General features: G+C 74.3%; 57 protein-coding genes, 1 pseudogene and 1 riboswitch (2 of these 59 cut by a window edge). Of the genes and pseudogenes, 31 read left to right on the forward strand and 27 right to left on the reverse strand.

Annotation, left to right across the window (positions count from 1 at the left end; all coding sequences use genetic code 11):
• Positions 1–86, forward strand: partial view of a hypothetical protein gene (locus WIS52_RS21940; protein WP_349300204.1) — the 3' end only. It extends 187 nt beyond the left edge of the window; the window shows 86 of its 273 coding nt (coding positions 188–273); its start codon lies beyond the left edge, outside the window; it ends in the stop codon at positions 84–86.
• A gap of 11 nt (positions 87–97) precedes the next feature.
• Here the strand turns inward: WIS52_RS21940 and WIS52_RS21945 are convergent, their stop codons facing one another.
• On the reverse strand, positions 98–367 hold the full coding sequence (locus WIS52_RS21945; protein ID WP_349300205.1) for a helix-turn-helix domain-containing protein: 270 nt from the start codon (positions 365–367) through the stop codon (positions 98–100).
• A gap of 90 nt (positions 368–457) precedes the next feature.
• Here WIS52_RS21945 and map point away from each other — a divergent pair, with 90 nt between their 5' ends.
• Together map and WIS52_RS21955 are read left to right on the forward strand one after the other, a co-directional pair.
• Positions 458–1,228, forward strand: a complete 771-nt coding sequence (gene map / locus WIS52_RS21950; protein WP_349300206.1) for a type I methionyl aminopeptidase — start codon at positions 458–460, stop codon at positions 1,226–1,228.
• Positions 1,229–1,244: 16 nt separating this feature from the next.
• On the forward strand, positions 1,245–2,129 hold the full coding sequence (locus WIS52_RS21955) for an aminoglycoside phosphotransferase family protein (RefSeq protein ID WP_349300207.1): 885 nt from the start codon (positions 1,245–1,247) through the stop codon (positions 2,127–2,129).
• Positions 2,130–2,332: 203 nt separating this feature from the next.
• Here the strand turns inward: WIS52_RS21955 and WIS52_RS21960 are convergent, their stop codons facing one another.
• The 6 genes from WIS52_RS21960 to WIS52_RS21985 all read right to left on the reverse strand — a co-directional run bounded on the left by WIS52_RS21960 (position 2,333) and on the right by WIS52_RS21985 (position 6,354).
• A complete protein-coding gene (locus WIS52_RS21960) occupies positions 2,333–2,689 on the reverse strand; it encodes a hypothetical protein (protein ID WP_349300208.1) in 357 nt (118 codons plus the stop codon).
• 71 nt (positions 2,690–2,760) lie between these two features.
• A complete protein-coding gene (locus tag WIS52_RS21965; protein ID WP_349300209.1) occupies positions 2,761–3,597 on the reverse strand; it encodes an SMP-30/gluconolactonase/LRE family protein in 837 nt (278 codons plus the stop codon).
• A gap of 61 nt (positions 3,598–3,658) precedes the next feature.
• A complete protein-coding gene (locus tag WIS52_RS21970; protein ID WP_349300210.1) occupies positions 3,659–3,901 on the reverse strand; it encodes a hypothetical protein in 243 nt (80 codons plus the stop codon).
• Positions 3,902–3,933: 32 nt separating this feature from the next.
• On the reverse strand, positions 3,934–4,350 hold the full coding sequence (locus tag WIS52_RS21975) for a hypothetical protein (protein WP_349300211.1): 417 nt from the start codon (positions 4,348–4,350) through the stop codon (positions 3,934–3,936).
• 19 nt (positions 4,351–4,369) lie between these two features.
• Entirely contained in the window at positions 4,370–5,668 is a 1,299-nt protein-coding gene (locus WIS52_RS21980) for an ABC transporter permease (RefSeq protein ID WP_349300212.1), read from the reverse strand.
• Entirely contained in the window at positions 5,665–6,354 is a 690-nt protein-coding gene (locus tag WIS52_RS21985; protein ID WP_349300213.1) for an ABC transporter ATP-binding protein, read from the reverse strand. Before WIS52_RS21985 ends, WIS52_RS21980 begins: the two co-directional genes overlap by 4 nt.
• Positions 6,355–6,531: 177 nt before the next feature.
• Here WIS52_RS21985 and WIS52_RS21990 point away from each other — a divergent pair, with 177 nt between their 5' ends.
• Both WIS52_RS21990 and WIS52_RS21995 read left to right on the forward strand, forming a co-directional pair.
• Positions 6,532–7,686, forward strand: a complete 1,155-nt coding sequence (locus tag WIS52_RS21990) for a sensor histidine kinase (protein WP_349300214.1) — start codon at positions 6,532–6,534, stop codon at positions 7,684–7,686.
• Positions 7,683–8,351 carry a response regulator transcription factor gene (locus WIS52_RS21995; protein ID WP_349300215.1) on the forward strand — a complete coding sequence of 223 codons (669 nt, stop codon included), beginning with the start codon at positions 7,683–7,685 and terminating at the stop codon, positions 8,349–8,351. Before WIS52_RS21990 ends, WIS52_RS21995 begins: the two co-directional genes overlap by 4 nt.
• 75 nt (positions 8,352–8,426) lie before the next feature.
• Here the strand turns inward: WIS52_RS21995 and WIS52_RS22000 are convergent, their stop codons facing one another.
• Positions 8,427–9,119, reverse strand: a complete 693-nt coding sequence (locus tag WIS52_RS22000) for a hypothetical protein (protein WP_349300216.1) — start codon at positions 9,117–9,119, stop codon at positions 8,427–8,429.
• Positions 9,120–9,248: 129 nt separating this feature from the next.
• On the opposite strand from WIS52_RS22000, the gene WIS52_RS22005 reads away from it, so the two are divergent.
• Complete coding sequence (locus WIS52_RS22005) at positions 9,249–9,653, forward strand: hypothetical protein (protein ID WP_349300217.1); 405 nt, start codon at positions 9,249–9,251, stop codon at positions 9,651–9,653.
• Here WIS52_RS22005 and WIS52_RS22010 read toward each other — a convergent pair.
• A complete protein-coding gene (locus tag WIS52_RS22010; RefSeq protein WP_349300218.1) occupies positions 9,589–10,566 on the reverse strand; it encodes a GlxA family transcriptional regulator in 978 nt (325 codons plus the stop codon). The genes WIS52_RS22005 and WIS52_RS22010 overlap by 65 nt on opposite strands.
• A 207-nt stretch (positions 10,567–10,773) precedes the next feature.
• On the opposite strand from WIS52_RS22010, the gene WIS52_RS22015 reads away from it, so the two are divergent.
• The 5 genes from WIS52_RS22015 to WIS52_RS22035 all read left to right on the forward strand — a co-directional run bounded on the left by WIS52_RS22015 (position 10,774) and on the right by WIS52_RS22035 (position 16,271).
• Complete coding sequence (locus WIS52_RS22015; protein ID WP_349300219.1) at positions 10,774–11,211, forward strand: hypothetical protein; 438 nt, start codon at positions 10,774–10,776, stop codon at positions 11,209–11,211.
• Between the two features lie 153 nt (positions 11,212–11,364).
• Positions 11,365–12,432, forward strand: a complete 1,068-nt coding sequence (locus tag WIS52_RS22020; protein ID WP_349300220.1) for an alpha/beta fold hydrolase — start codon at positions 11,365–11,367, stop codon at positions 12,430–12,432.
• Between the two features lie 150 nt (positions 12,433–12,582).
• Complete coding sequence (locus tag WIS52_RS22025; RefSeq protein ID WP_349300221.1) at positions 12,583–13,359, forward strand: SDR family oxidoreductase; 777 nt, start codon at positions 12,583–12,585, stop codon at positions 13,357–13,359.
• A 15-nt stretch (positions 13,360–13,374) separates the two neighbouring features.
• Positions 13,375–14,847, forward strand: a complete 1,473-nt coding sequence (locus tag WIS52_RS22030) for an FAD-binding oxidoreductase (protein WP_349300222.1) — start codon at positions 13,375–13,377, stop codon at positions 14,845–14,847.
• The gene (locus WIS52_RS22035) at positions 14,844–16,271 is read left to right on the forward strand and encodes an FGGY-family carbohydrate kinase (RefSeq protein WP_349300223.1); all 1,428 of its coding nucleotides are present in this window, start codon (positions 14,844–14,846) and stop codon (positions 16,269–16,271) included. The genes WIS52_RS22030 and WIS52_RS22035 overlap by 4 nt, the downstream gene beginning before the upstream one ends.
• 4 nt (positions 16,272–16,275) lie before the next feature.
• Here the strand turns inward: WIS52_RS22035 and WIS52_RS22040 are convergent, their stop codons facing one another.
• From WIS52_RS22040 to WIS52_RS22050, 3 genes are read right to left on the reverse strand one after another with little or no spacing between them, the layout of a single operon-like run.
• Positions 16,276–17,655 (reverse strand): alpha/beta hydrolase family protein, encoded by a 1,380-nt coding sequence (locus tag WIS52_RS22040; protein WP_349300224.1) that lies wholly within the window; start codon positions 17,653–17,655, stop codon positions 16,276–16,278.
• A 25-nt stretch (positions 17,656–17,680) separates the two neighbouring features.
• Entirely contained in the window at positions 17,681–18,277 is a 597-nt protein-coding gene (locus WIS52_RS22045; RefSeq protein ID WP_349300225.1) for a glycerol-3-phosphate responsive antiterminator, read from the reverse strand.
• 34 nt (positions 18,278–18,311) lie between these two features.
• Positions 18,312–18,989: a TetR/AcrR family transcriptional regulator gene (locus WIS52_RS22050; protein ID WP_349300226.1), complete on the reverse strand. Its 678-nt coding sequence runs from the start codon at positions 18,987–18,989 to the stop codon at positions 18,312–18,314.
• A gap of 90 nt (positions 18,990–19,079) precedes the next feature.
• Between WIS52_RS22050 and WIS52_RS22055 the strand changes: the two genes are divergently transcribed.
• Positions 19,080–20,291 carry a cytochrome P450 gene (locus WIS52_RS22055; RefSeq protein ID WP_349300227.1) on the forward strand — a complete coding sequence of 404 codons (1,212 nt, stop codon included), beginning with the start codon at positions 19,080–19,082 and terminating at the stop codon, positions 20,289–20,291.
• Positions 20,292–20,301: 10 nt separating this feature from the next.
• The gene (locus WIS52_RS22060; protein WP_349300228.1) at positions 20,302–20,514 is read left to right on the forward strand and encodes a ferredoxin; all 213 of its coding nucleotides are present in this window, start codon (positions 20,302–20,304) and stop codon (positions 20,512–20,514) included.
• A 3-nt stretch (positions 20,515–20,517) separates the two neighbouring features.
• On the opposite strand, the gene WIS52_RS22065 is transcribed toward WIS52_RS22060, so the two are convergent.
• Positions 20,518–21,900: an alpha/beta hydrolase family protein gene (locus tag WIS52_RS22065; RefSeq protein WP_349300229.1), complete on the reverse strand. Its 1,383-nt coding sequence runs from the start codon at positions 21,898–21,900 to the stop codon at positions 20,518–20,520.
• Between the two features lie 81 nt (positions 21,901–21,981).
• Between WIS52_RS22065 and WIS52_RS22070 the strand changes: the two genes are divergently transcribed.
• Positions 21,982–22,530 carry a dihydrofolate reductase family protein gene (locus WIS52_RS22070; protein WP_349300230.1) on the forward strand — a complete coding sequence of 183 codons (549 nt, stop codon included), beginning with the start codon at positions 21,982–21,984 and terminating at the stop codon, positions 22,528–22,530.
• On the opposite strand, the gene WIS52_RS22075 is transcribed toward WIS52_RS22070, so the two are convergent.
• Both WIS52_RS22075 and WIS52_RS22080 read right to left on the reverse strand, forming a co-directional pair.
• Positions 22,502–23,143 carry a maleylpyruvate isomerase family mycothiol-dependent enzyme gene (locus WIS52_RS22075; RefSeq protein ID WP_349300231.1) on the reverse strand — a complete coding sequence of 214 codons (642 nt, stop codon included), beginning with the start codon at positions 23,141–23,143 and terminating at the stop codon, positions 22,502–22,504. The genes WIS52_RS22070 and WIS52_RS22075 overlap by 29 nt on opposite strands.
• Positions 23,140–23,766 (reverse strand): DedA family protein, encoded by a 627-nt coding sequence (locus WIS52_RS22080; protein WP_349300232.1) that lies wholly within the window; start codon positions 23,764–23,766, stop codon positions 23,140–23,142. The genes WIS52_RS22075 and WIS52_RS22080 overlap by 4 nt, the downstream gene beginning before the upstream one ends.
• 64 nt (positions 23,767–23,830) lie before the next feature.
• Here WIS52_RS22080 and WIS52_RS22085 point away from each other — a divergent pair, with 64 nt between their 5' ends.
• A complete protein-coding gene (locus tag WIS52_RS22085) occupies positions 23,831–24,568 on the forward strand; it encodes a class I SAM-dependent methyltransferase (RefSeq protein ID WP_349300233.1) in 738 nt (245 codons plus the stop codon).
• Positions 24,569–24,608: 40 nt separating this feature from the next.
• A complete protein-coding gene (locus tag WIS52_RS22090; RefSeq protein WP_349300234.1) occupies positions 24,609–24,935 on the forward strand; it encodes a DUF6247 family protein in 327 nt (108 codons plus the stop codon).
• Between the two features lie 7 nt (positions 24,936–24,942).
• On the opposite strand, the gene WIS52_RS22095 is transcribed toward WIS52_RS22090, so the two are convergent.
• From WIS52_RS22095 to pdxA, 9 genes are all read right to left on the reverse strand, one after another.
• Complete coding sequence (locus tag WIS52_RS22095; protein WP_349300235.1) at positions 24,943–25,632, reverse strand: SDR family NAD(P)-dependent oxidoreductase; 690 nt, start codon at positions 25,630–25,632, stop codon at positions 24,943–24,945.
• Positions 25,625–26,827, reverse strand: coding sequence for a sialidase family protein (locus tag WIS52_RS22100; protein ID WP_349300236.1), 1,203 nt, complete (start codon positions 26,825–26,827; stop codon positions 25,625–25,627). Before WIS52_RS22100 ends, WIS52_RS22095 begins: the two co-directional genes overlap by 8 nt.
• A complete protein-coding gene (locus WIS52_RS22105) occupies positions 26,824–27,663 on the reverse strand; it encodes an ABC transporter ATP-binding protein (RefSeq protein ID WP_349300237.1) in 840 nt (279 codons plus the stop codon). The genes WIS52_RS22100 and WIS52_RS22105 overlap by 4 nt, the downstream gene beginning before the upstream one ends.
• On the reverse strand, positions 27,660–28,478 hold the full coding sequence (locus tag WIS52_RS22110; RefSeq protein WP_349300238.1) for an ABC transporter ATP-binding protein: 819 nt from the start codon (positions 28,476–28,478) through the stop codon (positions 27,660–27,662). Before WIS52_RS22110 ends, WIS52_RS22105 begins: the two co-directional genes overlap by 4 nt.
• Positions 28,475–29,437 carry an ABC transporter permease gene (locus tag WIS52_RS22115; protein WP_349300239.1) on the reverse strand — a complete coding sequence of 321 codons (963 nt, stop codon included), beginning with the start codon at positions 29,435–29,437 and terminating at the stop codon, positions 28,475–28,477. Before WIS52_RS22115 ends, WIS52_RS22110 begins: the two co-directional genes overlap by 4 nt.
• Positions 29,434–30,441: an ABC transporter permease gene (locus WIS52_RS22120; RefSeq protein WP_349300240.1), complete on the reverse strand. Its 1,008-nt coding sequence runs from the start codon at positions 30,439–30,441 to the stop codon at positions 29,434–29,436. The genes WIS52_RS22115 and WIS52_RS22120 overlap by 4 nt, the downstream gene beginning before the upstream one ends.
• Positions 30,438–32,021 (reverse strand): ABC transporter substrate-binding protein, encoded by a 1,584-nt coding sequence (locus WIS52_RS22125; protein WP_349300241.1) that lies wholly within the window; start codon positions 32,019–32,021, stop codon positions 30,438–30,440. The genes WIS52_RS22120 and WIS52_RS22125 overlap by 4 nt, the downstream gene beginning before the upstream one ends.
• A 210-nt stretch (positions 32,022–32,231) precedes the next feature.
• A complete protein-coding gene (locus WIS52_RS22130) occupies positions 32,232–33,017 on the reverse strand; it encodes a DeoR/GlpR family DNA-binding transcription regulator (RefSeq protein ID WP_349300242.1) in 786 nt (261 codons plus the stop codon).
• A gap of 5 nt (positions 33,018–33,022) precedes the next feature.
• Positions 33,023–35,320 (reverse strand): 4-hydroxythreonine-4-phosphate dehydrogenase PdxA, encoded by a 2,298-nt coding sequence (gene pdxA, locus WIS52_RS22135; RefSeq protein WP_349300243.1) that lies wholly within the window; start codon positions 35,318–35,320, stop codon positions 33,023–33,025.
• A 328-nt stretch (positions 35,321–35,648) separates the two neighbouring features.
• Here pdxA and WIS52_RS22140 point away from each other — a divergent pair, with 328 nt between their 5' ends.
• The 6 genes from WIS52_RS22140 to WIS52_RS22165 all read left to right on the forward strand — a co-directional run bounded on the left by WIS52_RS22140 (position 35,649) and on the right by WIS52_RS22165 (position 41,879).
• Positions 35,649–37,058, forward strand: a complete 1,410-nt coding sequence (locus WIS52_RS22140) for an Nramp family divalent metal transporter (protein WP_349300244.1) — start codon at positions 35,649–35,651, stop codon at positions 37,056–37,058.
• A 5-nt stretch (positions 37,059–37,063) separates the two neighbouring features.
• Positions 37,064–38,005, forward strand: coding sequence for a phosphoglycerate dehydrogenase (locus tag WIS52_RS22145; protein ID WP_349300245.1), 942 nt, complete (start codon positions 37,064–37,066; stop codon positions 38,003–38,005).
• 16 nt (positions 38,006–38,021) lie between these two features.
• Entirely contained in the window at positions 38,022–38,999 is a 978-nt protein-coding gene (locus WIS52_RS22150; RefSeq protein WP_349300246.1) for an aldo/keto reductase, read from the forward strand.
• Between the two features lie 42 nt (positions 39,000–39,041).
• Positions 39,042–39,812: an HpcH/HpaI aldolase family protein gene (locus tag WIS52_RS22155; RefSeq protein ID WP_349300247.1), complete on the forward strand. Its 771-nt coding sequence runs from the start codon at positions 39,042–39,044 to the stop codon at positions 39,810–39,812.
• Between the two features lie 11 nt (positions 39,813–39,823).
• Positions 39,824–40,984, forward strand: coding sequence for an enolase C-terminal domain-like protein (locus WIS52_RS22160; protein WP_349300248.1), 1,161 nt, complete (start codon positions 39,824–39,826; stop codon positions 40,982–40,984).
• 223 nt (positions 40,985–41,207) lie between these two features.
• The gene (locus tag WIS52_RS22165; RefSeq protein WP_349300249.1) at positions 41,208–41,879 is read left to right on the forward strand and encodes a hypothetical protein; all 672 of its coding nucleotides are present in this window, start codon (positions 41,208–41,210) and stop codon (positions 41,877–41,879) included.
• A gap of 57 nt (positions 41,880–41,936) precedes the next feature.
• Here the strand turns inward: WIS52_RS22165 and WIS52_RS22170 are convergent, their stop codons facing one another.
• Positions 41,937–42,791, reverse strand: coding sequence for a MaoC family dehydratase (locus WIS52_RS22170; protein ID WP_349300250.1), 855 nt, complete (start codon positions 42,789–42,791; stop codon positions 41,937–41,939).
• A gap of 150 nt (positions 42,792–42,941) precedes the next feature.
• Here WIS52_RS22170 and rsfS point away from each other — a divergent pair, with 150 nt between their 5' ends.
• From rsfS to WIS52_RS22205, 7 genes and pseudogenes are all read left to right on the forward strand, one after another.
• Entirely contained in the window at positions 42,942–43,337 is a 396-nt protein-coding gene (gene rsfS / locus WIS52_RS22175) for a ribosome silencing factor (RefSeq protein ID WP_349300251.1), read from the forward strand.
• Positions 43,334–43,954: a histidine phosphatase family protein gene (locus WIS52_RS22180; protein WP_349300252.1), complete on the forward strand. Its 621-nt coding sequence runs from the start codon at positions 43,334–43,336 to the stop codon at positions 43,952–43,954. Before rsfS ends, WIS52_RS22180 begins: the two co-directional genes overlap by 4 nt.
• Positions 43,947–44,672 carry a diglucosylglycerate octanoyltransferase gene (gene octT / locus WIS52_RS22185; RefSeq protein ID WP_349300253.1) on the forward strand — a complete coding sequence of 242 codons (726 nt, stop codon included), beginning with the start codon at positions 43,947–43,949 and terminating at the stop codon, positions 44,670–44,672. Before WIS52_RS22180 ends, octT begins: the two co-directional genes overlap by 8 nt.
• Entirely contained in the window at positions 44,669–46,108 is a 1,440-nt protein-coding gene (locus tag WIS52_RS22190) for a xylulokinase (RefSeq protein ID WP_349300254.1), read from the forward strand. The genes octT and WIS52_RS22190 overlap by 4 nt, the downstream gene beginning before the upstream one ends.
• A gap of 22 nt (positions 46,109–46,130) precedes the next feature.
• Positions 46,131–46,988 carry a DegV family protein gene (locus WIS52_RS22195; RefSeq protein ID WP_349300255.1) on the forward strand — a complete coding sequence of 286 codons (858 nt, stop codon included), beginning with the start codon at positions 46,131–46,133 and terminating at the stop codon, positions 46,986–46,988.
• Positions 46,989–47,085: 97 nt separating this feature from the next.
• Positions 47,086–48,243, forward strand: a complete 1,158-nt coding sequence (locus WIS52_RS22200; RefSeq protein ID WP_349300256.1) for a helix-hairpin-helix domain-containing protein — start codon at positions 47,086–47,088, stop codon at positions 48,241–48,243.
• A 524-nt stretch (positions 48,244–48,767) separates the two neighbouring features.
• Positions 48,768–50,390, forward strand: a pseudogene (locus tag WIS52_RS22205) (ComEC/Rec2 family competence protein); the annotation flags it as partial.
• Positions 50,391–50,822: 432 nt separating this feature from the next.
• Here WIS52_RS22205 and thrC read toward each other — a convergent pair.
• The gene (gene thrC, locus WIS52_RS22210) at positions 50,823–52,091 is read right to left on the reverse strand and encodes a threonine synthase (RefSeq protein WP_349300257.1); all 1,269 of its coding nucleotides are present in this window, start codon (positions 52,089–52,091) and stop codon (positions 50,823–50,825) included.
• Positions 52,092–52,097: 6 nt separating this feature from the next.
• A riboswitch (SAM riboswitch) is annotated at positions 52,098–52,246 on the reverse strand.
• A gap of 130 nt (positions 52,247–52,376) precedes the next feature.
• On the opposite strand from thrC, the gene holA reads away from it, so the two are divergent.
• Entirely contained in the window at positions 52,377–53,363 is a 987-nt protein-coding gene (gene holA, locus WIS52_RS22215) for a DNA polymerase III subunit delta (RefSeq protein ID WP_349300277.1), read from the forward strand.
• Between the two features lie 483 nt (positions 53,364–53,846).
• Here the strand turns inward: holA and rpsT are convergent, their stop codons facing one another.
• Positions 53,847–54,113 carry a 30S ribosomal protein S20 gene (gene rpsT / locus WIS52_RS22220; protein ID WP_349300258.1) on the reverse strand — a complete coding sequence of 89 codons (267 nt, stop codon included), beginning with the start codon at positions 54,111–54,113 and terminating at the stop codon, positions 53,847–53,849.
• A 508-nt stretch (positions 54,114–54,621) separates the two neighbouring features.
• Here rpsT and lepA point away from each other — a divergent pair.
• Positions 54,622–55,613, forward strand: partial view of a translation elongation factor 4 gene (gene lepA / locus WIS52_RS22225; protein WP_349300259.1) — the 5' portion only. The gene runs 871 nt beyond the window's last position; 992 of the gene's 1,863 nt are visible here — the first part of the coding sequence; its start codon is at positions 54,622–54,624; the stop codon falls past the right edge of the window.

Here is a 55,613-nt window from a genome sequence, read left to right on the forward strand (position 1 = left end):
ACCCCGGGATTCCGGAGATCGCACGCGCCCTCGGGCTCGAGGGGGCGCCGGTGCACGTCGACGCCGCGACCGAGCTCGACGCCTGACCAGGCGGGGTCTATCCGGCCGCCTCCAGCGGCAGGTCGGCGCCCCGCCACGTCGCCGCCAATTCCTGTACCGGCACGTCGAGCGCCTCGCTGAGACAGATGATCGTCCCGAACCCCGGCGACGGCAGCCGGCCGGTCTCGATCTTGCGCAGCGTCTCCGGCGAGATCCCGGCCGCCTGTGCGACGTCGGTAAGGTCGCGCCCGGCCCGCGCGTGCCGGATCAGGGCGCCGAGACGCCGGCCGGCGTCGATCTGCTCGGGCGTGAGCGGCTGACGGACCATGCCACGAGGGTAGGGGTGGTATTACTATCCCGGCAAGCGTTAGAGTCGAGCGGTATAACAATACCGACATCCTGTGACGCGAGGTACGTAGTGATCGAGCTGAAGACGCCCGCGGAGATCGACCGCATGCACGTGACCGGGCGTTTCGTGGCCGAGGTGCTGACCGAGGTCGGCCGGCTCGCCGACGTCGGCGTGAACCTCATGGACCTGGAGCACCACGTCCGCGACATGATCAAGCAGCGCGGCGCCGAGTCCTGCTACTGGGACTACGCGCCGTCGTTCGGGCGTGGCCCGTTCCACAACGTCATCTGCCTGTCGGTCAACGACGCCGTCCTGCACGGCCTGCCGCACGACTACACGCTGCGTGACGGCGACGTGCTCTGTGCGGACATCGCCGTCAGCATCGACGGCTGGGTCGCCGACTCGGCCCGCACCGTCATCGTGGGCACCCCCGCCGAGGAGGACCTGCGGATCATCCGCGCCACCGAGGAGGCCCTCGAAGCCGCGATCGCGGCCGCCCGCCCGGGCAACCGCCTCGGCGACATCTCGGCGGCGATCGGAGCGGTGGCGAAGTCCTACGGCTACCCGGTCAACACCGAGTTCGGCGGTCACGACATCGGCCGCACCATGCACGGCGGGCTGCACATCCCCAATAAGGGCAAGGCCGGCCGCGGGCTGCGGTTGCAGCCGGGGTTGACCCTCGCCCTCGAACCGTGGCTCGCGCGCACGACCGACCGGGTCGTCTACGACCCCGACGGCTGGACCATCCGGTCGGCCGACGGTTCCCGCACGGCACACTCCGAGCACACGGTCGCGATCACCGAGGGCGCAGCGAAGGTGCTCACCCGGCGCGAACCGTAGGCGCGGAGAACTGCCGATGACGGAGTTCAGGTTCGAGCAGGACCTCGTGCGCGCGCTGCTGCGGGAGCAGCATCCGGATCTCGCGGACCTCGAACTTCGGGACGTTGACGGAGGCTGGGACAACCAGCAGTGGCGACTCGGCGACGAGCTCGCCGTCCGCATGCCGCGCACCGAGCGCGCACCCGTGCTGCTGGTCATCGAGCAGACCTGGCTGCCGGTGCTGGCCGGCCGCCTCCCGCTCCCGACGCCGACCCCTGTGCGGATCGGCGCGCCGTCGTCGCTGTTCGAGCACACCTGGACGATCGCGCGCTGGGTCGAGGGGGAGCCGGCCGACCGGACGCCGATCACCGGTGCCGACTCCGCCGAGATCCTCGCGGAGTTCCTCCGCGCCCTGCACTCGCCGGCGCCCGCCGACGCACCGGTCAGCCCCACTCGCGGCGTCCCGCTGGCCGGGCAGGAGAACCGGGAGGGCGGCTTCCGCATGATCGCCGACCACCCCGGCGTAGCACGTGCGCGGGAGATCTGGGAGAACGCGGTGGCGGCGCCGGCCTGGCACGGAGCGCCGGTGTGGCTGCACGGCGACCTGCATCCGGCGAACGTCGTCGTCCGGGACGGGACGCTCACCGGCGTCATCGACTTCGGCGACATGTGCGCCGGCGATCCTGCGACCGACCTGTCCGCCGCCTGGATCCTGTTACCCGCCGGCGCGGCCGGCCGGTTCTTCGAGGCCTACGGACGCGCCGACGACGCGACGATCACCCGGGCCCGCGGCTGGGCGATGCTCCGGGCGTTGGGCCTGATCCACGTCGGGCGGAACGGGCGGCTCGGTCTGCCGGGAGGCAAGCCGACCTGGGAGCCGGCGGGATACGCGACGCTGGACCGGGTGCTGTCGACGAGCTGATCGGCCTGCGCACGCTCGGCGGTGTTCTCAGTGCCGGAGCAGTGCTGTGCGCGAATCGCAGCGGTACGGGCACCACGACCGGGTTCCCACCGGCTCGCCGCCGACGATCACGGCTCGCCGTGCGATCCGGGTCCCGCAGACCCGGCACCACACCGTCATCCGCATCGCCCCGCGCAGCTCGTCTCGCCACGCCGGGCCGGGGGTCACAGGCACGGTGGCGGGGCCGGGCCCGGCCGGAACCGGACGGGCCCGGCCAGGTTCGGCGCGGTGAAGATCAGCGAGTCCGGCCCGGTGCGGGTCACGACACCGGTCGTGTATCCGTCGACGGTCACGGTGCCGCCGGCGGGATCGGGCAGCGGTGCCGGTTCGGGCTGCGGGTTCTCCGCGGTCCACGACCGCCCCTGCCACTGCATCCACCGCACACCACAGTGCGACAGCACCCGCACCGGCTCCCGCACCTCGGATTCCGCGACCGGCACCGGTGCGGGCCCGCGCTCGCCCGCCGAGCAGCCCGCGACGGCGAGCAGCACGCCGAGAACTGCGGCTGACCGTGAGCCCATCGCCGCAGCATCGCAAGCAACACTTCGGTCTCGCGGTCGTCGCCATCCGCTGGACGTACTGCCCGGAGAGATCATCGCCCGGAGATATCGGAGAGGTCGACGACCTCGACCCGGGCGGACTTCCGGGCCAGCATCGCCTCCACCCGGTCGACCCCCTCGAACTCGTTGCACAGCAGGAACAGCGTGCGCCCGCCCGGACCGCCGACAGCACATGAGAAGCAGGACAACTGGGTCTCGACGCGGTGGGTGATCTCCCCGCCGTCCCGCACCCGCAGGCAGACCCCGCCACCCGGCTCGAAGGGCATCTGCGCCCACACCCCGAGACCCGCGTCGAGGCAGATCCCGTCCGGGCCGAGGCCGTCCGCCCACACCCGCCGTCCGCCGAGCGACCCGTCCGCGCCGACGTCGAACGCGGTGAGCCGCCGGGCCATCGACTCCGCGACGACGAGCGTCGAGCCGTCGGGGGTCAGCACCATGCCGTTCGGGAAGTGGATGTCGTCGGCGACCCCGGTCACCGTGCCGTCCGGATCGATGCGCCGGATCCAGCCGGGCTCGGGCACTCCGCCGCCGAGGAAGTCGAAGTCGAACCCGTTGACGTAGACCTGCCCGTCCGGATGGACGACGACCTCGTTCCCGCCCTGCGTGCTCCAGGTCGAGCGGGTCCCGTCCCCGTGGTGGACGGTCGTCTCCGGGCCGGTGGTGATCAGCCGGCCGTCCGGGAGCCAGTCGATCGACCAGCCCAGTCCGTCCGGCCCCGGCGCGACCACCTCGGCGTTGCCGTCGAGGTCCACGGCGACGACCTCGCCGGCGCCCCAGTGGGCGAACCAGAGCCGGCCGTCGTGCCAGCGGGCGGACTCGACCATCGTCAGGCCGTCGAGCAGGGTGCGCGGGGCGGGCAGCAACTCCATGTTCGTCCGACCGGCCCGGGCCGCCGAACTCATCGACGGCGGTCGGCGAGGAGGCCGGACATCAGCCCTGCCGCATCCGGTCGACCGCCTGCTTGGCCTCCACCAGACCGGCGCCCGTCGCCTCCCGGTAGGCCTTGACCGCCTCGACGACCTTGTCGGCCGCCGCCAGCTCCTCGACGCGGCGCAGCTCGGCGGCATCCGGCTCGCGACGGGCGACCACCTCGGAACGGTTCCGGCTGTTGATCCAGGCCGCGCCCAGGAGGAGGGCCAAGCCGAGTATCAGGACGATGAACACGTACTCCACGCTGCGCACCCTAGAGCGGACCGGCGCGGCGATCAGCGCGGCGGCATCAGCCGGGCCAGCACCGGCACCAGCGCGCCGACGAGCGTCACGTGCATGAGCAGCAGCGCGAACCCCTCGGCCGGGCCGCCGTGCGCCAGCGGCAGGGTGCCCGTCATCACCAGCACGTCCGGGATCGCGGTCAGCACGAACAGGACCGGGACGAGCACGGTGAGGGCCTGCCTCGACCGTCGCACGAACCGCACGACGAGCGTCCACCCCAGCACCGACGCCGCCGCCCCGACGAGCGTCAGCGTGACGATGCCGCCGGGGGCGAAGGCCTCGAACCGTGGGTCGGCGCCGAGCGCCGGAGCGACCAGCGCGATCAGCAGGTTGAGCGCCAGGGTCAGCGCGGTGGCCCCGGCGACGAGGGCGACGCCGGTGAGAGGGCGGGTGCGGGCAACGACAGTCATGATCATCTCCAGTGGACGGTTACTCGTGACGGAGTGCGTCGATGGGGTCCTTGCGTGCAGCACGGGTGGCGGGCAGGGCACCGGCGACGAACGCGATGCCGACGACGAGCAGGGTCGCCGCGGCGAGCGCGACCGGGTCGAAGGCGATCACCGTGAGCCCGGTGAGGTCGGCGAGCGGTCCGCGGGCCAGCACGTCGCTCAGCACCGTCCCGGCCAGCACACCGAGCCCGGTCCCGATCGCGCTGCCCATCAGGCCGATCACCACGGCCTCGGTGCTGAACAGCGCGAACACCCGCCCGCTGCCCAGCCCCATCGCCTTCATCAGCCCGATCTCGCGGGTCCGTTCCTGCACCGACATGAGCAGCGTGTTGACGATCCCGAACCCGGCGGCGAGCAGCGCGATCACCGCGAAGCCGTTGAGCACGAGCACCAGGCCGTCGATGACGGTGGTGAAGGTCCCGAGCAGATCCTCCACAGTGGTCGCCGTCCAGCCGGCGTCGGCGAGCCGCTCGGTCAGCGCCGATAGATCCTGTTCGGACATCGAAGGGTCGAACCAGACGGTGGCCTGGGCGTAGCGCGGTTCCTCGCCCGCCGGCAGGCCGGTGCGGGCCAGACCGTCGAGCTCGGTGGTGAGCGCCTCGTTCGCCGACGCCGAGGTGTTCGGCCCGAGACCGGTCCCCGAGATCCCGGTGACGACGGCGCCCGTCTCGTGCCGGGTCCCGGCGGCGTCGGTGACGGCGAGGGTCACCGGGGCACCGACCGCGTCCTCGGCGCCGGCGAAGCCCAGCGGCTCCAGGTACTCGGCCGGCAGGACCATCTGGGGGGCGACGACGGCGTCGTCGGGCTGGGAGCCCGCCTCCAGCTGCAGCCGCGCACCCGGCACCGCGCTGCCGAACGACAGCTCGTAGGCGGTGCCCTCGCCGCGTCGCACGTAGTCGACCGGCAGGTCCACGACGGGCGCGACCCGGGTGACGCCCTCGACCTCTGCCAGCGTCGTGAGGTCGTCGTCGGTGATCGGCTCGACCTCGCTCATCCCGCCGCCGGGGCCGAACCCGGGCCCGGCCTCGAGCCGCTCGGGGTCCCATGCGGTCGGGCCGTCGGCCGGGGCGTCGTCGACGGCCCGGGTCACGGTCGCCACGCCGGACGCGCCGAGCGAGTCGACCGTGTCGGAGATGTAGCGGTTGATCCCGGTGCCGAGCCCGTTGGTGATCGTGAGCGTGAAGGCGCCGACGACGATCGCGATCACGGTGAGCGCGGTCCGCGCGCGGGCGCGGACCGCCCCGACCGTCGCGCGGCGCAGCAGGTCGAGCGGGCTCACACGGCCACCGCCTCGGCCACCAGGCCGTCGCGCAGCAGCACCTGGCGGTCGCAGCGGGCGGCGAGCTCGGCGTCGTGGGTGACGACGAGCAGCGTGATGCCGCGCTCGCGGTTCAGCCCGAACAGCAGGTCCTCGACGACCGCACCGGTCGTGCTGTCGAGGTTGCCGGTCGGCTCGTCGGCGACGATCACCCGCGGCGATCCGACCAGCGCGCGGGCGATCGCGACGCGCTGCTTCTGCCCTCCGGACAGGTCGGTGGCCCGGTTGCGGGCCTTGTCGGTGAGCTCGAGCCGCTCCAGGGCCTCCATGCCGCGACGCCGGCGGTCCCGGGCGCCGAGTCCGGCGATCTCCAGCGGCAGCACGACGTTCTCCAGCACGGTCGCGCCGGGGGAGAGGAAGAACTGCTGGAACACGAACCCGAAGGTGCGGTTGCGGACGCGGTCGAGCGCGCCGCCGCGCAGCGCGCCGGTGTCGTGGCCGTCGAGGTCGATCCGGCCGGCGGTGGGGCGGTCGAGCAGCGCCAGCAGGTGCATGAGCGTCGACTTGCCGCTGCCGCTGCGGCCCACGATCGCCAGCGCCTCGCCGTCGTCGACGTCGAGATCCACGCCGCGCAGCGCGTCGAACCGGCTCGCGCCGCGTCCGTACGTCCTGCGCAGCGCGCGGGCGGTGATGATCGGCCGTGCCATGCGTCCTCCGTGGTCTCGCCTGGGGGGTGTCCCCAGCCAAGCCGGATCCGTCCGGAGAGGAATCAACCCGGCGCCGTCTCACCGGGTACTGCGGGTGCAGTACGCCCGGCTACCGCGGTGGGTGGCCGCGCGCCGGGGCGCGGGTACGCGATGCTGTGCGACGAGAAGGAGGTGCGCGTGCGCGAGCCCGACGCCGGAACGGTGCGCCGCCCGCTGCTGTCGTGCTGGCTGCAGGACGTACTCGTCACCCTCGTCGTGCTCGCCGCGACCCTGGCGTCGCTGCGGCGCTTCGGCGACGGGTTCACGACGGTGCCGGTGCTGCTCGCGCTGGCTGCGGTGGCGGTGCTGCCGCTGCGCCGCCGCTACCCCGTGGCGGTGCTCGGCGTGACCGGGGTGCTGTTCGGCGTGGGCGCGGTCCTCGGGTCCACGACGCCCGGTGCGACCCTGCCGCTGATGGTCGCCGGCTACGGCCTCGCCTCCCGCCGTCCGCGGCGCCTGGCGTTCTGCGCGGGCACCGGGGTGGTCACCGGCATCGTGCTGGTGAGCCTGCTCGTCCCGCCGAGCACGTACTTCGCCGCGCCGGCGGTGCCGCACGTGCTGTCGGTGGCCCTGGCCGTCGTCGCCGGGGACGCCACCCGCTCCCGCCGGGAGGTGCTCGACGCGCTGGCCGAGCGGGCCCGGCGGGCCGAGGAGGGCCGGGAGGCCGAGGCGCGACGGCGGGTGGCCGAGGAGCGGGTGCGGATCGCGCGCGACCTGCACGACACCGTCGCGCACCGGATCGCGGCGGTGAACCTGCACGCCGGCGTCGCGGCGTCCGCGCTGCCGGACCGGCCGGAGGTGGCGCAGGAGTCGCTGCGCACGATCCGCGGGTCGGCCCGCACCGTGCTCTCCGAGATCGGGGCGCTGCTGTCGGTGCTGCGGTCCGACGAGCCGGGCGAACAACCGTTGGGCGGGCTGGCGAACCTCGACGCGCTGCTCGACGGCGTCGAGGGGTCCGGGCTGGCGCTCACCCGCCGGGTCGGGCCGGTGCCGCCGGACCTCGGCGAGCCGGTGGACCGGGTCGCCTACCTCGCGGTGCGCGAGGCGCTGACCAACGCGCAGAAGCACGGCACCGGCCGCGCGCACCTGCTGCTGGAGCGCGACGGCGACGAGCTCGCCGTCGTCGTGCTGAACCCGCTGCCTCCCGAGCCGTCGTCGCCGGGCGGGTCCGGGTTCGGGTTGCTCGGCCTGCGCGAGCGGGTCGAGTCGGTCCGCGGCACCGTGTCGGCCGGACCGGACGGCGAGGACTGGCGGCTCGAGGTCCGGCTGCCGCTGCGGGGAGGAACCCTGTGACCGGTCCTGTCCGGGTGCTGCTCGTCGACGACCAGGCCCTGATCCGGTCCGCGGTGCGCGCGCTCGTCGCGCAGCACCCCGGGATGGAGGTGGCCGGCGAGGCGGCCGACGGCGCGCAGGGCGTCGCGCTGGCCCGGGAGACCCGCCCGGACGTCGTGCTGATGGACGTCCGCATGCCGGTCCTGGACGGCATCGCCGCCACCCGCGCGATCTGCGCCGAGCTACCGGGTACCCGGGTGCTGGTGCTGACGACGTTCGAGGAGGACGAGTACGTGGTGCGCGCGCTGCGGGCCGGGGCGAGCGGGTTCGTCGGGAAGGGCGCCGAGCCGGACGAGATCCTGCGGGCCGTGCTCGCCGTGCACGCGGGGGAGTCGCTGCTCTCCCCGGCCGCGACGCGCGGGCTGATCGACCGGTTCGTGCTGCCGGTACCCGAGGACGCGCCCCCGCCGGTCGGGCTCGACCAGCTCACCGACCGGGAGCGTGAGGTGCTGCTGCTGGTGGCGCGCGGGCGCAGCAACGCCGAGATCGCCGGGGCACTGGTGATCTCGCCGCTGACGGTGAAGACGCACCTCAACCGCACGATGGCCAAGCTGCACGCGCACGACCGCGCACAGCTGGTGATCGTCGCCTACGAGTCGGGACTGCTGCGACCGGGCGGGGGCTGAGCCGGACGGGCACAGCCGACCGCCCCGCCCGCAGGGTCGCGGACGGGGCGGTCGGTCGTCGTCAGGAGAGGGGTGTCAGCCCATTCCCGGCATCCCGGGCATCGCCGGCAGCGCGGGCGGCGCGGCGAACAGGTCGAGGTACATCCCGCCGGACACCAGGAGCCCGAGCACGCCGAGCACCAGGCCGCCGGTGGCGAGCGCACGACCCCACACCGGGGCGCCCGGCTTGCGGGCCGGACCGAACACCAGGATCGCGCCGATGATCGCGGCGACGAACCCGAACCCGCCGTTCACCAGCGCCGCGGTGTGCCAGGGATCGGTGTAGAGGGCGTCGATCTGGTTGCCGCTCCCGCCCGTCACGGCCGCGATCTGCCCGAGCAGCTCCGTGCGGGCCCGCATCATGTCGCCGAGCCCGCTGCCGCCCAGCGCGACCAGTCCCAGACCGGCGCTGACCAGGCCGCCGGCGCCCAGCAGCATCCCGCTGCCGGAGTCCTCGCGGTCCCATGCCGGGCCGGTCCCGATCGCCCCGTAGCCGCCCGCGGTCGCCGCCGCGGCGGCCGGCTCCGCGCCGGTGCCGGAGACGGCGGAACCGGACGCCGACGTCTCGGCAGGAGCCGCCGCGGCGTCGGTGGACGCGGGCGTCTCCGCCGGCGTGTTCTCCGCCGTGTCCGCCACCACGGTCTCCGGGGTGTTCTCCGGAGCGTTCCCGGTAGCCCCCGTGTCGTCGGCGTCGTCCGTCTTTCCCTTGGCCGTTGTCTCGGAAGCCATGCCCCGCACCGTACGGGAGAACCGTTGCGTCCCGCCGGGGACGGGGCGCGGCGTCACCTGGCCGGATCCTTGCGACGCCCGTCCGGACGACGGTCGTACGGCGCGTGTCGCGCGCGCACGCTCGGAGTCATGACCGAGTTCCGTGTACCCGCCATCGCCGTACCGGCCGTCGTCCTCGTGCTCGGCGGTCTCGCACTCCTCCTGACCCTGCCGCCGGCCGCGTCGCTGGTCACCGGGGTCGTCGTCGCCGGGGCCGCCGTCGCGGGCGCCTGGTCGGCCCGGTGGCTCGGGCTGGGCCCGGACGGGACGACCGCGGCCGTGCGGGCCGCCGCCGTCGCACTGGTGGTGGTCGGCGGTCCGATCCTCGCGGCGGTGCAGCTCGGGGCGCGCTCGGTGCCGCTGCTGATGGCGGCGGGCGCGGTCGCCGTGCTCGCCGCGCCGCTGCTGCCCGGTCTCCTGGGCGCGGACGTCACCGACCGTCGTCGGCCGGACCCCGGAACGTCGCCCGGTAACTGCGGGGCGACATCCCGATGACGGCGGTGAAGTGCCGGCGCATCCCGGCCGCCGTCCCGAACCCGCTGCGCGCCGCGATCTGCTCGACCGGCAGGTCCGTCAGCTCCAGCAGTTCGCGGGCGTGACCCACCCGCTGCCGGACCAGCCAGTCCAGCGGGCTCTGCCCCACATCGGCCCGGAACCGGCGGGTCAGCGTGCGCGGGCTCACGTGCATCCGCGCGGCCAGGTCCTCGACGGTGACCTGCCGGGTCAGGTCCTCCAGCATCCACTCCTGCAGCGTCCTGGTGCTGCTGTCCACCCCGTCCGCCACGGCTCCGGGCCGCGGGATGTAGGGCGCCTGCCCGCCCTCGCGGAACGGCGGCAGGACGGTGCGGCGGGCGACGTCGTTGGCCACCGCCCGCCCGCAGTCCCGGCGGATCAGGTGCAGGCACAGGTCGACGCCGGCGGCTTCACCGGCCGAGGTGAGGATCTCGCCGTTGTCGACGAACAGCACGTCCGGATCGAGCAGCACCTGCGGGAAACGCCTGCGGAAGTGCGCCGCGGACTGCCAGTGGGTCGTCGCGCGACGGCCGTCGAGCAGGTCGGCCGCGGCGAGCGCGAACGCCGCGGTGCAGATCGAGGCGATCCGGGTCCCCGGCGCGAGGCCGCCCAGTGCGTCGCCGAGGCCGTCGTCGAGCACCCCGGGCTCCTCGTCGGTCCGGTGGGTCGCCGGCAGGATCACCGTGCCGGCCTCGCGCAGGATCTCCGGCCCGTGGTCGACGACGACGGTGAAGTCGGCGTCGGTCTCGAGCCGTCCGGGTCGCAGCGCGCACGACCGGACCCGGTAGTACGGCTCCCCGGCCACCGAGCGGGCGCGGGTGAAGAGCAGGTTCGCCAGGCTGAGCTCCACCGGGATGACGCCGGGCCGCGCGAGGACCACCACGTCGTGCGTCATGACTCGATCCTTCCAGCGATCGAGGCCGGGGCCCACTGCGCTGTCCGGGGGGTGTGGGTCACGCAAAGTGGCCGTCCGTGTGGCCGTAGTGGCGTCCGGCTGGTCCAGCGGGGTCACGATCGACACGAGCCGCGACAAGGATCTTTCACCGCGACACGTGGGGCTGGACCGGTGTCTCCTGCGTTTCGATCGCGCGTTGGACCGGTCATGAACGTGAACACCGACGACCTGACCGTCCCGATCATCGACAGCGAGCAGACCACCGTCCTGCGCCGCCGGGGGGCCCACCGCGCACCGGATCCGGAAGAGATCCTGAGCGAGCCGATGGACCGGTTCCCGGACGTGCCGAGGCGGGTCCGGGTGGAGTGGCCGCCACGCCCGGCCGATCGCCGTGAGGCACCCGCGGACCCGCAGCCGGCGCCGCCGGACCCGCAACCGGAGTCGAGGACCGACGCCGAGTCCGCCCCCGAGACCGACGCTGCCGCCGAGGCCGACGCCGAGGTCTCGCCGGAGCCGGTCGCGGTGCTCGAGCCGGACGCCACCCGCCGGATGGTCGAGGCCGCGCCCACCTTCTGGATCGGCCTGCTCGTCGCGGGCAACCTCCTCGTGCTGGTGATGCTGACGCTCGTCCTCGTCTGGCGCTGAGGAGCTCCGGCCACCGGCCGGGGTTTCGCGCGGACCCCGGCCCGCCGGGCCGGCCGGCCGCTCTGTCGATCGTGTTCTTGTGCGTCCGGTCACAACGGGGGAGAGTCGCAGCGAGGCCACATCGTCTGCGGCAGCCGAGGAGTCCGAGGATCAATGGCGATCGACAACCCCTACTACACGTCCGAGTTCCACGGTGAGTACGACCTGATCAGCATCGGTCCGTTCGACCTCGAGGAGGGCGGGTCGATCCCGGACCTGCACCTCGCCGTCACGACCTTCGGAACCCTGAACGAGGCCCGCGACAACGCGATCCTGGTGACCACCTGGTACTCGGGCAGCCACCAGATCTTCCGCGACGTCTACATCGGACCCGGGCACGCGCTGGACCCGGACCGGTGGTTCATCGTGGTGGTCAACCAGATCGGCAACGGCCTGTCGACGAGCCCGCACAACGCCTCCGGCGCGAACGCGGGCATCGCGATGTCCCGGTTCCCGCACGTCCGGATCGGCGACGACGTCGTCGCCCAGGAGAAGCTGCTGCGCGAGCACTTCGGGATCGAGTCGCCGGCGCTCGTCGTCGGGGGGTCGATGGGCGCCCAGCAGACCTACGAGTGGATGGTCCGCTTCCCCGGGAAGGTGCGCCGGGCCGCGCCGATCGCCGGCACCGCGCAGAACACCCCGCACGACTTCCTCTACACCCAGGCGCTGATCGAGGCGATCACCTCCGACCCGGGTTTCAAGGACGGCGAGTACTCCTCGAACGCCGACGTCGAGGCCGGGCTCAAGCGGCACGCCGGCATCTGGGCGGTGATGGGCTTCTCGACCGAGTTCTGGAAGCAGGAGCTGTGGCGCGCCCTGGACTTCGGGTCCCGGGAGGAGTTCATGGCGGGCTTCCTCGAGCCCTACTTCACCCAGATGGATCCCAACGACCTGCTGTGCATGGCCTGGAAGTGGCAGCGCGGGGACGTCGCCCGGCACACCGGCGGCGACCTCGCCGAGGCGCTGGGCCGCAACGAGGCGGTCACCCGGATCATCCCGATCAACGAGGACATGTTCTTCCCGGTCCGGGACCACGAGGCCGAGCTGGAGCTCACCCCGCACGCGACGATCCGGGTGATCGACGACCTGCTGGGCCACCTGGCGCTGTTCGGCGTTGCACCGACCTACATCGGCCAGGTCGACCAGTACCTCGCGGAGTTGCTGAGCGAAAAGCCCTTGTGAGTGGTTGTCGCGGCCCCAGCCGTGATAAGCACTCACGAGGGCGCGTCAGCGTCCTGTCACTGAACGACCTCAGAGAGCAGTGACTCCCACGCGCCGACGGGCGCGGGGGAGTTGCTGCTCTTTTTTCGTGGAGGGGGAGCGACGACCGCTGTGGACATCCGCGACTTCTCGCTGGACCTGTTCTCGCTCGCCGGCCGGCGGGCGATCGTCACCGGCGGCAACTCGGGGCTCGGGCGGGCCTTCACCGTCGCGCTCGCGAAGGCCGGCGCCGACGTGTTCGTCCCGAGCATCGCCGACGACGACGGCTGCACGGCCGAGCTGGTCGGGGCCGAGGGCCGGCGCTACGGGTTCCTCGAGATCGACCTGACCGCCCCGGGCGCGCCGCGGCGCGTCGTCGAGGAGTGCCTGGCCCGGCTCGGCGGCCTCGACGTCGTCGTCAACTCGGCCGGGATCTGCCACATCGCCGACGTCGACGAGTTCGGCCGCGGGCACTGGGACCCGATGCTCGACGTCAACCTCACCGTGCCGTTCGAGCTCGCCCGGGCCGCCGCCGGGCACCTGGTCGCCCAGGGCTCCGGGAAGATCATCAACGTCGCGTCGATGTTCTCCTTCCACGGCGGGCGCGGCTCGCCCGCCTATGCCGCGACCAAGCACGGGATCGTCGGGTTCACCAAGGCCTACTGCGACGAGCTCGCGCAGCACGGGGTGCAGGTCAACGCGATCGCCCCCGGCTACTTCGCCACCGCGATCACCGAGACCACCCGCGCCGATCCGGCGGCGAACCGGCGGGTGCTCGACCACATCCCGGCCGGCCGGTGGGGCGAGGTCGCCGACCTCATGGGCGCCACCGTCTTCCTCGCCTCCCGCGCCTCCGACTACGTCAACGGTCACGTCCTGACCGTCGACGGCGGCTACCTCGTCCGCTGAAAGGAACCCCCACCAGTGTTCGCATCGAACGCGACCCTCGACCGCGCCGACATCCCCGCCCGGCTCGCCGGCCTGCTGCGGCCCGACCAGATCGTCACCGACGAGGCGCAGCTGCGGGAGGCGAGCGTCGACCGGTTCAAGAAGTACCAGGCGGTGCACGGCGTCTGGACCGCCCCGCCGCCCGCCGCGATCGCCTACGCCGAGTCCACACAGGACGTCTCCGCGGTGCTCCGGTTCGCTGACGAGCACCGGGTCAACATCGTCCCGCGGACCGGCCGGACCGGCACCGAGGGCGGGCTGGAGACCGCCGTCGCCGACACCGTCGTCCTCGACTGCTCCCGGATGGACCAGGTGCTGTCGATCGACGAGGAGAACATGCAGGCCACCGTGCAGGCCGGGGTGCCGCTGCAGGTGCTGGAGGACCGGCTGCGCGCCCGGGGGCTCACCACCGGGCACTCGCCGCAGTCGAAGCCGCTGGCCCAGTACGGCGGGCTGGTCGCGACCCGCTCGATCGGCCAGTTCTCCACGCTCTACGGCGCGATCGAGGACATGGTCACCGGGTTGGAGGCGGTGTTCCCCGGCGGCGGGGTCCGGCGGATCAAGTCGGTGCCGCGGCGCTCGGCGGGACCGGACATCCGGCACGTCGTCATCGGGAACGAGGGCGCGCTGTGCGTGATCACCGAGGTGACGGTGACGGTGTTCCGCCACCACCCGGAGAACGACGAGTTCCACGGCGCGCTGGTCGACGACATGCGCACCGGCGTCGCGATCCTGCGCGAGGTCGTCACGAACGGCTTCCATCCGTCGGTCGCGCGGCTCTACTCCCCGGAGGACGCGAACCAGCACTTCGCGCACTTCTCGGACGGGAAGTGTGTCGTGGTGTTCGTCGCCGAGGGTCCGAAGGGGATCGTCGCCGCGACCAGCGAGGAGATCACCCGGGTGCTGGACTCGCACCCGCACGAGAAGGTCGAGCCCGCGCTGATCCAGGACTGGTTCGCGAACCTGAACTGGGGCCAGGACAAGATCGACGCCGAGAAGGCGGCGATGCTGGAGCACTCCCACCTCGGCTACACCACCGAGGTGTCGGCGGACTGGTCGGCGGTCGCCGATCTCTACGACGCGGTGATGCACCGGATCCGCACCGAGTACCCGCACGCCGGGGACCTGACGATGCTCGGCGGGCACTCCTCGCACAGCTACCGGACCGGCACCAACATGTATTTCGTCTACGACTACCGGATCGACTGCCCGCCCGAGCAGGAGATCGACAAGTACCACCTGCCGATCAACGCGATCATCGTCGAGGAGGCGCTGCGGCACGGCGGGTCGATGGTCCACCACCACGGCATCGGCAAGTACCGCACGCCGTGGACCGAGGCCGAGCACGGGTCGGCCTACCCGGTCCTGGCCGCGCTGAAGGAGGCCTTCGACCCGAACGGGATCATGAACAAGGGGACCGTCTTTCCCGTGGTCGGGGCCCCGGCATGACCCGGTACCTCGTCGGCATCGACAACGGATCACAGTCGACGAAGGTGTCGATCCTCGATGAGCGCGGCGGCGTGCACGCGCAGGGCCGGGTCCCGTTGCGCCCCGACGACACCCCGCGCCCCGGCGTCGTCGAGCACCCCGGCGACGACCTCTGGGACTCCGTCGCGGCGGCCTGCCGGGCGGCCGTGGCGGACTTCCACGGGGATCCCGCCGACATCGCCGGCGTGGGCCTGTGCACGATCCGGTTCTGCCGGGCGATGCTGCGCGCCGACGGCTCCCTGGCTCAGCCGGTGCAGTCCTGGATGGACGCCCGGGTCGGCCGGCCCTTCGCGGCGGAGACCGGCGACACCGCGTGGGTGACGACATCGTCGGGGTACCTCACGCACCGGCTCACCGGCCGGTTCGTCGACACCGCCGCGAACTACCGGGGGATGTGGCCGATCGACACCGCGACCTGGCGGTGGGCGGCCGGCGACGAGCCCTACCGGGCGACCGGGATGTCCCGCGGGCAGCTGTTCGAGCTCGTCGACCCGGGCGAGGTGCTGGGCACCGTGACGGCCGCCGCCTCCGCTGCGACCGGCCTGCCGGAAGGGCTCCCGGTCGTCGCGACGGCGAACGACAAGGCCGTCGAGGCGCTCGGCTGCGGGCTGCGCGAGCCGTCCACGCTGCTGCTGTCGCTGGGCACCTACATCGCCGGCATGACGGTCGGTGACCGGCACGTCGACGACGCGCGGGACTTCTGGACGAACTTCGGCGCCGAACCGGGCCGCCACCTCTACGAGACCGGCGGCATCCGCCGTGGCATGTGGACGGTCAGCTGGTTCCGCGACCTGCTCGGCGTCCCGGCCGCCGACGCCGCCGCGGTGGCCGGGGTGTCGGTCGAGGACGTCCTCAACGCCGAGGCCGACCGGGTCCCGGCCGGGTCGGACGGGCTGCTCACCGTGCTCGACTGGCTGGCGCCCGCCGACGCCGGGTTCCGCAAGGGCACGATGCTCGGCTTCGATGTCCGGCACGGTCGCGCGCACGTCTACCGCTCGATCCTGGAGGGGATCGCGATGACCATGCGGGACAACGCCGGCGCGATGGCGGCCGAGCTGGGGACCGGCGTCGACCGGGTCGTCGTCTCCGGGGGCGGGGCGTCCTCGGAGACGATGATGCGGATCGTCGCCGACGTGTTCGGGCTGCCCGCGGTGCGGATCGCCGGGGACAGCGCCGCCGGGCGCGGGGCCGCGATCTGCGCGGCGGTCGCGACCGGGGTGCACCCCTCGTTCGACGACGCCGTCGCGGCGATGGTGACCGAGCGGGACCGGCACGAGCCGGAGAAGGCGCACACCGACCTGTACGACGCGCTGCGGGCCGTGCACCGGGATGTGCGGTCGCACACCGACGACCTCTACCGGCGGACGCACGCGATCGTCGGGTGAGCCTTCACGGTGCCGGGACGTGCTCCCGCAGCCAGGCCGTCACGGCGTCGAGCACCTCCGGGGCGATCGTGGTCCCGATCAGCGGGTACTCGTGGACGGCGCCGGTCTCCGCGGGCTGCATCAGGTGGTTCAGCTCGGGGAAGGTCCGCACGGTCGCCGCCGGGTTCCCGGCGAGCAGCTCCCGCATCACCGGCTCGCTCTGCGCCGACGGGACCTGCAGGTCCTTGTCCCCGAAGAACGCGAACACCGGCACGTCCAGCGCCCGCAGCGACGGGCCCGGATCGTGCCGGAGGAACGACCGGAAGTACGGGGTGGGGCCGATCCCGGCCACGAGCTGCTCGACGTCGCCGCGCTGCTCCTCGGGGAGCCCGGCCTGCTGCTCGGAGACCCGTTCGCGGGCCAGCGCCCGGGCGCCGTCGACGTCGCCGGCCCGGACGAGGGCGCCGTAGCGCCGGACGAAGGCGACCTGGTCCTCGACCTGGTCGGCCGCCCCGGCGGCCTCGAGCAGCAACCGGTTCTGCAGCTCCAGCACCTCCTGGCCGCCCACCGCCGCCCCGGCCATCAGGATCGCGAAGGCGGCGCCGGCCGCGTCGGCCGCCAGCGGGGCGAGGTAGCCGCCCTCGCTGTGCCCGAGCAGCCCGATCCGGTCCCCGTCGATCTCCGGTCGTCCACGCAGGAACCGCGTGCGCGCGACGACGTCGGCGGCCAGCACCCGGTAGTCGGCGTCGGCGAGCACCCCGCCGGTGCCGCCGACGCCGCGGTCGTCGGTGCGCAGGACGGCGTAGCCGGCGCGGGTCAGGGCGTCGGCGAGCACCAGGAACATCCGGTGCCCGGCGATGGTCTGGTCGCGGTCCTGCGCGCCGCTGCCGGTGATCAGGACGACGGCCGGGAACGGACCGTCGCCCTCGGGCAGGGTGAGGGTGCCGGCGACGGTGATGCGGTCGCCGTCGAACGTGACGTCCTCGGCGCGGTAGGGGAACGGCGGCCGCGGCTCCTGCGGACGCGCCGGCCCGGCGAGCCCGCCGCGTTCCAGCACGAGCGGCAGGTCATGGCCGCCCTGGGTCCAGGTGCCCGCGATGCGCTCACCGGACCGCGTGCCCGCGAACCGCGCACCGCCCGGCAGCGCCGGGACCGCGAAGGTGAGCAGGTCGCCGTCGAGCACGATGTCCTCGACGGGGATCCCGCCCTGTCCCTGGGCCGGCACGGCGAGCGAGCCGCCGTCCGGGGTGAGGGTCAGGCCGAGATCCAGCGGCGAGCCGGGCACCTCGATCGTCCCCGACCACTCGCCGACGATCCCGTCCGGTACGGCCCCCGGAGCGGTGGGCGCGGGAGCCCCGCATCCGGCGAATCGGGGGAGGAGGATCAACGGGACGGATCGGCGCACGCTGCCGACCCTAGAGCGCCCGGACCTACATCGCCCACACGTCACGGTTCGACGACGCGACCGCGCAGGCCCCGGCGGCCAGCGCGGCCATGACGTCGGCCTTGTCGCACACCAGCCCGCCCGCGACGATGGGTGTGCCGACGTCGTCGCGCAGCCAGCTGATCACCCGCGGCACGCAGCCGGGGAGGATCTCCAGCAGGTCCGGCTTCGACTGCTCGACCAGCCGGGGCACCTGGTCGTAGGAGAACGAGTCGACGAGGAACGCCCGCTGCACGGCGATCAGACCGGCCCGGCGTGCGGCCTTCACCAGCGTCGACTTCGTGGACAGGATGCCGTCGGCGGCGGTGTGGGCGGCCAGCCAGGTCACGACCACCTCGCGGGCGGCGAACCCGTCGAGCAGGTCGGCGTTGACGAGCACGATCTTCCCGGCGTCCTTGCCCCGCCGCACCGTCTCCGCGACGTCGAGCACCGACCCGTACAGCAGGAACAGCACCGGCCGGTCCGAGCGCAGCGCCGCCTCGAAGCCGTCGGCGTCCTTCACGCTGGCGACGACCGGGTCGTCGCGCAGCAGGGCGAGGAGCTCCGCCGCGGTGGTGCCGGCGCGGTCCTGCTGTGCGGTCATGGCCGCAGTCTCCCGGCTCCGGGGCTCCCGGTCCTCAGGCGGTCCCGACGTCGCGCAGGATCTCGGCCAGCCGGTGCCGGTGGCCGTCCAGCGTGCCGGCGGTGATCCCCCCGGCGGCGGCACCGGCGACGTCGTCGGTGACCACCCGGAACGCGGCGTTCACGCTCGCCGCGCGCAGCCGTGCGGAGAGCCCGCCCGGGTCGATCCCGAGCCGGGGGGCGAGGACCTCGGCGATCGTCGGCTCGGCCCGCTCCTGCAGCACCAGCCAGACCGCGCGCAGCGCCGGGTTCTCCCGGGACATCCGGACGACGGCGAGGACGGCGTCGATGTCCTGCATGTCGACGTCCTGCATGTCGACGTCGCGGGTGTCGACGTCGCGGGTGTCCGCACCGGCCCCGCCCGGCGCCAACCGGTAGGCCACGCGCAGGTGCTCGTCCAGCTCGACGCCGTCCGGCCAGCTCCGCAGCACCGCGCAGAACCCGTCCAGCGCCTCGGTCAGCAGCGGCTCGACGCACGCCTCCTTGGTCCGGAACAGCCGCCACAGGGTCCGCTCGGAGACCCCCGCCGCACGGGCGATCTCCGCGCCGGGGGTGTCGGCGACCCCGCGGTCCCGGAACAGCCGGACCGCCTCGCGGGAGATCGCCAGCCGCTGCCGGCGCCGGTCGGAGTCGCTGGTCGGCGGGCGTCCACGACGGGCGCTCCGTTCCTCCATCCGTCCTCCGATCCGGGCGTTCACGACCTCGCCACCCTAAGCGGGCATCTTTATTGGCGGTAACTGCCAGAAAACCGTACCGTCGGGGACATGACCGTCACCCCCGAGCGTCCGCAGATGCCCTTCGCCCGCCCGAACCTGCTCGACCTCGCGCCGTTCTACGAGGTGCTGCGCCGCGAGGCGCCGATCGCGCCGGTGACCACTCCGGCCGGCGATCCGGCGTGGCTGGCGACCCGGTTCGCCGAGGTCCGCGAGTTGCTGGGGGACAAGCGGTTCGGCCGATCGCACCCGGAGCCGGAGCAGGCGTCGCGGATCAGCACGGCGGCGGTCCAGGACGGCCCGAGCGGGGACTACGAGTCCGAGGAGGCCGACCACACCCGCATGCGACGGCTGCTGACCCCGGCGTTCTCGGCCAAGCGGATGCGCGCGCTGTCCGGGCACGTGCAGGAACTGGTCGACGGCTACGTCGACGACATGCTCTCCGCGCACGACCGGGCCCCGGACGGGGTCGTCGACCTGCACGCCCACCTCGCGTTCCCGCTGCCGGTCGCGGTGATCTGCCGATTGCTCGGGGTGCCGGAGTCCGACCGTGACCACTTCCGCGCGCTGTCGGACCGGATGGCGACCTACTCCGGGCAGGACGCGCACGAGGCGCTGGTGGAGTTCGGCACCTACATGGCGGGCCTGGCCGAGGCCAAGCGGACCGACCCGGGCGAGGACGTGATCACCGACCTGGTGCGCGCCCAGGAGGAGGACCCGACGTTCGGCTACCCGGAGATGATCCGGCTCTGCGTCGGCCTGCTGTTCGCCGGGCACGAGACGACGGTCAACCGGATCGGGCTCGGCATGCTGTTCCTGCTCACCCGGCCCGACCAGTGGGCCGCGCTGGCGGCCGACCCGGACGGGCGGATCGAGGCCGTCATCGAGGAGGTCATGCGGCTCGGCGCTCCCGGGGACCTGGGCCTGCTGCGCTACGCGCACACCGACGTCGAGATGGCCGGGGTGACCATCCGCCGCGGCGACGCGGTGATCATCTCGGTGAACGCCGCGAACCGGGACGCGGGTGTGTTCGCCGACGCCGAGGAGTTCGACCCCGACCGCTCCGAACGCGGGCACGTCGGGTTCGGCCACGGCCCGCACTTCTGCATCGGCGCGAGCCTGGCCCGCACCGAGCTGCACGCCGTGTTCGCCACGCTCGCGCGCCGGCTGCCGGACCTGCGCCTGGCCGTCGGGCTCGACGACCTCGACGTCCGCACCGACCACCTCACCGGCGGCGTCCGCAGCCTGCCGGTCGCGTGGTGACGGTCTCGAGATGAAGGGAGACATCATGGACGTCGAGGTGGACCAGCACGCCTGCGTCGGCTCCGGGCAGTGCCTGCTCACCGCGCCGGAGGTGTTCGACCAGCGCGACTCGGACGCGATCGTCGAGCTGCTCGACGCGCACCCGCCGCCCGCGCAGCACGAGAAGGTGCGCCGTGCGGCCACGGGATGCCCGGCGACGGCGATCACCGTGTCCGGGGACTGACCCTCACGACCCGACGTACTCGTCCAGCCAGTCCGCGACCGCGTCGAGCACCTCGGGGTCGATCGTCGTCGGGATCCGGGTGTACTCGTCGGGGTCGCCGGTCCCGGCCGGCTGCATCAGGTGGTTGAGCCCGGGGAACGTCCGGACGGTCGCCACCGGGTTCGCCGAGAGCAGGTCCCGCATCAGCGGCTCGTTGCGCGCGGCCGGGACCTGCGGGTCCCGGCCGCCGTAGACGGCGAGGACCGGCACGTCCAGGGCGCGCAGGGACGGGGCCGGGTCGTGCAGGAGGTACGAGCGCCGGTACGGGCCGGGGACGAAGCGCTCGGCGAGTTCGGCCGGATCCTCGAGCTGCTCTCCCGGACCGGCAGCCCGCTGCTTCTCGAACCACGCGCGCCACAGCGCCCGGATGCCGTCGTCGTCGCCGGTCCGGATCAGCTCGAGATGGCGGCGTCTCAGGGTCCGGCTCTCCTCGACCTCGCCCAGGGACGCCTCGCTCGCCGCCGGCCGCTCCCGGGCCTCCAGCTCGGTGGCGGCGGCGCCGTCCATCGCGGGCGAGGCCAGCAGGATCGCGAACGCGGCGCCGGCGTCGGGGGCGGCGAGCGGGGCGAGGTAACCGCCCTCGCCGTGCCCCAGCAACCCGATCCGCCCGCCGTCGATCTCGGGCCGCGCGCGCAGGAACTCCGCACCGGCGGCGACGTCGCCGGCCAGCTGCGGGTAGCCGGTGTCCTCGACGAATCCGCCGGTGCCGCCGACGCCGCGCCCGTCGGTGCGCAGCACCGCGTAGCCGGCCCGGGTGAGGGCGTCGGCGAGCACCCGGAACGTCCGGTGCGTCGACTGGGTCGCGTCGCGGTCCCGCGTCCCCCGGTCGGAGATCAGGACGACGGCCGGGAACGGCCCGTCGCCGTCCGGGACGGTGAGTGCCCCGCCGACCGCGATGTCGCCGCTGTCGAACCCGACCTCCTCGACGCGGTAGGGGAAGGGCGGCCGCGGCTCCTGCGGGCGGTCCGGCCCGGGCCGGAGCGAGCCGGGCTCCAGCACCAGGGGCAGTTCCTCGCCGGCCCGCGTCCACGTCCCGTCGATGCTCCCCGCGCCGAGCGCACCCTCGAACCGGACGTCGCCCGGCAGGTCGGGGACGGTGAAGGTGACGACGCCGTCCCGCACGCCGACGTCCTGGACCGGGGTCGCGTCCGGCCCCTCGGCCGGGACGACGAGGGAGCCGCCGCCGTCCGGTGTGAACGTCACCTCGACCTCCCGCGGCGAGCCGGGCTCCATGACCCGGCCCGACCACGCACCGGAGATCGTGCCCGGCAGGTCGGGGAACGACGGCGCCGCGCACCCCGCGCCGAGTACTGCGAGCAGCAGGATGAACGGGACGAATCGGCGCACCGGGGCAGGTTAGGGCGTTTCCGATGAGTTCTCACGATGTGCGCGGTCGGCCCTGTGGACGACGACCCGAAGGAGCGGCCCATGCGCACGCTGGCCATCACCCAGAACATCACCGTCGACGGCGCCGTGGAGATGCTCGGCGACTGGTTCGACCCCACCGACTCGGCGGACGACCTGCAGGCCGCGATGCACCGGCAGGACGCCACCTGTGACGCCGTGCTGCTCGGCCGGCGCACCTTCACCGACTTCCGCGGGTACTGGCCCGAGCAGACCGACGACACCACCGGCGTCACCGAGTTCCTGAACCAGGTCGCCAAGTACGTGGTCTCGTCGACGCTGACCGACCCGGAGTGGAAGAACTCGACGATCCTGTCCGGCGACCCGGTCGACGACGTCGCCGCGCTCAAGGAGCAGCCCGGCCAGGACATCGTCGTCACCGGCAGCGTCAGCCTGTGCCACACGCTGATCGCCGCGGGCCTGGTGGACGAGTTCCGGCTGTTCGGCTACCCGGTCGTGCAGGGCCGGGGGCGCCGGCTGTTCCCGGACGGCTGGTCGGCCGACCGGCTACGGCTGCTGGAGGCGACGTCGTTCTCGAACGGGGTCACGCTGACCCGCTACGCAGCCGCCTAGCCAGTGCGTCTGCTCCGGGGCTGGTGAGCTCGCCGAGCGCGTCCGCCCGCCCGGCCGCGGCCATGACCAGGGCCTCGGCCGGTCCGGTGACCTCCGGGCCGTCGCCGGACCGGAAGTCGAGATCGGTGGCGACCAGCCGCAGCCCGCGCACCCGGCGCCGGGCCCCGAGCGGCGGGGCGAACAGCGTGAAGGGCAGCACGACGGCCAGCCGCTCGGCCGGCACGACCCGCGGCAGGCCGAGGGCACGCCGGATGTCCTGGTGGTGGATCAGCGCGTCGGTGAGCCCGATCCGGCCGCCGAACAGCGCCGTGACACCGCGCGGTCGCAGGTGCCGCCGCACGTCGGCGACGAGCTCGCCGGTGGGCCACCCGGCCCGGTCGGCGACCACGAGCGCGTTCATCCGCCCCAGGCCGAACCGGCCGCGCACCGCGCAGGACAGGGTCTCCCGGGCGCCCATGCCCTCGTAGCCGATCAGGTGGGCGACGACGTCGCGCACCCGCCACCCGGTGCACAGCGACCCGGCCTCCCACTGGTCGGGGGTGAGGTCCTCGAGCAGCCCGGCCAGGTCGGCGCGCTCGGCGACGGCGAGCGCGGGCACGTCGGGCCCGCTCACCCGGCCTGCTCCGCCGCCGCGGCGCGCTCGACCCGCCTGCTGACGTGCCGGGAGACCAGGAACCCGGTCACGAGGGCGAGGACGAGTCCGATCCAGGAGAACCGCTTCAGCCAGGTCTCGGCGACGATGCCGATGGTGTAGATCAAGGTGACCGTCCCGCCGGCCCACAGCACCGCGCCGGTGACGTTGGCGGCGAGGAAGGCGGGGTAACGCATCCGCATGGCCCCGGCCAGTGGCCCGGCGAAGATCCGGAGGATCGCGACGAACCGTCCGAACAGGACGGCCCAGACACCGTGCCGGTCGAACACCCGGCGGCCCACCGCCAGGTGCGCCGGGCCCAGGTGGCGCGGGAAGCGCCGGCCCAACCGCTCGAGCAGCCCGGTGCCGTAGCGGCGCCCGACCGCGTAGCCGATCGAGTCGCCGGCCGCCGCACCGGCCGCGGCCGCGGCGGCGAGGACCACCGGGTCGACCTGCGAGCCCGGGCGGCTGGCCAGCAGCGCGGCACCGACCAGCACGATCTCACCGGGCAGCGGTACGCCGATGCTCTCCACCCCGACGATCCCCGCGCAGAGCAGGTAGACCACCAGCGGCGGGATCGTCAGCAGGACCGTGTCGACGTGCACCCCGTCATCATGCCTGGTGAACCCGGCTGCGCCGAGGGCCTTGGGCGGGGCATCATCCACCCACGTGAGCACCGCACTCGAGCGCGCCTTCCGGGCCGCCCACGAGGACCTGCCCCGCGAGGCACCCGGTTCCGAGGAGACGACGGCCCTGCTGCTGCAGCTGGTCGGCGCGCTGCCCGACGCGCCGCGGATCGTCGACATCGGGTCCGGCACCGGGCCCGCGACGCTGCCGCTGGCCGCCGCGACCGGCGGCCAGGTCGTCGCGGTGGACGCGCACGGCCCGTACCTGGAGCGGCTCAACGGCCGCGCGGCGATCTCCGGGCTCGGCGACCGGGTCCGGACGGTGGTCGCCGCGATGGACGACCTGCCGCTGGCAGACGGCTCCGCGGACCTGGTCTGGTCCGAGGGCGCCGCCTACATCATGGGGTTCGACGCGGCGCTGGCGTCCTGGCGGCGGCTGCTCGCCCCGGGCGGCGCGCTGGTGCTCACCGAGGCCGAGTGGACGACCACCGACCCGTCACCGGGGGCGCGCGCCTTCTGGGACCCCGGCTACCCCGGGATGCGCACGACGGCCGGCAACGTCGAGGCCGCCCAGCGGGCCGGGTACCTGGTGCAGGCCGTCTACCTGCTGCCCGACGCCGACTGGGACGCCTACTACCGCCCGCTCGCGCACCGGATCGCGCAATTGCGCGAGGAGGGGGTGGATCCGGCGGCGCTGGCCGAGGTGGGCCGGGAGATCGAGGTCCGCGCCGAGTTCGGCACCGAGTACGGCTACACCGGCTACGTCCTGCGGCCGCGCTGAACCGGGCCGGACCGGAGGCTCCGGGCGCTACGATGCGCCGATGAGCGCGACCTACTCGGTGGACGACACCGTCCCGGACGGCTCGCTGCGGCGCGGAGCATCGCCCCGAACGATCCGGGCCGCGCTCATCCCCGAGGACCGGACCAGGTTCGACGCCGCCTACGCCGATGAGCTGGCGACGGCTCGCGACAACCTGGATCTCACCGGATTGTTCGCGATGCTCGAACGCTGGCGCCGGGTCGCCGTGCTTCAACGGGATCCGGACCGCTTCGACGCGCTCGTCCGCCGCGCCGCAGAGCTTCGCACCGGCGAGCCGGCCTCCCCGGACGAGACAACCGCGGAGACCCGGCGCAGGGCCGGGCTCTGACGAAGGCTCAGCGCGGCAGCGACATCCCCGCGCACACCGTGATCGTCTGCCCGGTGATCGCCCCACCGTCCGGCCCGACCAGCAGCTCGACGAGCGCGGCGACCTCGCCCGGACGCACCCGACGGCCCAGCGGCGGCACGATCGGCGGGGTCGCGGCCCGTCCCGGATCGGCGAGCATCGGGGTGTCCGTCGGCCCGGGCGCGACGACGTTCACCGTGATCCGCCGCCCGACCAGCTCCGCGGCCCACGACCGGGCCATCGCCTCCAGTGCGGCCTTGGTCGCCGCGTACTGGCTCTTGCCGGGCGACCCGCCGGCGGTCCGGCTGCCGATCAGCACGATCCGGCCGCCGTCGGCGATCCGGTCCAGCAACGCGCCGGCGAGCTCGGCGGCCGCGGCCACGTGCACCCGCCACATGTGCTCCCCCGCGGCCGGGTCGAGCGCGCCGAGCCGGCCGGTGCGCTGCAGCCCCGCGGCGTGCACGACGGCGTCCAGGGCCCCGACCCCGGCGACGACGCCGGGCACCGACGACGGGTCGGACAGGTCCGCCTCGATCCACTCCAGCCCGTCCCGGGGCGGCGGGGCGCTGCGGGACAGCCCGGTCACCCGCCAGCCCCGCCCCAGCAACCGCTCCACCACCGCCGCGCCGATCCCGGAACTGACGCCGGTGACCAGCGCGTGCGGCGCCGGATCAGGCATCCGGGGCGGCCAGGTGCACGTACCGGATCGCCTGCCGGTAGTAGGTGTAGGCGATGTGCAGCCCGCCGTCGGCCCCGGCGCGGATGCTCGGGTAGGAGAACTCCCGGTTCCGCTTCCCGCGCGAGTCGTTGACCAGGCAGAACCCGTCGCCGGTCTCCAGGTCGCGGCGGACCGGCCAGGTGGCGCCGCCGTCGTCGGAGATCGCGAGGGTCATCGGGGCCCGGGGTGCGCCCCAGAACGCGCCCTCCCGGAGCGCGTCGGCGGAGCCGGCGTCGCCGACCGAACCGGAGTCGGAGATCTCGTCGTAGAGCGAGGCCCGGCGGTCGGTCGCGTCCGCCCGCGAGCTCGGGTTCCCGACCAGGGCGAGCCGCCCGTCGGGCAGGCCGACGACCTGGACCGAGGAGTTGTTGTTCGGCAGCTCCACCGGTTCGGGCACCGACCAGCTCTCGCCGTCGTCGGTGGAGACCGAGCGGTGCACCGCGTCGGCCCGGCGGCTGCGGTAGAACGCGGCGAGCGTGCCGTCCGGCCGGGCGACGACGTTCATGTGCACCTGCCCGGTGCTGTCCGGCACCGCGACCTCGCGCCAGGTCGCCCCGTCGTCGTCGGAGACCATCACCGCGGAGGTGTCGAGGTCACCGACCCAGCGGCCCTCCGGCGGGGTCACGCAGTGCCAGATCGGCAGCAGCCACCGTCCGGTCGACGTCACCACGACCGGCTGGCGGACGAACACCCCGCCGGCCGGCCCGGCCGGGAACAGGGTGCGCTGCGCGCTCCAGGTGACCCCGGCGTCGCCGGAGGTGCGGACGCGGACCTCGGCGGTGTCCTGGTTGCCGGCGATCTGCGCGGTCCACAGCAGCCACACCGTGCCGGACGGGGCGACGAACAGCAGCGGGTTCTGCTCGGACCGCGCGCCGTCGTCGGACAGCGTCACCGGGTCGGTCCACCGCTCGCCGCCGGCGGGCAGCCGGGAGAAGCGGACGCCGATGTCCGGCACGCCCTCCTGGGTACCGGCGAACCACACGCACGCCAGGTCGCCGCCGGGCAGCTCCATCAGGTTCGCGGCGTGGTTCTGCACGTCCGGGGCGGGCAGCAGCGCGTCGCGCCGGTCCGGCTCGCCGTCGTGCGGGCGCAGGACGCCGTCGGTGGGGCCGGGCAGCTCGGCCGGCGTGGTCGTCGAGGTCGGTGCGGCGCTCACCGGGCCGCGCCCGGGACGGCGCCGGCCAGCGCGGCCCGCGGCTTGCGCCCGGAGATCCGGGCCGGGTCGAGCGCGGCGGCCCGCAGCCGCTGCGTCACCTCGTGCGAGGGGGAGTCGAGCACGTCGGCGGTGCGGCCGGTCTCGACGACCTTCCCGTGCGACATCACGACGATGTGGTCGGTGATCTCCCGGACGACGCCGAGGTTGTGCGCGATCACGACGAAGGTCAGGCCGGTGTCGCGCTGCAGCTCGCGCAGCAGGTCGAGCACCTGGGCCTGAACCGAGACGTCGAGCGCCGAGGTGGCCTCGTCGCACACCAGCAGCTCGGGGTCGCTGGCCAGCGCCCGGGCGATGCCGATCCGCTGGCGCTGTCCGCCGGAGAACTCCGACGGTCGCCGGGCCGCCGCGCTCGCCGGCAGCCCGACCCGGTCGAGCAGCTCGACCGCGCGCCGCTCCCGCTCGGCCCGGCCGCCGATCCCGCGCACGGCCAGCGGCTCGGCGACGATCCGGCCGGCGGTCAGGTGCGGGTCCAGCGACCCGTACGGGTCCTGGAAGATCATCTGGATCTTCCGGCGGTGCGGGCGGAGCTTGCGCTCGGGCAGCTGCGCGACGTCGACGCCGTCCAGCTCGATCGACCCGGCCGTGGGCCGGATCAGCCGGACCAGGCAGCGCGCGATCGTCGACTTGCCGCAACCCGACCCGCCGACCACGGCCAGGGAGCCACCGTGGTCGACGGACAGGTCCACCCCGTCCACGGCCGTGAAGTCACCGAAGGTGACGGTGAGGCCGCGGACCTGCAGGTGCGGGGTCGCGGCCGTGCCGGTGCTCGTACTCATGCGGATGCCCCTTCCAGGCTGGGGACGGCGGCGATCAGCTTCCGCGTGTAGTCCGAGCGCGGGTTCCCGACGACCTGCTCCACCTCGCCGGACTCGACGAACACCCCGGAGCGCATGACGTGGATCCGGTCGGAGACCAGCCGCGCGACGCCGAGGTCGTGGGTGATCAGCAGCATCCCGATGCCGGTGCGTTCCTGCAGCTCCAGCAGCAGGTCGAGGATCCCGGCCTGCACGGTCACGTCGAGGGCCGAGGTCGGCTCGTCGGCGACGAGCAGCCGCGGCTCACCGGCGAGGGTGATCGCGATCAGGACCCGCTGCAGCATCCCGCCGGAGAGCTGGTGCGGGTAGGCCTGCCACTGCTTCTCGGGTCGCGGGACGTGCACCTGGTCGAGCAGCTCGATGCCGCGGTCGCGGATCTGCGTGCGGGACAGCCCGGGGGAGCGCAGCCGGATCGCGTGCCCGAGCTGGGAGCCGACGGTGTGCACCGGGGACAGCGCGGTCATCGGGTCCTGCGGGATCAGCGACACCCCGCGGCCGCGGACCGCGGCGAGCGCCTTCGGCGTGGTGAGGACGTCCACCGGCGTGGCGTCCGGGTCGATCGCGTAGCGGACCACCCCGGTGACGACGGCGGTGCCGGTGGGCAGCAGCCCGAGCACGGCCATCGCCGTCGTCGACTTCCCGGAACCGGACTCGCCGATCAGGGTGACCGTCTCGCCGGCGCCGACGTGCAGGCCGACGCCGTCGACCGCGCGGACGACGCCGCGGTCGGTGACCAGCTCCACCTGCAGGTCCGCGACCTCCAGCAGCGGTGTCATGCCTTCGCCCCCTTGGCGTCACGAGTAGCTCCGAGGCCGAGGAACCTCGGCCGGCCGATGCCGCCGGAGCGGTCGCGCAGCCCGTCGCCGAGCAGGTTCACCCCGACCACCAGCAGCACGATGACCAGGCCGGGCAGCGTGGCGATCCACCACGACGTGGTGATGTAGTCCTGGCCGTCGGAGACGATCCGGCCCCAGGTGGCGAACGGGCGCTCCGGCCCGGCTCCGAGGTAGGACAGCGCGCTCTCCAGCAGTACCGCCTGGGCGAGCAGCAAGAGCACGACCAGCGACGCCGGCTTGACCACGTTCGGCACCACGTGCCGGAGCAGGATCGCGAGCCGGCCGAGCCCGAGCGTGCGGGCCGCGTCGATGTAGGGCTTGCCGCGTTCGACGAGCACCAGCGAGCGGGTCAGCCGGAACACCTCCGGCCACTGCGCGATCGCGATCACCGCGGTGATCACCGGGATCGACGAGCCGAACAGCGCGACCACGAGCAGCAGCATCATCAGCAGCGGCAGCGCCAGCTGCGCCTCGGCGAGCCGGGACGCCACCGCGTCGACCCACCCGCCGTGGAACCCGGCGAGGCACCCGAGCACCAGGCCGATCAGGCCGGACACGCAGACGGCCAGGATCCCGACGGTCAGCGACACCTGGCCGCCGGACAGCACCCGGGCCAGCAGGTCGCGGCCGAGCTGGTCGGTCCCGAACAGGTGCCCGTCGGTGAGTGGGGCCAGCCGCCGGGCGGAGAGGTCCTGGGCGTTCGGGTCGGGGAGCGGCAGCACCGTCGCGAGCAGCACCGGCAGCACCACCAGGGCGCTGCAGATGCCGCCGATCCAGATCTTGACCCGGGCGGCCCGCGCGCGCCGGTGCGCGGGGGACCTCGCGGCGAGTGCGGGGGTGACGGCCGAGGGGCGCTCGCCGAGGGTCTCGTCCGGCCGGGTGGGGAGCGTGGTGCTCATCGCGCGGACTCCTTTCCGAGCCGGACCCGCGGGTCGAGCAGCGGGTACGCGAGGTCGATCAGCAGCTGGACGGAGATCGCGAGCGCGGCGGTGACCAGCACCGTCGCCTGGATCAGCGGGTAGTCGCGGGTCTCCAGGGCGCGTACGACGAGCGAGCCGACGCCCGGCCAGGAGAACACCACCTCGACCACGACGACGCCGTTGAGCATCGCCGCGAACCGGGTCCCGAGCGCGGTCAGCACCGGGATCGCCGAGTTGGACATCGCGTAGCGCCAGACCAGTGACCGTTCCGACGCGCCGCGGGAGCGCGCCACGGTGAGGTACGGCGAGGCGAGCGCGCCGGTCATCTCCCGGCGCACCAGCCGGGAGATCAGCGCGATCTGCAGGATCGCGACGGTCAGCGTCGGCAGCACCAGCCCGGACCAGGTCGCGAAGCCCGACGCCGGCAGCACCGGGATCAGCACCGCGAACACGGTGAGCAGCATGATGCCGCTCCAGAAGTCCGGCATGGACTGGCCCGCGATGGTGACCACGTTGGCGCCGACCTCGCGGCCGGTGTCGGCCCGCCGGGCCATCCAGACCCCCAGTGGTACCGCGACCAGCGTGGTCACCAGGATCGCCGAGACGGCCAGGGTGATGGTGTAGGGGAGCCGGTTCAGCACGACGTCGAAGGCGGGGGCCTGGAACGAGTAGCTCGTCCCGAGGTCGCCGCCCAGCAGGTTGCGCAGGAACGTCAGGTACTGGACGAACACCGGCTGGTCGAGGCCGAGCTGGGTCCGGATCCGCTCGAGATCCTCCGGGCTCGCGTTCGGCCCGGCGTAGGCGGCGGCCGGGTCGCCCGGGGCCAGGCGCAGCAGCACGAACACCGTCGAGACGGTGAGGAAGATGGTCAGGAAGCCCTGCCCGACGCGCATCGCGGCGTAGCGGGCGAGCCCCGCGCCCTTCGAGGACCCGCGACGGCCCGCCGTGGCGGGCGGGGGTGCGGTGGTGGTGTCCGCGCTCATGCCGATGCCCCCAGCCCGACCGTGGTGATCTCGTAGGAGTTCGTCGGCAGCAGGTCGATGCCGGACACGCGTTGCCGGCTGGCCTGGACGACGTCGGGCACGAACGCCCACATGCAGGGCCAGGTGTCCCAGATCTTGCGCTGGGCGTCGGCGAGCACCGCCTGACGGCGGTCGGGGTCGATCTCGTCGGCGGCGGCGTCGAGTGTGCGGGTGACCTCGGGGACCACGTAGCCCTGGTAGGTGTCCCGGGTGGCCTCCTTCTCGGGGGTGCCGCCGTACATGCCCTGCAGCACGGTCGCGGCCTCACCGGTCGGGCCGGCGAAGCCGTTGCCCAGCACGTCCCAGTCGCCGCCGCGGCCCTGCCGCCAGGCCGAGATGTCGCCACCCGGCTGGAACTGCTGCAGCCGGGTACGGACCCCGACCTGGCCGAGCATCCCGGCGACCGACTCCATCACCGTGGTGTCGGCGGGGAACTCCCCGGACTCCCAGATGATCGTCAGCTCCAGGTCGGTCACCCCGGCGGCGTCGAGCATCTGCCGGCAGCGCGCCGGGTCGTAGCGGTACTCGCCGACGTCGACCGCGCCGGTCAGCACCGAGGCGACCGGCCCCGTCGCGGGGGTCACCGAGCCGACGAGGACGTCGCGGGCCAGCGCCTCGCCGTCGATCGCGAAGCTCAGCGCCTCCCGGACCCGGGCGTCGGCCAGCGGGTGCCCGGCCGGCTTGCGGAAGTTGTAGAAGAGCTGGTTGGTGCGGGTGCTCGGGGCCCGGTCCAGCCGCACGGACGGCAGGCCGGCGAGCTGCTCGGCCGAGTCCGGGGTGATCGAGTCGATCACGTCGAGCTCGCCGGAGCGCAGCGCGACGACCCGGCTCGACTCCTCCGGGACGAAGCGGACCTGCACCGAGTCCAGCGCGGCCGGTGTGCCCCAGTAGTTCTCGTTGCGGACCAGCGTGTAGTCACCGGTGCCGCCGTCGCCGGAGGCGACCCGGAACGGGCCGGAGCCGATGCCGTCGAGCAGCTGCTCGGGCCGGTTCGCCGCGGCCGGGGTGATCAGGATCTGGGCCATCAGCAGGTCCAGCACCGGTACCGGGTGCACGGTCCGCAGGACGAAGCTGCGGGAGTCGATCTGCTGCACCGTCGGGAGCTCGGGGAACAGGCTGGAGATGAACGAGCCGTCGACGCCGCCGTAGCACTCCAGGGCGACGGCGACGTCCTCCACGGTGACCGGGCTGCGGTCGGCGTAGTGGATGCCGTCGCGCAGCCGGACCGTCCACTCGGTCGGTGCGGTGCGCTCGAACCGCTCGGCGAGCACCGGCTGGGCGACCAGGCCGGGGCCGACCTTGGTCAGCGCCTGCCGGACGGCGCGCTGCACGGTCACGGCGGCGTCGAACTGGTTGAGCTTGTTGTCCAGGCTCGCGAGCGAACGGTTGAGACCGAGCACGAGCGTGTCCGGGCCGGGGGCGCCGGTGGGGCCGGCGCAGCCGGCCAGCGGGGCGGCCGCCACCCCGGCGGCGGCCAGTGCGGACCACCGCAGGAACGCCCGGCGGTCGAGCCGCGGGCCGGCCTGGCGGTACAGGGTCATCGTCGACCTCCGAATGGGGAGTGTGGAAACGGTGGGAGACCACCGATCCCGCGCTGAGTCTCACGCTCGCATGGACTGCGTGTTTCGCGCAAGATGCAGATCAGAGCGCGTATTACGCGCACAGGCGAGCAAGGCAGATCACAAACGGGCATGACGGACACCGTTCGATGCGCGAAACGCGCAGAGCGAGCGACCGGCGTCAGTCGGTGATCAGGCGGCGCCGTCGATGTCGGCGACCGACACCGCGATGCCGGACGAGCGGAGTGCGGCGAGCTGTGCCGCGTCCGCGTCCGGGTCGGTGATGAGCGTCCAGCCCGGCTCGAGCCGGGCCCACGCGTGGAACGGGCGGCGGCCGAGCTTGTCGGCGTGCGCGAGCACGTAGACCGCCGACGCCCGGCGTGCCATCAGCTCCTTGAGCCGGGTCTGGGCGAGCTCGGCCTCGCACAGCCCACCGTCGGTGGTGACGCCGTCCGCGCCGAGGAACGCGCGGTCGAACGTGACGTGCTCGAGCGACGCCTCGGCGATCGGGCCGACGAAGCCCTGGCTGACCGGGCGCAGCGTGCCGCCCAGGCAGTGCACGGTGACGCCGTCGGCGTCGGCGAGCTCACCGAGTGCGGTGAGCCCGGTCGTCACCACCGTCAGGCCGGGGACGCCGCGCAGCTCGTGCGCCAGCGCGCCGACCGTCGACCCGGCGTCGAGCAGCACCGTCTCGCCCGGCCGGACCAGGGCCGCGGCCACCCGGGCGATGGCCCGCTTGGCCGCGAACGCCTCGCCGATCCGCTGCCGCAGCGTCGTCTCCGGGTGGGCGGACAGCGCCATCGCGCCACCGTAGGTGCGGGCGAGGCGGCCCTCGGCGGTCAGCTGCGCGAGGTCGCGCCGGATCGTCGAGGCGGTGACGTCGAAGATGCCGGAGAGCTCCTCGACGCTGGCCAGGCCGGACGTCGTCGCGAGCCGGACGATCTCGTCCCGGCGGGCACCGGATCCGCGCGGCGGCATGCTCCTCACGCTACCGGTCGCGACGCCAGCTCCACGGCCTGGCGCAGCGCCTCCACCATCGACCCCGGGTCGGCCTTGCCGGTACCGGCGATGTCGAAGGCGGTGCCGTGGTCGACCGAGGTCCGGATGACCGGCAGCCCGACGGTCAGGTTGACCCCGTTCTCGATGCCCAGCACCTTGACCGGGCCGTGGCCCTGGTCGTGGTACATGGCCACGATGAGGTCGTAGTCGCCCCGGCCGGCCAGGAAGAAGGCGGTGTCGGCGGGCAGCGGGCCGTGCACGTCGATGCCGTCGGCACGCAGTACCTCCAGCGCGGGGACGATCTTCTCGTCCTCCTCGCCGTAGCCGAACAGGCCGTTCTCCCCGGCGTGCGGGTTGATCCCGCAGACACCGATCCTCGGCGTCGGGTTCCCGGACCGGACCAGCGCCTCGTGTCCACGCCGGACGGTCCGCTCGACCAGACCCGGCTCGATCCGCGCGACGGCGTCGATCAGGCCGATGTGCGTGGTCACGTGCACGACCTTCACCGTCGGCGTCGACAGCATCATCGACACCTCCTCGGTGCCGGTGAGGTACGCGAGCAGCTCGGTGTGGCCCGGGTAGCGGTGCCCGGCCGCGTGCAGCGCCTCCTTGTTCAGCGGCGCGGTGCAGATCGCCTGCACCCGCCCGCCGACGGCGAGCTCGGCGGCCGCCGCGACGTAGCGGTAGGCGCCCTCACCGGCGTCGGCGGAGACCGCGCCCCACGGCAGGTCCGCCGGCAGCTCGCCGACCTGCAGCACGCAGACCCGGCCGGGACCGGGCTCGGCGGACTCCACGTCGTCGACGGTCACGATCTCCGCGGAGTGCCCGAGGACCTCGGCCGCCCGGCGCAGCCGCGCGGCGTCGCCGACCACGACCGGCCGGCAGCGCGCGAGGACGTCGGGGTGCACGAGCGCGGGGACGATCACCTCGGGCCCGATGCCCGCGGCGTCGCCCATGGTCACGGCGACGGTGGGCAGGGGAGCGGCGGTCCCGGTGGGGACCGGCGGCTGGGGGGCGGTGGCGGTCATGCGGCTGCCTTCCGATCGCTGCGTCCGGTGTGGATTCTCCCGGACCGGGTCTTCGACGTGGGTGTGATCGTGGTCGGCGGTGACGGCTCGGGTCATCGCGACCAGCGAGCCGTCACCACCGAAGCTTCCGGGGCGGGTCACCACCTGGCGCCCGCCGGCCGTCCGGCTGCGGACCGCGCCGTGCTCGACCTGGCCCAGCGGTTCCAGCCGGTCGATGCCGAGCGCGTCCAGCACCCGGCGGGCGGTCTCGCCGCCGGTGAGGACGAGGTGCGGGCCGTCCGGCCCGCCGGCCAGGACCGCCGCGGCGGCGGCCAGGTCGGCGGCGACGGCGGCGGGGTCGCCGCGCAGGTCCGGGTCCGGGCGCAGGACGGTGACGCCCGGCCGTCCCGCGCCGTGCGCGGCGGCCGGCAGCGGATCACCGGGGCGGCGTCGCAGCTCGCCGGCGCCCGCGCCGAGCAGCCGGGTCACCTGGCGGGCCGCGGCCGGTTCCGCCGAGCCGACGACGGCGAGCACGGGCCGGGCCGGGCCGGCGGCGACCGGACCGCCGTCCAGTCCCGCGCGTCCGGTCGCCCGGCCGAGCGCGGCGGCGAACCCGCCCGATCCGGCCGTCGCGATCCCGGCCGCGGCGGCCGCGCCGGCGATCAGGTCCAGGTCCGCGTCGCTCTCGGCGTCGCACAGCACCACCGGCGACGTCCGCAGCGCCGCGGCCAGCGCGGCGTCCGGACCGGCCCGCAGGGTGGCGACCCCGAGCACCGCGGCGCCGGTGACCCCGGCGGCCGCGCGCAGGTCCTCCGGGGGCGGGTGCGGCTCCATCCGCCAGGCGGTGGTCGCGTGCAGCGGCACCCCGTCGAGGTGGACGACGCCGTCGCACACCGTCCGTCCGGCCTCCGGCAGCGCCGCGGCGAGCACGACCGGGCCCCGCGCGGCGAGCGCGCCGACCACGGCCGCGACGTTGCCGCGCAGCAGGGAGTCGATCTTGACGAAGGTGCGGGTCCCGGCCGGGGCGGCGTCGAGCGCGCGCTCGGTACGGGCGGCCGCCTCGGCCGGCGCGGCGGTCCGGCAGTGCAGGTCGACCACGGTCAGGTCGGCACCGCCGTGGTGGTCGCGGTCGTCGTCGCCGCCGTCGGGCTCGCGGTAGCCGGCGTCCGGGTCCAGCAGGATCGTCGCGGTCGCGCCCGGAACGGCCAGGACGGCCGCGGTCTCGGCGGCTCCGGAGAGGTCGTCGGCGAGGACGAGGACGGGCTGTCGGGACACGGGACACCTCCTTCGACGGGGCGGTCGCGGCCAGGGCAGCGATGCGGGAACCGTGCACATCATGCATGAGATGCGCGGCGAACGCGAGGTTCTCTGCGCGATATGCGCACAACGTTCGCCGAGTGCATCCGGCCGACTTCTGGATAACAGCACGTCAGATCGCATTCTGGCAAGGATTGCCGTGAGGGCAACGTGCGACGGGTGCGTCGTTGTCTTGCGCGAATCACGCACGATGTGCCATCGTCGCCGCGGCGCTGCGGCGCCCTGCACGTTCCCCCGGTGGCCGCCCGGCGCGGCCCTTCCCGCCCCCGGACAAGGACGGATGTCGATGGCGACGACCGACGCGCACACCGGTGCGCACGATCCCTACCGGCTGGACCCCGCCGACGTCCGCACCCCGCCCACGACCTTCCGCGGACGGCTGCGACACCTCGGCCCCGGCCTGATCCTCTCCGCCGCCGTCGTGGGGTCCGGTGAGCTGATCACCACGACCGCACTCGGCGCGAAGGCCGGGTTCGTCCTGCTGTGGCTCGTGATCGTCAGCACCGCGGTCAAGGTGTGGGTCCAGATGGAGCTCGCCCGCTGGGCGATCCTGACCGGCAAGCCCGCGCTCGAGGGCTACGCCCAGGTCCCGCCGCGGATCGGCCGGGTCAGCTGGATCAACGTGCTCTGGATCCTGATGGACGGCGCGAAGATCCTGCAGCGCGGCGGCATCATCGGCGGCACGGTCGCGGCGCTGTCGCTGCTGTTCCCGCTGATCGGGGAGCCGCTGTCGTTCCCCTCGCTGCTCACCTGGACCGTGATCACCACGGCCAGCGTGTTGTTCATGCTGCGCACCAACCGCTACGGCGTCGTCGAGAAGGCGTGCTTCGTCGCCGTCGTGCTCTTCACGCTGATCACCGTCGCGCTCGCGCTCGGCCTGCCGCTCACCCCGTTCGGCTACGGGCCCGGTGACCTCGCGCTGGGCATGGAGTTCCTCATCCCGGCCGGCACGCTCGGGTTCGCGATCGCGATGTTCGGCATCACCGGCGTCGGCGCCGACGAGATGACCACCTACACCTACTGGTGCCTGGAGAAGGGCTACGCCCGCTGGACCGGGCCGGACGACGGCACCGAGGAGCGGGCCCGGCGCGCCGAGGGCTGGCTGCGCGTCATGCGGCTGGACGTGTTCGTGTCCTGGCTGGTGTGCACGATCTGCACGCTGTCGTTCTTCGTGATCGGTGCGGCCGTGCTGCACCCGCAGGGCCTGGTGCCCTCGGGCAACGAGATGATCACGACGCTCTCCCGGATGTACACCGACACGCTCGGCGAGTGGGCGATGTACGTCTTCCTGGTCGGCGCGGTCGCGGTCCTGTTCTCCACCTTCGTCGCCTCCACCGCCAGCGTGCCGCGGCTGTGGAGCAACACCCTGGCCCTGCTCGGGGTGTTCGACTGGTCCGACCGAGCCGCCCGCGAGCGCTGGATCCGGATCTTCACGATGGCCATGCCCCCGGTCTGGGCGCTGGGCTTCCTGCTCGTCCAGTCGCCGGTGCTCATGGTGCAGATCGGCGGGATCGCCGGCGGGATCTTCCTGCTCGCCGTGGTCGTCGCCGTCTGGTACCTGCGCACGACCGAGGTGGACCGTCGTTTCCGCTCGAACGCGCTGCTCACCGCCGCGCTGGTGCTCTCCAGCGTCGCGGTGACCGCGCTGGCCGCCTACTCGCTGCTCGACACGCTCGGCGTGGACTTCGGAGGATGACCCGCATGCCCCGTGTACTGATCACGACCCCCAGTTTCGGTGCCCGCTCCGACGCGCCGTGGACGGCGCTGAAGGAGGCCGGGCTCGAGGCCGTCGTCCGGACCGACCGGCACCCGCTGCCGGCCGCCGAGCTGGCGGAGCTGTTCGCCGGGGTCGACGCCGCCGTCGTCGGCCTGGACGAGGTCACCGCGTCGGTGATCGAGGCCGCCGGCGACCTGAAGGTGCTGGGCAAGCACGGGGTCGGGGTCGACAACATCGACGTCGCCGCCGCCACCGCCCGCGGGGTGACGGTCGTCAACACCCCGGGGGCGAACACCGGCGCCGTGGCCGACCTGGCGTTCGGCCTGCTGCTCGCGGTGGCCCGCCGGATCCCGCAGGCGCACGCCTCGACCGCGGCCGGGAACTGGGAGCGGTTCTACGGCCCGGAGCTCGCCGGGCGCACCCTGGCGATCATCGGGTTCGGCCGGATCGGCCGGTCGGTGGCCCGGCGCGCCGCCGGCTTCGACATGACGGTCGTCGCGCACGACCCGTACCTGTCCGGCCCGGACGCCGACGGCGTCCCGCTGCTGTCCCTGGACGAGTGCCTGGCCCGCGCCGACGCCGTCAGCCTGCACCTGCCCGGCGGCTCCGGAGCCCCGTTGATCGGCTCCTCGGAGCTCGCCGCGCTGCGCCGGGGCGCGATCCTGATCAACACCGCCCGCGGTGACCTGGTCGACGAGGCCGCGCTGGCCGCCGCGCTGCGCGACGGGCACCTCACCGGCGCCGGGGTCGACGCGTTCGCCGTCGAGCCGCCGTCCGGCAGCCCGCTGATGACCGCGCCGAACGTCGTGCTCACCCCGCACGTGGGTGCGGCCAGCGACGACGCCAACGCGGCGATGGGCACGACGGTCGTCGCCGACGTGGCGCGGGTACTTCGCGGCGAGACACCCCGCAATCCGGTCAGCTGAGAGCGAGAGGGAAACCATGCAGACCACCGAGGTCCCCGGCACCGGCCTGACGGTGTCCCGCCTGGTGCTGGGCACCATGAACATCGGCGACACCGTCGACCGGGACGGCGCCGCCGCCATGCTCGACGCGGCCGCCGAGGCCGGCATCACGATGATCGACACCGCGAACGGCTACGCCGGCTCCCGCTGCGAGGAGATCCTCGGCGGGCTGCTCCGGGAGCGGCCCGGCCGGTTCGACGTCGCGAGCAAGGTCGGGATCCCGCACCCGGACGCCGGCGGCGCGCCGCCGCTGTCGGCCAAGGCGATCCACGCCTGCGTCGAGGGCTCGCTCACCCGCCTCGGCGTCGAGAAGCTCGACGTCTACTACCTGCACCAGCCGGACCGCGCGACCCCGTTCGCCGAGACCCTCGAGACGGTCGCCGCGCTCGCCGACGCCGGCACCATCGGTGCGCTCGGTGTCTCGAACTTCGCGGCCTGGCAGATCGCCGAGCTGCGGCACGCCGCCGTCGTCGCCGGGGCCCCGCAGCCGACCTTCTCCCAGCCGCTCTACAACCTGCTGGCGCGGCGGATCGAGGAGGAGTACGCCGAGTTCTCCCGGACCGCGGGCCTGTTCGACGTCGTCTACAACCCGCTGGGCGGCGGCCTGCTGTCGGGCCGGCACTCGTTCGACGCCCCGCCCGCCGACGGCCGGTTCGGCTCCTCCGGGCTGGCCACCATGTACCGGGACCGGTACTGGAGCGAGGGCCTGTTCCGCGGCGTCGAGGCCCTGAGCCGGGTCGCCGCCGACGCCGGGATCGGCCTGCCCGAGCTGGCGCTGCGCTGGCTGGTCGGCAACGACGGCGTGGGCGCCGTGCTCATCGGCGCCTCGAAGGTCGAGCAGCTGCACGCGAACGTGGCCGCCGCCGAGCGCGGCCGCCTGCCCGACGACGTCGTCGCCGCCTGCGACGCCGTCTGGACCGACCTGCGCGGGCCCGTTCCCGCCTACAACCGCTGAGTCACGTCACTGCTGAGTCATCTCACTGCTGAGGGGATCGTCATGAGTTCCGCTGAAGGTTTCGCCGCCCGGCTGCGTGCGGGGGAGAAGATCGTCGGCTACTGGGTGGTGCTCGACAACCCGGTCGGCACCGAGCGCATCGCCCGCACCGGCTACGACTACGTCTGCATCGACGCCCAGCACGGGCTCGTCGACTCCCGGGCGGTCCTCTCGACCGTCACCGCGGTCGACACCTACGGCGTCGCCAGCATGGTGCGGGTCCAGTCGAACGACGCGTTCTGGATCGGGCAGGCACTCGACACCGGCGCCCGCGGCGTGATCGTGCCGATGGTCGACACCGTGTCCGACGCCGAGTCCGCCGTCGCCGCGTGCCGGTACCCGCCGGTCGGGCGGCGCAGCTACGGCCCGATGCGCGCGCAGCTGCGGGTCGGCCCGACGCCCGCGGTCGCCGACGCAGAGGTCGCCTGCCTGGTCATGATCGAGACCCCGGACGGCCTGGCGAACGTCAAGGACATCGCCGCGGTCCCCGGTGTCGACGGCCTCTACATCGGACCGTCGGACCTGCGCCTCGCGCTCGGCGGGAAGACCTCCACCGACCCGGACCTGAACGACCGGTTCGAGGAGGCGCTGACCGAGATCCTCGCGGCGGCCACCGCCGCCGGCATCGCCTGCGGCATCCACTGCCCGGACGGCGCCACCGCCGCGAAGCGGCTGGGCCAGGGCTTCTCGTTCGCCAGCGTCGCCTGCGACGTGGTGCACCTCGAGCAGGCCGCGAAGTCGCACCTCGACGCCGCGCGCGGCTCGGCTTCCTGAGGGGACGACGCGTGAAGATCGAGCGCATCCGCATCGACAAGGCGAAGTTCGACATGGTCGACTTCGCGAAGCACCCGACCGGCTTCTCGCTGGTCTACGAGCCGGGCAGCCGCAAGCCCACCAGCGCGTACGCCATCCGGATCTACACCGACGACGGCGTCGTCGGCGGCTACGTCGGCGGCAACTCCATCTCGACCGCCCAGGTCGCGATGTTCGGCGACTACCTGATCGGCAAGGACCCGCTGCAGCGGGAGCTGATCTACAACGACGTGAAGCGCCAGCTGCGCAAGTTCGACAAGATGGGCATGGGCTTCGTCGACATCGCGCTCTGGGACCTGGCCGGCCGGGTGCACGACGCGTCGATCCGCACCCTGCTCGGTGGCTGGAAGACCCGGGTCCCGGCCTACGCCTCCACCGCCGCCGGTGACCGGAACGGCGGCCTGGACAGCCCCGAGGCCTACGCCGACTTCGCCGTCGCCTGCAAGGAGCTCGGGTACAAGGCCTACAAGCTGCACGTCTGGGACGTCTACGAGGTCTCCGAGGTCGTCGAGACGATCGCCAAGGTGCGCGAGGCGGTCGGCCCGGAGATGGACCTCATGCTCGACCCGGGCTGCAAGCTGGAGACCTTCGCGCACGCCGTGCAGGTCGGCCGGGCCTGCGACGAGGCGAACTTCCTCTGGCTCGAGGACCCCTACAAGGACACCGGGATCTCGATCTTCGGTCACAAGCGGCTGCGGGAGCTGATCCGGACCCCGCTGCTGCAGACCGAGCACGTGCGCGGGCTGGAGCAGCACGTCGACTTCGTGGTCGGCGGCGGCACCGACTTCGTCCGGGCCGACGCCGAGTACGACGGCGGCATCACCGGCGCGATGAAGATCGCGCACGCCACCGAGGGCCTCGGCCTCGACGTCGAGCTGCACACCCCGGGCCCGGCCCAGCGCCAGCTGATGGCGTCGCTGCGGAACACGAACTACTACGAGATGTCGTTCGTGCACCCGAAGTCCAGCGAGATCGGGCGCAGCCAGCTCATCTACGCCGACGACTACCGCGACGGACTCACCGCGATCGGGTCCGACGGCTGCGTCCCGGTCCCCGAGGGCGTCGGGCTGGGCATCACCTACGACTGGGACCGGATCGAGGCCCACACCGTGGAGACCATCGAGTACCGCTGACCGGCCCCCGCCCACCCCCCACCGGCGACTCATGGAGCTTTGGTTCGGTATCGCCGAACCAAAGCTCCATGAGTGGGGCACGGAACGGGCGGATCGCCGCCCCACGCGATCTCGTCACGCACGCCGCGGCCTCGCGATCACGCACCGCCGAGCGGGTGACGACACAGCGCGACGATCGACCGTGTGTCACGTCGACCTGCACCGAACGGGCTACCGTGGGCTCGTGATCGCCGTCCCGACCCCGGCCGTCGCCGGTCTGCTGCTCCGCGCGGTGCCGCGACCCGTGCGGCGGGACGCGCACGCCGCGATGCAGGCCCTGGCCCCCTGGGGCGCCGTCTCGGCCCAGCTCGTGCAGGACAGCGGCGGCGGCATCGCCGACCACGACGTCGTCGTCGACGGTGAGCCGCTGCAGATCCCGTACCGGATCGCGTTCCCGTGGCCGGCGGCCGCGTCGACCGGCGGGCTGACGCCGCGCCGCCGGGCCGTCGTCGCCGCGTGGATGTCGCGCAGCGAGAACACCGGCCTGCGCCAGCGCGCGGTCCGCGAGCTGTTCGGCGTGCCCGAGCCGTGGGTGGTGCCGTTCGTGGTGCAGCTGTGCGGCGAGTACGTGTACGAGATCGCCGCCGACGTCGACCGGTTCGTCCGCACCGAGCTGCCGCAGCGCCCGGAGATGCGCGCGGCCTACGCCCGGTTCCTCCGGGACAACCCGCACTACCTGGCGACGACCCGGCACCGCGCGGCCGTGTTCCGGCACCTGGACCACCGCTGGGCGCACCGCTACGACCCGCTCCGCAGCTACCCGCAGATCGCGGCGCTGGACGCGCTGGAGGCGCTGCTGGTCCCTGGTGAGCCAGGCGACACGGCGTCCCCGCCCGTCCCCGCGGTGGCCTCCTGACGCTTGCCGCCCCGCTGCCGCGGCGGTCAGCGGGTACCGGAGCGGCCGCCCGGTGGGTCAGGGCGCCAGGACGGCGGTTCCGTGGTCCAGCACGACGACGCCGTCCGGGCCTCCCGCGGTCGTCCGGAAGGCGGTGCCGTTCCCGCCCGTCCGCCACACCGCGACGGTCAGTTCCTGGCCCGGCACGACGGGTGCGGTGAACCGCGCGTCCATGCCGAGCAGCCGGGTCGCGTCGCCGTCGCACACGGTCGCGACCAGTGCCCGCGCGGTGACGCCGTAGGTGCACATCCCGTGCAGGATCGGCCGGTCGAAACCGCCGCGCGCGGCGAACGCCGGGTCGCTGTGCAGCGGGTTGCGGTCCCCGGTCAGCCGGTAGAGCAGCGCCTGCCCCGGCGACGTCCGGTAGGTCACCTCGAGGTCCGGGGCCCGGTCCGGGACCGGCGAGGGCACGGTCTTCCCGCGGGACCCGCCGAACCCGCCCTCGCCGCGCAGGAAGACCGACCGCGTCGTCGACAGCAGCGGCGCCCCGGTCTCGGCGTCGACGGCCTCGGCCGCGCTGCGGACCAGCGCACCCGACCCCTTGTCGAGCACCTCGGTGACCGTCGAGGTCACCCGGGCCCGGCCCTCCAGCGGCAGCGGTCCGGCCAGCCGGAAGGACTGCTCGGCGTGCACCACCCGGGTGGGGTCGATCTCGCCGAGGTCGACCCGGGCACCCCTGGTGATGATCTCCGCGAAGGACGGCAGCGCCGTCGTCCGGACGCCCTCGGTGTTCTCGGTGGTCAACGCCAGCTCGGCGGTCGGGTCCTCGGCGCCGGCGCCCACCGCCACCGCGTACAGGAGCACGTCGTCGCGTGCCCACGCGACGTTGACCGGTTCGCTCTGCGCGCCCTCGAGGTCGGCGGCCAGGGCCATGGGGAGTCTCCTTCGACGATCCACCGGGAGCGGCGAACCTATCCCGCGTGGTGCCCGGCGCCCAAGCCCCCGGCGCGAGGCTGACACACTGGGCGTCACCGGGCGTTTCCGCCCGGGCTGGATCCGAGCACGCGGGAGACGTGAGACGCAGTGACGGCATCACCCGAGGCGATCGAGCTGACGAAGGTCGCCGCGGCCGCGGCCGCGGACAAGAAGGCCGCCGACATCGTCGCGCTCGACGTGTCCGAGCAGCTGGTCCTCACCGACTGCTTCATGCTCGCCTCCGCACAGAACGAGCGGCAGGTCCAGGCCATCGTCGAGGCGGTGGAGGAGAAGCTGCGCGAGCGCGGCGCCAAGCCGACCCGGCGGGAGGGCGACGCGGACAACGGCTGGGTGCTGCTCGACTTCACCGACATCGTCGTGCACGTGATGCACACCGAGCAGCGCGGCTTCTACGGCCTGGACCGGCTCTGGAAGGACTGCCCGGTGATCGAGGTGCCGCAGCCCGGGCCGGACACCTCACCGGACGTCCAGGGCCGCGCATGACGCTCCGCCGGATCACGCTGCTGCGGCACGGGCAGACCGAGTACAACGCCGGTGGCCGGATGCAGGGCCACCTCGACACCAAGCTCACCGCGGACGGCCGCGCGCAGGCCGCCGCGGCCGCCCCGCTGCTCGCCGGGTTCCCGTTCGACCGGATCGTCACCTCGGACCTGTCCCGGGCCTACGACACCGCCACCGCCGTCGCCGAGGCGACCGGGCTGCCGCTGGCGGTGGACAAGCGGCTGCGCGAGACGCACCTCGGGGACTGGCAGGGCCGGACCGTCGCCGACATCGAGGCCGGCGATCCGGGCGCGATCGCCGACTGGCGCTCCGACCCGCGCTGGATCCCGCCGGGCGGGGAGTCCCGGATCGACGTCGTCACCCGCTCCATGCCGGTGGTCGACGAGCTCGACGCCGAGTACGCCGACGACCCGGCCGAACGGTCCGTGCTGCTCGTCGCGCACGGCGGGATGATCGCTGGTCTGGTCTGCGGCCTGCTCGAGCTGCCCGAGACGGCCTGGCCGGTGATCGGCGGGATGGGCAACGCCAAGTGGGCCGTCGTCGCCCGCCGTGCCGACCACCCGCGCTGGCGGCTCTCGGGATACAACATCGGTGCCTGACCTGCTGGTCGTCGCCGACTCGCTGGCCTTCCACGGGCCGGAGCGGCCGTGCCCGGCCGACGAGCCGCGGCTGTGGCCGAACGTCGCGGCGGAGCTGCTCGGCGGCGACGTCGAGCTGGTCGCCCGGGCCGGCTGGACCGCCCGGCACGCCTGGTCGGCAATCGCCGGGGATCCGCGGGTCTGGGCGGCGATGCCGCGGGCCCGCGCCGTCGTCCTCGGGGTGTCCGGGATGGACGCGCTCCCCTCGCCGTTGCCGACCGCGCTGCGCGAGCTGATCCCGGTGCTGCGCCCGCCGGCGCTGCGCCGCGCGGTGCGGGCCGGGTACCGGCGGGCCCAGCCGGTGCTGTCCCCGGCGCTCGCCCGGCTCCCCGGCGGCGGACCGGCGACCCTGCCGCCCCGGCTCACCACGCACTACCTGGAACGCTGCCGCGCCGCCGTGCACGCGCTGCGGCCCGGGCTGCCGGTGGTGGCGCTGCTGCCGTCGGTGCACCGCGCGGCCGACTACGGCTACGTCCACCCGCACCGGGCCGCCACCGAGGCCGCCGTCCGGGACTGGGCGGCCCGGTCGCCGGACGTGGCCGTGCTCGACGTCCCCGCGCTGGTCGGCGCGCACGTGCTCGGCGGGCACGGCAACCCGGACGGCATGCACTGGGGCTGGGCCGGGCACCGGCTGATCGGCGAGGCGCTGGCGGTCCTGCTGGAGGGGGTGCCGCGGTGACCCTGCTCGGGATCGACCTGGGCACGACGTCGGTGAAGGCCGCCGTGTACACATCGGACGGATCGCGGGTCGCCGCGGCCGCCCGCCGGCACGTGACGCGCCGCCCCGCGCCCGGGCACGCCGAGCAGGACCCGGCGGACTGGTGGGCCGGGCTCACCGGCGTCGTCGCCGAGCTCGACGCGTCCGGCGCGCTGCGCGACCTCGACGGGATCGGGGTCTGCTCGCAGGTCAACACTCACCTGGTGACCGATGTGGACGGCGTCGTGCTGCACCCGGCGATCACCTGGCAGGACGGCCGGTGCGCCGCCGTCGCGGGGACGCTGACCGAGCGGCTGTCCGAACAGGACCGGACACGGGTGCGCGGCGGGCTCGGCACCGTCGACGCGTCGCACCCGGCGGCCCGTGCGGCCTGGCTCGCCGAGCACCGCCCGGACGTGTGGTCGCGCACCGCGTCGTTGCTCGCGCCCAAGGACTGGCTGCTGGCCGGGCTGACCGGCTCGGCAGTCGCCGACCCGATCTCCTCGATCGGCCTGGTCGGGCCGGACGGCACCCACCCGGACTGGCTGGACCTGCTCGTACCCGGACTGCGCGCGCTGCTGCCGCCACTCGCCGACCCGGCCTCGGTCGCGGGGTCGACGACGGGCGCGGGCGGGCTCCCGGCGGGCGTGCCGGTGGCCGTCGGCACGATGGACGCCTGGTCGGCGCTGCTCGGCGGCGGGGTCGCCGCGCCCGGGGACGCGATCGACGTCGCAGGGACGTCCGAAGTGGTCGCGATGGCGGCTCCCGGCCCCGGTGGGACGGCGCCGGGGATCGTGACCTTCCCGGAGTGGCGCGGGCTGCACGTGCATGCCGGGCCGACGCAGGCCGGCGGGGACGCGCTGACCTGGGCCGCCGGCGTCCTGGGGGGTACGCCCGGTGACCTGATCTCGCTCGCCGCGACCGCCGAGCCCGGCGACCTGCTCTTCCTCCCGCAGCTGGCCGGAGAGCGCGCCCCGGTCTGGGACCCGGCGCTGCGCGCGCACTGGCTCGGTGCCGGGTTCGGCACCGGCCGCGCGGAGCTGGCCCGGGCGGTGCTGGAGGGCGTCGCGCACGCCGCCCGGCACGTCCTCGGTCCACTGGAGACGGCGGCCGGTGGGCCCGCGGCGTCGCTCGCCGCGTGTGGCGGCGGGGCGCACAGCGACCTGTGGTGCCAGATCAAGGCCGACGTGCTGGACCGGCCGCTGCGGCGCACCACCGAGCGCGACGCCGGGGTGCTCGGCGCCGCGATGCTCGCCGGGCTGGCGGTGGGCACCGGTACTTCGGTTCCCGAGCTCGCGAGCCGGATGGTGCGGGTCGAGCGGGAGTTCATCCCCGACCCCGCGGAGCGTGGACGGCTGGACGACGCCCACGGGCGCTACCTCGCGGCCCAGCAGGCCCTGGGCCCCCTGTTCCGCTGAGCCCGCCGCTAGGGTCCGATCCGTGCCCTGCTCGCCGGTCGCCGTGGTCACCGACTCCACCGCCCACCTCCCGCCCGGTGTCGCGCTGAAGCGCGGGGTGCAGGTCGTCCCGCTGGAGGTGCGGCTCGGCGGGCGGATCGCGCGCGACGGCGTCGACATCACCCCGGCCGAGCTGGTCGCCGCGCTCGCCGACCGCAACCTGCTGGTACAGACATCGAGGCCGGCGCCCGCCTCGTTCGCCGCGGTCTACCGCGATCTTCTCGACGACGGGGCCGAGGAGATCGTCTCGGTGCACCTGTCCCGGGAGCTGTCCGGCACCTGGGACGCCGCGCGGGCGGCCGCGCAGGAGGTTGCGCCGGACCGGATCCGGGTCGTCGACTCCCGGGCGATCGCGATGGGCCTCGGGTTCGCCGTGCTCTCCGCCTGCGACGTCGCCGACGCCGGGGCCGACGGCGCGGAGGTCGAGGCCGCGGCCGTCGCGGTCGCCGCCCGCTGCCGGGTGCTGTTCGGGGTGCAGGACCTGGAACGGCTGCGCCGCGGCGGACGGATCGGTACGGCGGCGGCGCTGGTCGGGTCGGCGCTGGCGGTGAAGCCGCTGCTGCATCTGTCCGGGGGCCGGATCGCGCCGCTGGAGAAGGTGCGGACGACCTCGCGGGCCACCGAGCGGTTGGTCACGCTGGCCGCGGAGAGCGGCGGCGCCGGCACCCGGCTGGCGGTGCACCACCTGGGTGCCGAGGACCGTGCGCTGGACGTCGCGGGCCGGTTGCGCGAGCGGGTCCCCGACGCGGCCGAGGTGCACGTGTCCGAGGTCGGCGCCGTGATCGGCGCGCACGTCGGGCCCGGCCTGATCGGTGCCGTGGTCGTCCCACCCGCGCCGTAGCGGTCCCGGCACCCGTCGTTCCGGTGGCGGGGCGGGGTTGTCCACAGGCGAACAGATCGTGGGTGCAGCGGGCTCGTCCGGACCTAGCGTCGAGGGCGTGACCAGGTCGGACGGCAGACGTGACCCGGCCCGGCGGCTCGCCGGGCTGAACGGCTCGCTGCGCTCGACGGCCGGGCCGGTGGCGGTGACCGGGGACCCGCCGCCGTCCCGGCACCACGACGCGGCGGCGGGGCGTTCGGCCGATCCGCCGACGGTGCCGATCCCGCTCGGTGCGCCGGGTGTCGGCGGGCCCCCTGCATCGTGGGCACCGCCGCGACCGCCGCATCCGCGGGTCGCGGGCCACGGCGCGCCCGGGTCGTGGGAGGGCCGGGCCCCTGCGGCATCTGGTGACAGGGGTCGTCGCAGGGGCGCGGACCAGGACGATCCGGCGGCGCCTCCCGTCGGGCCCGCCGACGACCCGGCGGAGGCGGAGGGCGACCACGAACCCGGCGGTCGCCCACCCGCGTGGCGACGCGTCGCGCAGCGCTGGCTGCCGCCGTCGCTGGCCGGAGCCCGGGTGGACCCCGGGCGGCCGGGGGCACTCGCGCTGGTCACCGTCGTGCTGCTCGGCGCGATCGCGGCCGGCGTCGGCGTGTGGTCGAACCGGCCGACCACGCAGCCGGTCGCCGGGCTGCCGGCGGTCACGGCCGCCCCCGGCGAGGCGTCCGCGGAGCCCGGGACCGACGGCGCGCCGGCCGATCCGGAAGCCGCCGCGCCGGTGACGGCGGGGCCGCTGGTCGTCAGCGTCGTCGGCAAGGTCGCGCAGCCCGGTCTGGTCCGCGTCCCGGACGGCTCCCGCGTCGCCGACGCCCTCGACGCCGCCGGGGGAGCGCTGCCGGACGTGGACCTCAGCGTGCTGAACCTGGCCCGCCGGCTCGGCGACGGCGAGCAGATCGCGATCGGGGTGCCGCCCGCGCCGGACGCCGCTCCGGTGCTCCCGGCGCCGGGTGGCGAACCGGCCTCCGGCGCGGAACCCGGCACCGGGGACGGCGTGTCCGGGCCCGCACCGGGTGGCGCGGCCGGCGGGAAGGTCGACCTCAATGCGGCGACCGCCGAGGACCTCCAGGCACTGCCCGGGATCGGCCCGGTGACGGCGAAGAAGATCCTCGACTGGCGCACGGCGAACGGCCGCTTCGAACGCCTCGAGCAGCTCCGCGAGATCGAGGGGATCGGGGAGAAGCGGTTCTCCCAGCTGCGCGAGGCGGTGACCGTGTGACCAGCCGGCGCGCGATCCGGGACACCGAACCCGACCCCGACTCGCCCGACCGGCCCGCGCCGCCGGACCTGCGGCTCGTCCCGGCGGCGCTGGCGACGTGGGCCGCGGTGCTGAGCGGGCTCGTCGGCGGCCCGGCCGGGGGAGTGGCCGCGGCGCTGGTGAGCGCCGCACTCGTGCTGACGGTCCTCGTGCGGGCCCGGCGCAGCGCCCGGGCCGCCGCGCCGGCCACCACGGTCCTCGCGGCCGGGGGCTGCGCGCTGGCGGCCGCGGTGCTGGTGACGGCGCACGCGTCGGTGCTGGCCGGGCACCCGCTGCGCGAGGCCGCCGAACGCGGGGCGTCGGCGGAGGTGCGGATCGTGCTCGCCGACGATCCGCGGGCGCTGCGGACGGCGGTCGGCGGGGACGAGGCGGGGTCGCCGCGGGCGATGGCGGTGGTCCGCGCCCGGCTGCTGACCGCCACCACCGGCGACCGGCGCTGGGACACCGGCGGCCGGATCGTGCTGCTCACCCCGGCACAGGGGTGGATGGATCTGCTCCCCGGGCAGGCGGTGACCGCCGAGGGGGTGCTGGCACCGGCGCAACGCCCCGACCTGACGGTGGCGGTGTTGCGGGTGCAGGGCCCTCCGGAGGACGTCGAGCCGCCGCCGTGGTGGCAGACCGCGGCCGGGTCGCTCCGGGACGGCCTGCGCGACGCCGCGGCGTCCGCGCTGCCCGAGGCACCCGCGGGTCTGCTCCCCGGGCTCGCGATCGGCGACACCCGCAACCAGCTCGCGGAGACCGAACAGGACCTCCGCACCGCCGGGCTCGCGCATCTCGTGGCGGTGTCCGGCGCGAACGTCGCGATCGTCACCGGCGCGGTGCTGCTGGTGTTCCGCGGGTTCCGGGCCGACCCGCGGCTGGCCGCCGCGGCCGCGATGGTCGCGCTGGTCGGGTTCGTGATCCTGGCCCGGCCCTCGCCGTCGGTGCTGCGGGCGGCGGTGATGGGCTCGGTGGTGCTGCTCGCGCTCGCCGCGGGCCGGGCGAGATCGGCGCTGCCCGCGCTCGCCGCGGCGGTGCTGGGGCTGCTCCTGGCCGCGCCCGCCCTGGCCGTCGACGTCGGGTTCGGGCTCTCGGTGGCCGCCACCGCCGCACTCGTGCTGCTCGCCCCCGGCTGGGCTGCGGGGTTGCGGGCCCGTGGCGTCCCACCCGGGCCGGCCGAGGCTCTGGTGGTGCCGGTCGCGGCGGCGCTGGCGACCGCGCCGCTGATCGCCGGGCTGAACGGCCACATCGGACTGGTCACGATCGTCGCGAACCTGCTCGCCGCCCCCGCCGTGGCGCCGGCGACGGTGCTCGGCGTGCTCGGTGCCGTGCTCTCACCGGTCAGCCCGCACGCGGCCTGGCTGTGCGCCTGGCTGGCCGGGCCCAGCGTGCACTGGCTGGTCCTGGTCGGCGACCGGGCGGCGGCAGTGCCCGGTGCCCTGGTGCCCTGGCCGGCCGGGACCGGCGGGGCGCTGCTGCTGACCGCGCTGCTGCTGCTCCTGCTCGCGATGGGCCGGGTGCCCCGGCTGCGCGCCCTGCTGGTGGCCGTCCTGGTGGGGCTGCTCGTCGTGCTGGTCCCGACCCGTTTCGTGCCACCGGGCTGGCCGCCGGCCGGATGGCGGGTCATCGCCTGCGACGTCGGGCAGGGCGACGCGTTCGTGCTGGCCACCGGCGATCCGGGACACGCGGTGCTGATCGACACCGGCCCCACCGACGACGCGGTCGACGCCTGCCTCGACCGGCTCCGGATCCGCGTCCTGGAGCTGGTGGTGATCACGCACATGCACAGTGACCACGACGGCGGCACCGCCGGTGCGCTGCGCGGGCGGGCGGTGGCCGGAGTCGCCGTCGGCCCGGTGCGCGAACCGGTCGCACGCCTGGCGCGGCTCGAGCGGCGGGCCGCGGCGGCGGGCGCACCGCTCGTCGGGCTGACCCGCGGCGCGGTCCTGGAGTGGCCGGAGCTGCGCCTGGAGGTGCTCGGGCCGGTGCACCCGCCGTCCTCCGTGGACGGTGAGGACGGCACGGCCCTCAACGACGGCTCGGTCGTGCTGCACGCGTCCACGCCGGCCGGGTCGGTGCTGCTCACCGGCGACATCGAGCTCGCGGCCCAGGACGACCTGCTCGCCTCCGGCAGCGACCTGTCCGCCGACGTGCTGAAGATGCCGCACCACGGCTCGCGCACCTTCACCCCGCGGCTGCTCGACGCGGTCGCGCCGCGCGCCGCGCTGATCGGGGTCGGTGCCGACAACACCTACGGCCACCCGAACCCGGAGCTGATGGACCGGCTGCACGGGGCCGGGATCGCCGTCGGGCGCACCGACGAGTCCGGTGACGTCGCGATCACGGGCGACGACCCGGCCGGGCTGAGCCTGGTCGCCCGGGGCGCTCCGCAGCTGGCACCGGGCGGACGGGGCCGGCGCGCGCCCGGCCGCCGAGCACGATGTGCCCGGTCGGCCGGACAGAGTGCCCGGGCGGTGCGACCGCCCGGCGGTCGGCACGCGCCGCGGTGCGCCCGGTCCGGGGATGTGCCCTCGCCGTGCTCGTACCCGCCCGCCCCGGGGTCAGCCGCGCTGGGCCAGCGCCTCCCGCACGGCAGCGCTGGTCGAGGGCACCGTGGCGGTCGGGCCGACCTCGCCGGACACGGCGTCGAGGGTCTTCAGCCCGTCGCCGGTGATCATCAGGACGGTCTCGGCGTCCGGGTCGATCTTCCCGGCCTCGATCAGCTTCTTGGTGGTCGCGACCGTGACGCCGCCCGCGGTCTCGGTGAACACGCCCTCGGTGCGGGCGAGCAGCCGGATGCCCTCGACGATCTCGGCGTCGGTGACCTGCGCGATGGAGCCGCCGGTGCGGCGGACCGAGTCCAGCACGTAGGGGCCGTCGGCCGGGTTGCCGATCGCCAGCGAGCGGGCGATGGTGTCCGGCTTCTGCGGCTGAATGACATCGTGCCCGGCCTCGAACGCCGTCGCGACGGGCGAGCAGCCGGTGGCCTGGGCGCCGAACACGGTGTAGGGCGTCGGCTCGACCAGGCCGAGCTTGCCGAGCTCGGTGAACCCCTTGTCGATCTTGGTGAGCTGCGAGCCGGACGCGATCGGGACGACGACCTGCTCCGGCAGCCGCCACCCGAGCTGCTCGGCCACCTCGAACGCCAGGGTCTTCGAGCCCTCGGCGTAGTACGGCCGGACGTTGACGTTCACGAACGCCCAGTCCTCGTGCTCCGCGGCGAGCTCGGTGGCGAGCCGGTTGACGTCGTCGTAGTTGCCGTCCACCGCGAGCAGCGTGCCGCCGTACACCGCGGTGGTGACGATCTTCGGCTGCTCCAGGTTCGACGGGATGAGCACGACCGAGTCCCAGCCGGCGCGGGAGGCGGCGGCCGCGACGGCGTTGGCGAGGTTGCCGGTCGACGGGCAGCACAGCACCGAGAAGCCGAGCTCCCGCGCGGCGGCCAGCGCGACGGCGACGACGCGGTCCTTGAACGAGTGGGTGGGGTTGCCGGTGTCGTCCTTGACCCACAGCTTCCGGACGCCGAGCGCCTTCGCCAGGTTCTTCGCCTCGATCAGCCGGGTCAGGCCCGGCTCGGTGTTCGGGTGCTCCTGCACCGTCGAGGGCACCGGCAGGAGGTCCTTGTAGCGCCAGATCGACGTCGGACCGGCCTCGATCGACGCGCGGGTCACGGCCGGGAAGTCGTAGGCCACCTCGAGCGGACCGAAACACCGCGGACAGGCGAACTCCGCGGCCAGCGGGACCTCGTTCCGGCACTCGCGGCAGGACAGCGCCCGGGCGGAGCCCAGGTCGTAGCCGGAGGTCGTTTCGGGCGCAGCAGTGAGAGTCACGTGATCTCCTCATCTGTCCCGCCGAGGAGGCGGGTCGGAATTGGCACCGTGTTCGTCGACGTCCTCACCGCGGGCGTGCGGTGTGGGCGGATCGTCGTGCGACGCCGGTTGCCGGGGCTTCTACGGGCCGTTCCCTCTGCCCCTCTGGATGAGCCATATGTTGTTGTCCGCCCGGGATCGAGATCACCGGAGCAACGCGGACGGTACGGGAGCCGGGGTGGTCCTGGCCAGCCGATGCTCGCGGATCGGGACGCGGCTCACCGCCTGTCGGGGGTCTGGGCCACGATGGGTTCCGTGAGCAGGACGCGTGACACCGGCCCGCCCGCCCCGCTGCAGCTGGTGGTGGGTGACGAGGAGTTCCTGGCCGAACGGGCCGTGTCGGAGCTGGTCCGGCAGGCGCGCGAGCACGACCCGGAGACCGAGCTGCGCCGGTTCCGGACCTCCGAGGTCGTACCGGGGGACCTGGCCGGTCACCTGAGCCCGTCGCTGTTCGCCGAGGGCCGGGTGATCGTGCTCACGCACGCCCAGGACGCGACGAAGGACATGGTCGCCGCGGTCGCGGAGTACGTGAAGGATCCGGCCGAGGGCATCGTGCTGGTCGCCCAGCACGCCGGCGGGGCGAAGGGCAAGGCCCTGCTGGACCTGCTGCGCAAGGCCGGGGCCAAGGTCACCACCTGCAACCGGATCACCCGGGCCGACGAGCGCTCGGACTTCGTGCACGCCGAGGTCCGCCGGCACGGCGGCAGCATCACCGGCGGGGCACTGGCGGTGCTCGTCGAGGCGGTCGGCTCGGACCTGCGCGAGCTCGCCTCGGCCGCTGGCCAGCTCGTCTCCGACACCGGCGGGAAGATCGACGAGGCGGGGGTGCGCCGCTACCACCGGGGCCGCGCCGAGTCGTCCGGGTTCGCCGTCGCGGACGCGGCCGTCGCGGGGGATCGTCGTGGCGCGCTGGAGGCGCTGCGCTGGGCGTTCGTGCTCGGCGTGCCGCACGTCCTGATCGCGGACGCGCTCGCGGACTCGGTCCGCACGCTGGCCAAGGTCGGCTCGGCCGGGCGGGGGGACCCGAACCGGCTCGCCGGTGACCTCGGGATGCCGCCGTGGAAGATCCGCAAGGCGCAGGGCGTCGTGCGGCACTGGCGACCCGAGCAGCTGGCGGTCGCCGTGGCGGCGACGGCCCAGGTCAACGCGGACGTCAAGGGCGTCGCGGCCGACGCCGAGTACGCCCTGGAGCGCGCCGTGCTCGCCGTGGTGTCGGCCCGCAGCACCCGCTGACCCACCCACCGCCGGACACGGCCCGGCCCGCGCGGTCCCGGCCACCGCGCAGGCTCGGCCCCTGGCTCGGAGCGCGCCCGGGCCGGCAGCGGCCGAGCGGGCGCGACGTTCGCGCGGTGATCCGGAGTCTGCGCGCCGATCCGGAGCTCGCGCGCGCCATGACGCGCGCGTCCGCCGAACCGGCGCGCGGACACGTGGTCACCACGCGGCCGGGTGAGGATCGTCCGCGATCCCCGTCGAGATACGCCTGAGCGGGCGTCAGAGATCGACAACTCCCGCTCGTCCGCATCTCGGCGGATCCGGCGCCGGACGGGCCGGGGGTGCGCGCCGGAACGAGGCGGTCGGCGTCACCGCGCGGACGAACCGCGAGCGACGACCGCGCGAGTGCCGGTCCGCCCAGCCAGGCGTCCTGATACACCCCGACACACGACGACGGCGCCGCCCCTGGAGCGGGGCGACGCCGTCGTGCGGTGGTGCGAAGGCTCAGGCGCCGACCTTGTTCAGGCGCTTGGCCATGGCCGACTTGCGGTTCGCGGCCTGGTTCTTGTGGATGACGCCCTTGCCGGCCGCCTTGTCCAGGGCCTTCGCCGCCTTGCGCTGCGCCTCGGTGGCCGCGTCGCCGTTGCCCTGCTCGACGGCCTCGCGGAAGCGGCGGATCGCGGTCTTGACCGTCGACTTCACCGACTTGTTGCGCTGACGGCGCTTCTCGTTGGTCTTGACCCGCTTGATCTGCGACTTGATGTTGGCCACGTCTGCCTCTGGTCTTCCTGCCTGCTGGGTTCGGCTGGTCTGCTCGAGTCCGGTCCGCTCCGGCGGCACCGGATGGGAGTACCGTCCCGGTCGAGCACGCCGAGCGCTCAGCGGCCAAGGTTACCAGCGGCGTCGCGGCACCCGGGTCCGGGTCCGCGTCGCTGCCGAGCGGGCGCCGCGGACGACGCTGCCGACCTCACCAGGTGCGGTACGGGAGGAACCTACCGTCGAGCGTGATCACGGCGCGGTCGCCCTCCGGATCCGCGCCGCGTGGCAGGTCGGGGTCCGCGCCCGGGCCTCGTGACCCCGCAGGCCTTCGTCACCTCGCAGGGGCGTCCGCGACCTCGCAGGAGCCGCCACGCCTGCGAGGTCACCGGGAGCTCTGCGAGGTCGCCGGGTGTGACGTCGCGCGGCGCGCGCCTCCACCCGGGGGTGCGCCGCGCCGACATGGGACGATGGAGCGAGTGCCTGCAGCCCCGACGCGACAGCGAAAGCCGAGTACAGCCGAGTGACGACGTACGCCGACCGCACGTTCACCCCGCCGGAGCGCATCCGGAACTTCTGCATCATCGCGCACATCGACCACGGCAAGTCGACGCTGGCCGACCGGATGCTGCAGATGACCGGCGTGCTCGGGACCCGCGAGTACCGGGCCCAGTACCTGGACCGGATGGACATCGAGCGCGAGCGCGGTATCACGATCAAGGCGCAGAACGTCCGGCTGCCGTGGTCGGCGAAGAACGCCGACGGTGTCGAGCAGGACCACGTCCTGCACCTGATCGACACCCCCGGCCACGTCGACTTCACCTACGAGGTCTCCCGCGCGCTGGAGGCGTGCGAGGGCGCGATCCTGCTGGTCGACGCCGCGCAGGGGATCGAGGCGCAGACCCTGGCCAACCTGTACCTGGCCATGGAGAAGGACCTGCACATCATCCCGGTCCTCAACAAGATCGACCTCCCGGCGGCCGACCCGGACCGCTACGCCGCGGAGATCGCGCACATCACCGGCTGCGAGCCCGAGGACGTCCTGCGGTGCAGCGCGAAGACCGGTGAGGGCGTCGAGGCGGTGCTGGACGCCGTCGTCGCGCAGGTCCCGGCCCCGGTCGGCGACGCCGACGCGCCGGCCCGGGCGATGATCTTCGACTCGGTCTACGACACCTACCGCGGCGTCGTCACCTACGTCCGGGTCGTCGACGGCACGCTGTCCCCGCGCGAGCGGATCAAGATGATGTCCACCGGCGCCGAGCACGAGCTGCTGGAGATCGGCATCGTCTCGCCGGAGCCGAAGCCGTCCGAGGGGCTCGGTGTCGGCGAGGTCGGCTACCTGATCACCGGCGTGAAGGACGTCCGCCAGTCCAAGGTCGGCGACACCGTCACCTCCAAGCGCCACGGCGCCACGACGCCGCTGACCGGCTACCGCGAGCCGCAGCCGATGGTCTACTCCGGGCTCTACCCGATCGACGGCTCGCAGTACCCGGACCTGCGCGAGGCGCTGGACAA

The organism is Pseudonocardia nematodicida, assembly GCF_040105385.1.
GTDB lineage: Bacteria > Actinomycetota > Actinomycetes > Mycobacteriales > Pseudonocardiaceae > Pseudonocardia > Pseudonocardia nematodicida.

What these genes read in the sequence shown, in the direction of transcription:
- WIS52_RS21945 (WP_349300205.1), bottom strand. Translation starts at nt 367, where the DNA reads ATGGTCCGTCAGCCGCTCACGCCCGAGCAGATCGACGCCGGCCGGCGT.
- WIS52_RS22120 (WP_349300240.1), bottom strand. Translation starts at nt 30,441, where the DNA reads ATGAGCGCGGACACCACCACCGCACCCCCGCCCGCCACGGCGGGCCGT.
- WIS52_RS22010 (WP_349300218.1), bottom strand. Translation starts at nt 10,566, where the DNA reads ATGACGCACGACGTGGTGGTCCTCGCGCGGCCCGGCGTCATCCCGGTG.
- WIS52_RS22140 (WP_349300244.1), top strand. Translation starts at nt 35,649, where the DNA reads ATGGCGACGACCGACGCGCACACCGGTGCGCACGATCCCTACCGGCTG.
- WIS52_RS22115 (WP_349300239.1), bottom strand. Translation starts at nt 29,437, where the DNA reads ATGAGCACCACGCTCCCCACCCGGCCGGACGAGACCCTCGGCGAGCGC.
- WIS52_RS22060 (WP_349300228.1), top strand. Translation starts at nt 20,302, where the DNA reads ATGAAGGGAGACATCATGGACGTCGAGGTGGACCAGCACGCCTGCGTC.
- WIS52_RS22145 (WP_349300245.1), top strand. Translation starts at nt 37,064, where the DNA reads ATGCCCCGTGTACTGATCACGACCCCCAGTTTCGGTGCCCGCTCCGAC.
- WIS52_RS22090 (WP_349300234.1), top strand. Translation starts at nt 24,609, where the DNA reads ATGAGCGCGACCTACTCGGTGGACGACACCGTCCCGGACGGCTCGCTG.
- WIS52_RS21985 (WP_349300213.1), bottom strand. Translation starts at nt 6,354, where the DNA reads ATGGCACGGCCGATCATCACCGCCCGCGCGCTGCGCAGGACGTACGGA.
- WIS52_RS22020 (WP_349300220.1), top strand. Translation starts at nt 11,365, where the DNA reads ATGGCGATCGACAACCCCTACTACACGTCCGAGTTCCACGGTGAGTAC.
- WIS52_RS22000 (WP_349300216.1), bottom strand. Translation starts at nt 9,119, where the DNA reads ATGGCTTCCGAGACAACGGCCAAGGGAAAGACGGACGACGCCGACGAC.
- WIS52_RS22035 (WP_349300223.1), top strand. Translation starts at nt 14,844, where the DNA reads ATGACCCGGTACCTCGTCGGCATCGACAACGGATCACAGTCGACGAAG.
- WIS52_RS21955 (WP_349300207.1), top strand. Translation starts at nt 1,245, where the DNA reads ATGACGGAGTTCAGGTTCGAGCAGGACCTCGTGCGCGCGCTGCTGCGG.
- WIS52_RS22050 (WP_349300226.1), bottom strand. Translation starts at nt 18,989, where the DNA reads ATGGAGGAACGGAGCGCCCGTCGTGGACGCCCGCCGACCAGCGACTCC.
- WIS52_RS22105 (WP_349300237.1), bottom strand. Translation starts at nt 27,663, where the DNA reads ATGAGTACGAGCACCGGCACGGCCGCGACCCCGCACCTGCAGGTCCGC.
- WIS52_RS21965 (WP_349300209.1), bottom strand. Translation starts at nt 3,597, where the DNA reads ATGGAGTTGCTGCCCGCCCCGCGCACCCTGCTCGACGGCCTGACGATG.
- WIS52_RS22170 (WP_349300250.1), bottom strand. Translation starts at nt 42,791, where the DNA reads ATGGCCCTGGCCGCCGACCTCGAGGGCGCGCAGAGCGAACCGGTCAAC.
- WIS52_RS22125 (WP_349300241.1), bottom strand. Translation starts at nt 32,021, where the DNA reads ATGACCCTGTACCGCCAGGCCGGCCCGCGGCTCGACCGCCGGGCGTTC.
- WIS52_RS22155 (WP_349300247.1), top strand. Translation starts at nt 39,042, where the DNA reads ATGAGTTCCGCTGAAGGTTTCGCCGCCCGGCTGCGTGCGGGGGAGAAG.
- holA (WP_349300277.1), top strand. Translation starts at nt 52,377, where the DNA reads ATGGGTTCCGTGAGCAGGACGCGTGACACCGGCCCGCCCGCCCCGCTG.
- WIS52_RS22045 (WP_349300225.1), bottom strand. Translation starts at nt 18,277, where the DNA reads ATGACCGCACAGCAGGACCGCGCCGGCACCACCGCGGCGGAGCTCCTC.
- WIS52_RS22150 (WP_349300246.1), top strand. Translation starts at nt 38,022, where the DNA reads ATGCAGACCACCGAGGTCCCCGGCACCGGCCTGACGGTGTCCCGCCTG.
- WIS52_RS21975 (WP_349300211.1), bottom strand. Translation starts at nt 4,350, where the DNA reads ATGACTGTCGTTGCCCGCACCCGCCCTCTCACCGGCGTCGCCCTCGTC.
- WIS52_RS21960 (WP_349300208.1), bottom strand. Translation starts at nt 2,689, where the DNA reads ATGGGCTCACGGTCAGCCGCAGTTCTCGGCGTGCTGCTCGCCGTCGCG.
- WIS52_RS22005 (WP_349300217.1), top strand. Translation starts at nt 9,249, where the DNA reads ATGACCGAGTTCCGTGTACCCGCCATCGCCGTACCGGCCGTCGTCCTC.
- WIS52_RS22180 (WP_349300252.1), top strand. Translation starts at nt 43,334, where the DNA reads ATGACGCTCCGCCGGATCACGCTGCTGCGGCACGGGCAGACCGAGTAC.
- WIS52_RS22110 (WP_349300238.1), bottom strand. Translation starts at nt 28,478, where the DNA reads ATGACACCGCTGCTGGAGGTCGCGGACCTGCAGGTGGAGCTGGTCACC.
- WIS52_RS22095 (WP_349300235.1), bottom strand. Translation starts at nt 25,632, where the DNA reads ATGCCTGATCCGGCGCCGCACGCGCTGGTCACCGGCGTCAGTTCCGGG.
- WIS52_RS22070 (WP_349300230.1), top strand. Translation starts at nt 21,982, where the DNA reads ATGCGCACGCTGGCCATCACCCAGAACATCACCGTCGACGGCGCCGTG.
- WIS52_RS22015 (WP_349300219.1), top strand. Translation starts at nt 10,774, where the DNA reads ATGAACGTGAACACCGACGACCTGACCGTCCCGATCATCGACAGCGAG.
- WIS52_RS22130 (WP_349300242.1), bottom strand. Translation starts at nt 33,017, where the DNA reads ATGCCGCCGCGCGGATCCGGTGCCCGCCGGGACGAGATCGTCCGGCTC.
- WIS52_RS22055 (WP_349300227.1), top strand. Translation starts at nt 19,080, where the DNA reads ATGACCGTCACCCCCGAGCGTCCGCAGATGCCCTTCGCCCGCCCGAAC.